This is a genomic window from Pseudomonas alkylphenolica (genome assembly GCF_004025535.1).
Classification (GTDB): Bacteria; Pseudomonadota; Gammaproteobacteria; order Pseudomonadales; family Pseudomonadaceae; genus Aquipseudomonas; species Aquipseudomonas alkylphenolica_A.
This window is the reverse complement of the sequence record NZ_QJRG01000042.1, coordinates 171,143-227,267: the sequence shown is the minus strand read 5'-3', so window position 1 is coordinate 227,267 and position 56,125 is coordinate 171,143. Positions and strand designations below refer to the sequence as shown.

Sequence of the window (56,125 nt, the reverse complement as noted above, 5' to 3'; positions counted from 1 at the left end):
GCAACTGGTAGTCGCTCCACACCCGCAGCATGTGCTTGGGCGTCCAGGTGCTGAAGGTCTTGCCTTCGTTCTCCGGGTCGTCCAGGTAGGTGGTGGTGTTGTAGGTGTAGCCGGCAAACAGTTGCAGGCCGCTGAGTACCTCGCCGCTGATCTCGGCCTCGATGCCCTGGCTGCGCACCTTGCCGGTGGCGGTCGAGCAATACCAGTCGTCACAGGCAAAGCCTGAGGCCAGGTCCTGGGTCGCGCGGTTCTCCTGGTCGAAGCGGAATACCGCCAGGGAGGTATTGACCTTGCCGTCGAACAGCTCGCCCTTGATGCCCATCTCGTAGTTGCTGCCGATGATCGGCTTGAGCACCGAGCCACTGGCGTCACGTTCGGACTGCGGTACGAAGACGTCGGTGTAGCTGGCGTACACCGCCCACTCGCGGCTCAGGTCGTAGACGATGCCGGCGTAGGGGGTGACTACGCCAGTTTCGGTCATGGTGCTTGGCGCATTGACCGTGCCGGCACGGTTGGTCGGGGTATAGGCAGTGGAGTCATACGTCTGGTCGAACCAGCTGACCCGCGAGCCAAGTACCACCGTCAGGGGTTCGGCAAGCTTGATCCGCCAGCTGCCATACAGACCTTTTTGGCGTACATCATAGGCGCTCCCGGTACCACGGCCGGCGGGGTTGGCCAGCAGGCTGTCGTAGTCGATGTCAGGGCGGTGGTGGTCGATATCGAACACGGTGTCGTCGCTGGCATTGAAGGTGCGGGCGAAAAGGTCATCGGTGGTCAGCTTGGAGTAGTTGCCGCCGAGGGTGATCTCCTGCTCCAGGCCAAAGCCCTGGAAGCTGCCGACCACGTTCATGTCCACACCCACTTTGGTGGAGTCGAAGTCCGTCACCCAGTCGGCATACGTCACACCGCTGCCATCGAACTCCAGTCCGTCACCGGTGGATTGCACGCGCTGGTGGGCAGAGGTGTTGGTTTCGCTCATGCGTACGCCGGCGATGCGAAATTTCCAGTCGTCGTTGAAGCGGTGTTCGAGGTCGGCGTAGAGGGTGGTGACGTCGATTTCCGAATGGTTCCAGCGCGAGCCGGTGAAGGTCGAGCGGGGTACGTCCAGCGGGCTGCCGTCGATGTAGCGCGGAAGGCCGCGCAGCATGGGCCGCGACTCGGCATCGGAACGGCTGACCGCCAGGCCCAGGGTGGTGTCTTCGCGCAGGTCGAAGTCCACAGCACCGTAGAGCGAGTGGGTCTTGCTCCATTCGTAGTCGATGAACGAGTCGCTCTGGTCTTCGTCGGCGACAAAGCGTCCGCGTACGGTACCGGCGTCGTTCAGCGGGCCGCCGGCGTCCAGTTGCAGGCCGTAGTGATCCCAGCTGCCGGCCTTGCCGGTGACAGTCACGGTCGGCGCGCTCTGGCCGCGTTTGCGCACCAGGTTGACCGCGCCACCCGGGCTGCCTGTGCCTTGCAGCAGACCCGAGGCGCCGCGCAGCACTTCCATACGGTCGAAGAAAATCAGGTCCTGAGTTGCCCAGTTGCCCAGCGAGTAGGTGTTGCGCGGGATGGGCACGCCGTCGTACTGCCAGTCATCGATCTGAAAACCCCGCGAGTAGATGATCAAGCCCGGGCCCACGCCCTGCAGGCCAACCAGGCCGGTGGTCCTGTTGACGGCGTCCTTGAGATCGACGATGTCCTGATCGTCCATCTGCTTGCGGGTCATCACCGACACCGACTGGGGGATTTCCTTGAGGGTGTGGCTACCCTTGCCAATGGTCGTTGCTCGCGCGGCATAAGACCCCGAACCCTCGGTGGTGGCATCCAGGCCACGGTCGTTGATGCTGGTCGCGCCCAGCTCCAGGGCATTGCCAGCGTCGATCGCAGGCAGCACGCTGAAGTTACCCTGTTCGGTAACCAGCAACTGCAGGCCGCTGCCGGCCAGGGCTTTTTGCATGGCCTGGGTCGCGCTCATGCGCCCGACAATGGCTGGCGCTTGCTTGCCCTGCACCAGCGCCGGCTCCAGTGAAACGATATGCCCGCTCTGCGCCGCAATCGCATTGAGGGTGCTGGCGAGTGAAGCGGCGGGCAGACTGAAGTTCAGGGTCTGTTCCTGGGCCTGGACGGCGCTGGCCAGGGTGGCCAGTGCCACCGCGACAGGAAGGGCGTGGGACCAAGGGTTGAGCACGGAATTCTCCTGATTGTATTGGCGTGTCAGGAGATAGGTGGGATGAGAAATGAAAACCGGACACAAATAAGAGTGATTTTCATAAAAATAATTTCAAGGCGCTCATTTCGCCCCGATCAGGGTCAGCCAGGGGCTGTAGTGATCGACCCGCAATGGCAGGGTTTCGGCCAGGGCCGCGAAGGCACGTTGCGGCTCGTCGAGGGGGAACACACCCTGTACCCGTAATGCGCGCACTGCAGGGTCAACCCGGACAAACCCGCGGTAGTACGGACGCATCGCGTCGACAACGGCCTCCAGAGAGTCGTCCAGTACATTCAGGCGGCCACTTAGCCAGTCGGCACGGTGCAGTTCGCTGTTGCCCAAGGCCTCGATACGTTGCGCATGCAACAGGGCGGCCTGACCTTCCTGGATATCCTGCTCGGCGCCGTTGTACAGGCGTGCGCGCACGGCGTGTTCAAGCACTACCACCCGGGTGCTCTCGGCTTGCTGGCTGACCAGAAAGCGCGTGCCCAGCGCCCGCACTTCGCCTTGGGCAGTGCGTACCCGCAGCGGTCGCTGCGGGTCGGGGGCCACCTGGATCACCAGTTCGCCCTGATGCAGCACCAGCAGCCGCTGTTGCGTATCGAACTGCAGGTCGACGGCGCTGTTGGCATTGAGGCTCAAGCGGCTGCCGTCGGCCAGGGTGAAATGGCGGCGCTCGCCTTTGGCGGTGCGCAGATCGGCCAGCAAGGTTTCGCCCAGCTGACTGCGTGCGCCCAGCCACAGCCCACCGCCCAGCAGGCCGACTGCAGCAAATGAGCGCAGCACATCACGGCGCGAATGGTTGCCCTGCAGCAACAGCTGGCGGGCTTCCCCGGCCTGGCCCGGCACACGCCGGTCGAGCGCGCGCACGGTTCGGCAGGCACCACCGAGGCGCTCCTGCAAGCGGTTCCAGGCATGGGCGTGGGCAGGGTCACTGCTTAGCCACTGGTTGAATTCGTGCTGCAGTTTTTCACCGGGATTGCCGGCGCTCAGGCGCACCATCCAGTCGATGGCCTGTTCGCCTGCCGGGTCGATGCTGCGCTGGCTCATGGCTGCAATTCGCTCAGGTAGCACTGGCGCAGGGCCTGCTGCATGTAGCGGCTCACCGTGCGTTCGGACAGCTCAAGCTTGCGCGCAATCTCCACATAGCTCATGCCGTCCAGCTGGCTGTAAAGGAAGGTGGCCTTGACTGCCATGGGCAGGCCGTCGAGCACCTGGTCGATGGTGACCAGCGCTTCGATCAGCAGCAGTTGTTCTTCGGGGGAGGGCGCCAGGGGCTCGGGTAGCGCAGACAGGCGCTCCAGGTAGGCGTTTTCAAGCTGGCGGCGGCGATGGCGGTCGAAGATCAGCCGGCGGGCGATCGTTGACAGGTAGGCACGCGGTTGCTGGATGCTTTCCGGATCGACTTTGGCGGCCAGCAGCTGGCAGAAGGTTTCGGCCGCCGTGTCTTCAGCGTCGGCACGGTTGCGCAGGCGCTTGTGGATGTGTTGCAGGAGCCAACGGTGATGGTCGCTGAAAAAGAAGCCCAGCTTGCGGGTCGACGGGGTTTGCACCGGGTGGCTATCCAGATGTGAGTGTGAATCGTTCTCAATGCTACCTGTCTGCCGGTGGTTTGTGCAATCGCCTGGCGATGGGTGTCGCACAAAGAAAAGGGGCCGCATCAGCGGCCCCTTGTCAGTCCATCAGGCAATCGGGATCAGCGGATCGGCAGCAGCCAGGGCAGCGGCGCGGTCGGCGGCAGGCGGGTAGATCCAGGTGGTGTTGATCTGGGTCTTGAGTTCTTTTGCCTCTTCGCGCAGCAGTTTGACCTGACGGTCCCAGCCTTCGGTGTACACCGCGCCCCAGGCGCCAAGGTCCAGGCAGGTGACGTACTTGGGCTGGCTATAGGGCGTAGGCTCGACCCCGAGCAGGTCGGCGGCGACGTTGTTGCCGCTGTGACGACCGAGCACGATGGCGTGCTGGCAGGACATCACGGCGAAGTTGCCCAGGTCGTCAGTGGCGGCATAGGCGACATCGCCGGTGGCATAGATATGTGCCTGGCCCTTGACCTTGAGGTTGCGGTCTACATGCAGGCGGCCCTGCGCGTCGCGTTCGCCCGGCACTTGCGCGGTCAGCGCGCTGGCCCGCACACCCACGGTCCAGATAACGGTGCTGGCTTCGATGCGTTCGCCATCGGCGAGGGTCACGCCGCCGGCGTCGACTGCGGCCACCGAAGCATTGACGCGCCATTCCACGCCCAGCGCCTCGGACGCTTCAATGATTGCCGGGCTGATGCCTTCACCCAGCGCCGCGCCGATCTTGGCCCCGCGATCGACGATGATCACCCGTACATTGGCGTCGGCACCGAGGATGGCGCGCAGGCGTCCCGGCATTTCAGTGGCGGTCTCGATCCCGGTGAAGCCACCCCCGGCGACCACCACGGTATTGCGGGCAACCGAGTCCGGCTGGTTGGCCAGTGCCTTGAGGTGCTGCTCCAGGCGTGCGGCCGATTCGATCTGGTCGACATCGAAGGCATGTTCATTGATGCCACTCAGGTCGGGGCGGAACACACCGCTGCCGGCGGCCATTACCAGGCGGTCGTAGGCGATATCGGTTCTCTCGCCTTGGGCATCGGTGTAGCTCACGCGTTTGCCATCTACATCGATCTGCTCGGCAGTGCCCTGGATAAAGGTCACGCCAACGGCGTTGAACAGGTCGCCCAGGGGCGCTTTCATCTGGTGTACGTCCGGCTCGTAGAAGCGTGGACGAATACGCAGTTCGGCCTGAGGTGCCAGGACACTGATGGCGACGTCGTCGCGGCCGTGTTGCTCGAGCAGACGGGCTGCGCTCAATGCGCTCCAGACACCACCAAAACCTGCGCCGACAATCAGAATGTGCTGTTTCATGTAGCTGCTCCGCATGGACGAATTCGATGTTTGTACGGTGGCGCAGTAGCGCCGAACAACTACGACTCTATTGGTCGTAGTTGTTCGGCGCAAGTGATTTTTCATGATGACCCGGCCGGAGAACCGGGTAGGCTTGCCCGAAAGCCGCTCTATTTGATGGTTTCATTGGGCAAATGTGACCCGTTAGGGCATTCTGGAAACCGACATACGGTAGATGCGTTGGATGCTCGGCATTCAAGCAGGTAGAAAAAACTGATAGTATTTGCGACAAGATTAGTCGGAGATAAGCATGTCACTGTATAGCGCCGGAGTGGAGTACGGCATCCACTGCCTGGCCTTCCTGGTCGATGAACTGGGCGACAGCCGCGAAGCCAGCGTGCGCGACCTTGCAGAACTGCAAGGGGTGCCGCAGGAGTACCTGGCCAAGGTGTTCACCAAGCTGGCCAAGGCCGGCCTGGTGGCCGCAACCGAAGGGGTGCGCGGCGGGTTCAGGCTGGCGCGCCCGGCCGATGAAATCAGTGTGCTGGACATCGTCAGTGCCATTGACGGGCGCAAGATGATTTTCGAGTGCCGCGACGTGCGCGACCGCTGCGCGCTGTTCGACGGCTCGCCGCCGACCTGGGCGCAGGAGGGCACCTGTTCCATCCATGCAGTAATGCTGACGGCACAAAAGCGTATGGAAGAAGCCCTGGCCCAGCAGACCATCCTCGATATCGCCCGGCGTGTGGGGCGCAAGGCGCCACCCGAGTTTTCCACGCAGGTGGCCGACTGGATGAACGATCGCCGTGCAGGCAAGGCGGCAGATGCTGGGCAAGGCGACATCCCCTTGGTGGATGTCAGTCAGTAGCGCCTCGATTATCGCGCCGTGCCGTTACGCGGTTTGTAGAAGAGAAAATCCCCGGTCTCGGTGGTCTTCACATACGCCCGTGCCCAGTCCGGTGATACGTGGCGATCGTGGAAATACAGCGCACCCTTGGTGCGGTCGTCCAGCTGGCGGTTGAGGGCCTTGCGGGCGATTTCCTTGGCCAGGGCGTAGCGCGTTTCTTCCTGCACCGAATCGGAACGCCCGTCACACCACCAGGAAAACTGGCAGTTGCCGGTTTCCTTGCCCTGCTTGACCACCCCGCACACGGTGTCTGGAAAACCCTCGTGGCCCAGGCGATTCATCACCACACTGGCCACCGCTTCCATGTCCGGCGCTTTGCCGCCCTTCGATTCCCAGTAGATACTGCGGGCCATGCAGGTAATTGCATCGTCTAGCGCAGCCTGTCCTGCCGGGTCTACGGCCTGTACTTCGGTCTGGGTGATGGCTTTGCTCTTGGGCGCCGGCGGCGCGTCGGGTTGCACGGCGGCTTTTTGTTCCAGCACCTGGGCTTTTTCTTCGGCCACCTGCGCCTTGGGCTCGGTGGCCAGTGCCAGGGGTGCCGAGAAGGCCAGGAAAAGGCAGGTTACAATCGTTGCAAGGCGCATACGGTGACCTTCGTCAGGTAAGGGGAGCAAAACTTCCCGTTACAGGGTCGACCGCGCGGCGCTCAAAACATTCCAGCTGTTCGACGACGGGCAACATCGCGCATGATGGCGGCGTCCGTTCAAGGGAGATCTGCATGCGCGTCCTGTCATCCGTTTTGCGTCTTGCCAGCCTGCCACTGGCACTGGCCGTGGCGACTGCTGTCCAGGCCAGCGAGCCGTCACAGCTGGTCGACTCGATCAACAGCTACCGCAGCCAGGCGCAGCGCTGCGGTGGGCAAGCGTCGCTGGAGCTGCCGCCGCTGGCGAGTGATCCGCGCCTGGTGCTGCCGGCCGGGGGCAGTGTGGATTTGCGCACGGCGCTGGCCCAGGCCAACTACCCGATGGTCAATGTCCAGGCCATCACCCTCAATGGCCCGCGCGATGCGCAGAGCGCCATGCAAGCGGTGCGCGAAAGCTTCTGCCAGGTAGTGCTCGACCCACAGTTCGTTGATATCGGCGTCAGTCAGCAAGACCGTGACTGGCGCATTGTCCTGGCACGGCCGCTGCTGGCCGGGCGCCTGGGGGACTGGCAGGCTGAAGGGCAAAAGTTGCTGGCAATGATCAATACCGCGCGAGGCCAGCAGCGTCAGTGCGGCACGCAAAACTTTGCTGCCGCCACGCCGCTGGCCTGGAACGCCACCCTGGCCAGCACCGCCGAGGCCCATACCCGGGCCATGGCCAACCAGAACTTTCTCGACCATGTCGATCGCGATGGCCGTACGCCGGGCGACCGCGCCGAGCTGGCAGGCTACGCGGGTCAGCTGACCGGCGAGAACATCGCCGCCGGGCAGGACACCCCGCGCAAAGTGGTCGATGGCTGGCTGGCCAGCCCCGGCCACTGCGCCAACCTGATGAACCCGCAGTTCAGTGAACTGGGCGCTGCCTACGCGGTTGATCCCAAGAGCGATGCCGGGATCTACTGGACGGCGATGTTCGGCGCGCCCTGAGGGCCGCAATCAGCCGTAGTGCAGGTCGGTGCGCTTGAGCAGCTGTTTGCAGCGCTCGGACAGGTGCACCACGCGCAGGTGCTTGCCGTTGTTGTGGTAGCGCTCTCGCAGGGTCTTGAGCGCTGCAATGGCCGAGTAGTCGACAAAGTTCAGGTGCTGGCAGTCGAGGGTCACTTCGGCCGGATCGTTGACCGGGTCGAACTGGTTGAGAAACGGCGTGGTCGAGGCGAAGAACAGCGTGCCGTGAACCCGGTACAACTTGCTGCCGTCCGATTGCAGATGGCTGTCGGCGTACAGCTCGCGGGCTTGTTGCCAGGCAAAGTTGATCGCGGCAATGACAATACCGCACAGCACCGCCGTGGCCAGGTCGGTCAGTACCGTAACCACGGTGACGGCGATGATCGCCAGCATGTCGTTCACCGGTACCTTGTGCAGCACGCGCAGCGAGGCCCAGGAAAACGTCTGCTGCGACACCACGAACATCACCCCGACCAGCGCGGCGAGGGGAATGCGCTCGATCAGCGGTGAGAGGAACAGCACGAACATCAGGATCATCACCCCGGCCACCACGCCGGACAGTCGACCACGGCCGCCCGAGCTGAGATTGATGGCGGTCTGGCCGATCATCGCGCAGCCGCCCATGCCGCCGAACAGGCCGGAGGTCATGTTGGCCACGCCCAGCGCCACGCACTCGCGGTTGGGGTAGCCGCGGCTTTCGGTGATTTCATCGGTGAGGTTGAGGGTCAGCAGGGTTTCCAGCAACCCCACCAGCGCCATCAGCATCGCGTAGGGTGCGATGATCTTGAGGGTTTCCAGGTTCCACGGGATGTCCGGCCAGGTCAGTACTGGCAGGCCACCGGCGATATGCGCCAGATCACCCAGGGTGTGGGTCGGCAGGTCGAGCAGGTAGACCCCGGCGCCCACCGCCAGGATCGCCACGAGCGCTGGCGGCACGCTGCGGGTCAGGCGTGGCAGCACATAGACGATTGCCATGGTCAGCGCCACCAGCCCCAGCATCAGGTACAGCGCCGGGCCGCTGAGCCAGGCGCCGTCGTGCTTGAAGTGTTCAAGCTGGGCTAGGGCAATGATGATCGCCAGGCCGTTGACGAAGCCGAGCATCACCGAATACGGCACCATGCGCACCAGCTTGCCCAGGCGCAGCACGCCAAAGGCAATCATGATCAGGCCGCCCAGCAGCACCGTGGCCAGCAGGTACTGCACGCCGTGCTGCACCACCAGGGCGACGATGACCACGGCCATGGAGCCGGCTGCGCCGGAAATCATCCCGGGGCGGCCGCCGAGCAGGGCAGTGAGGGTACAAATGATGAAAGCGCCGTAAAGCCCCATCAACGGATTGAGGTGCGCCACCAGTGCGAACGCAATGCACTCGGGCACCAGGGCGAAGGACGTGGTGAGTCCGGCCAGGATGTCGGCACGGATTGAAGTAGTTCTCATGGGGGAAAAGGCTGCCAGCGAAAAAGGGCTAGGATGCTACGGAAGTTCGCAGGCGCGGGCCAGTGTTCAAAGCGCGAGGAGCCAGTAAATACCGAGGCGCACCACGTATCCTTCGCGGGTAAACCCGCTCCCACAGGTACGGTGCCACCTGTGGGAGCGGGTTTACCCGCGAAAGGCCATGATGCAAGCAGTCGCTCTAACAATAATCAGGCCATTGCCGCCAGCATCAAGTCCAGGTTTTGCACCGCAGCGCCCGAAGCGCCTTTGCCCAGGTTGTCGAACACCGCTGTCAGCAACACCTGCCCGTGCACCTCGTTGGCGAACACCGCCAGGCGCAGATCGTTGCTGTCATTGACCGCCTGCGGGTCGAGCATCGGCGCTGCCTCGCCATGCACCAGAGGCGCCAGCTGGACATGGCGCGCGCCATGGTAATGCTCATGCAGGCACGCATGCAGGCGCGCTGCGCCGACGCCGGCCGGCAACAGGCGGGTCTGCAGGGCGATGGTCAAGGCGATGCCCTGGCGGTAGCTGCCATAGCTGGGCACAAACACCGGCCTGTGGGACAACCCGGCATGCTGCTGGATCTCCGGCACATGCTTATGGTCCAGGTTCAAGCCATACACCAGCACCCCTTGGGCCGCTTGCGCGTCGGGTGATTCGTGACGTTCGACGGCCGCACGGCCACCACCGGAATAGCCTGACACCGCATTGACAGTCAGTGGGTAGTCCGCCGGTACCAGGCCCGCGCTCACCAGCGGGCGCAGCAAGGCAATGGCGCCGGTAGGGTAGCAACCCGGATTGCTGACACGCTTGGCCTGCGCAATGCGCTCGGCCTGCTGCTCGTCAAGTTCCGGCAGGCCATACACCCAACCGGCCGCAGTACGGTGTGCCGAGCTGGCATCGATCACCCGTACTGCCGGGTTGATGATTGCCGCCACCGCCTGCTTCGCCGCGTCATCGGGCAGGCACAGGATGGCCACGTCGGCATTGTTGATCGCTTCGGCGCGGCGCTGGGGATCCTTGCGTTCGCTGTCGGGCAGGGTCAGCAGGCGCAAATCGCTGCGCCCGTGCAGGCGGGCATGGATCTGCAGGCCGGTGGTGCCTTGGTCGCCATCGATAAAGACAAGGGGCTGGTGCATGGTGTTCTCGAAGAATCAGGACAGGGAGCGCCTATGCTCGCGCTGATCTGGACGAAAGAAAATTTGAATATCATGATGATGACATTCATAAATTCTGAATCATGAGCATCCATGCGCGAAATCAGCCTTGACCGCTTGCGGACCCTGGTAGTGATTGCCGACCTCGGTTCGTTTGCCCAGGCCGCCCGTGCCCTCAACCTGGCACCGCCCACGGTCAGCCTGCACATTGCCGACCTCGAGGCGCGCATCGGCGCACCGTTGTTGTCGCGCAAGCGCGGGCAGGTCCATCCAACGGCCATTGGGGACACCCTGCTTGAGCGTGCCCGGCGCCTGCTGGCCGATGCCGAACAGGCGCTGGACGACGTGCAGCGTCAGGTCCAGGGGTTGAGTGGGCGGGTGCGGCTGGGCGCCTCTACCGGTGCGATTGCCCACTTGCTGCCACAGGCGCTGGACATTCTCGGCGTGCGTCACCCTGGTATCGATGTGCAAGTGCAGGTGCTGACTTCGCGCGAATCCCTGGCGCGGTTGCAAGATGGCACCCTGGACCTTGGCCTGGTGGCGCTGCCGCAGGCGGCGGTCAAGGGCGTGCACATCGAACCCTGGCGCCGCGACCCGATCATGGCCTTCATCCCGACCGGCTGGGCGCCGCCCGCGCAGATCACACCGGCCTGGCTGGCGGAGCGCGCGTTGATCCTCAATGACAGCAGCACCCAGTTGTCACGGGTGACCAATGACTGGTTCGCCAGCGCGGGCCTGCAACCGCAGGCGCGCATTCAGCTTAATTACAACGATGCGATCAAGAGCCTGGTGGCCGCAGGTTACGGTGCGACCTTGCTGCCCCATGAGGCCAGTGCCCCGGAACCCGACCAGCGCCTGTGCATGCGTCCGCTACGCCCGGGGTTGTGGCGCCATCTGGGGATCGCCAGCCGCCAGGGGCAGCTGGAGCAGAGCACTGCGTTCGTCTTGCAGGTGCTGATCGAGCTGGCAGCGCAGGACGCGCGCTAAACCAGGCGGATTTCGGTGCCTCGGCGCTGCCAGGCACGCTCACCCAGACGTTCCTGCACAAAGGCCTGGGCCTTGCGCTGCAACTGATCCAGATGGCGGTCGCGTTGCTTCTCGGCATCGACCATGGCCCGCTTGCCGTGTTGCTTGAGCAGGTAGGTATGGATCTGCTGCACTTCCAGGGTGCGGTAGATTGGCGCGACATCCAGCATCACCACGTAGCCTTCACTGGCATGCTCGTCGCTGTTCATCAGCACCTGCGGCCCGCGTGCGCCGCTGATGGTGAAACCCATGGCCTCGAACCAGGGCGCTTGCTTCACGGCACAGGCCAGTTCCACATGCGGGAAGCGTTCAGCCAGGTGCGCCAGCATCGCGCGGGCAATGCCGCGGCGCCGGTATTGATCGTTGACGGCCATGTAGGCAACGCTGCAGGCACCGGAATCGTCCTGCATCGGCAGGTACAGGAGAAAGCCGGTGACGACCTGAGGATCATCGGGAGCGGTAGCGATGATCAGTTCCACCTTCAGCTCACCGCTGCCACCCAGCGCCTCCAGGTAGCGGTGAACCTCGAAGCCGATGCCGTATTGGTAGAGGCTGTACAGCGGATTGCTCGGGGTAATGGCGATGGCGCTGATGTCGGTCAGGTAGTCGACCACCATTTGCAGGATCTGGCTCTTGATCGCCTCCTCGGGTGGGGCGACAACGTGGGTGAGGGCGGGCATCGGGGACAAACTCCAGGCAATAAAAGGCCGCTGACTTGGCTTGGCGGCCAAGTCTACAGGTGTTGCCCGGTTTTACCCCTGTTTCTTGATAATCGCGTCGGCAACGCTCGCCGGTGCTTCGGCGTACTTGGTGAACTCCATGGTGTAACTGGCGCGCCCCTGGGTCATGGAGCGCATCTGCGTGGAGTAGCCGAACATCTCGCCAAGCGGTACCTCGGCACGCACCACCTTGCCGGCCGGGCTGTCTTCGCCTTCCTGGATCAGCCCGCGACGCCGGCTGAGGTCGCCGAGAATATCACCCTGGTACTCCTCGGGCGTCACCACTTCGACTTTCATCACCGGCTCCAGCAACACGGCGCCACCTTTTTGCGCCAGCTGTTTGGTGGCCATCGAGGCGGCCACCTTGAAGGCCATCTCGTTGGAGTCGACGTCGTGATAGGACCCATCGAACACGGTGGCCTTCAGGCCGATCAGCGGATAACCGGCGAGTACACCGTTCTTCATCTGCTCTTCGATGCCTTTCTGGATCGCCGGGATGTACTCGCGCGGGACCACGCCGCCGACCACTTCGTTGACGAATTCCAGGCCTTCCTTGCCTTCCTCGCCCGGTTCGAAGCGAATCCAGCAGTGGCCGTACTGGCCACGGCCACCGGACTGGCGAACGAACTTGCCTTCGATTTCGCAGGTGTTGCGGATTTTTTCGCGATAGGCGACTTGTGGCTTGCCGATATTGGCCTCGACGCCGAACTCGCGCTTCATGCGGTCAACGATGATGTCCAGGTGCAGTTCGCCCATGCCCGAGATGATGGTTTGCGCCGTTTCTTCATCGGTGCGCACCCGGAACGAGGGGTCTTCCTGGGCCAACTTGCTCAGGGCAATGCCCATTTTTTCCTGGTCGGCCTTGGTCTTGGGCTCGACCGCCACCGAAATCACCGGGTCGGGGAAGTCCATGCGCTCAAGCACGATCGGTTTGTTGATGTCGCACAAGGTGTCGCCGGTGGTGACATCTTTCATGCCGATGAGTGCGGCAATGTCGCCGGCGCACACGGCCTTGATCTCGGCGCGCTGGTTGGCGTGCATCTGCACCATCCGCCCGACACGCTCCTTCTTGCCCTTGACCGAGTTGAGTACGGCATCACCGGAGTTGAGTACCCCGGAGTACACACGGGCAAAAGTCAGAGCACCGACAAAGGGGTCGGTGGCTATCTTGAAGGCCAGTGCGGAGAACGGTTCGTTGTCGTCGGCGTGGCGCTCCAGGTGCTTGTCTTCGTGGTCCGGGTCGGTGCCGTTGATGGCCGGGATTTCCGACGGGGCAGGCAAGTAGTCGATGACGGCGTCGAGCATCAGCGGCACGCCCTTGTTCTTGAACGACGAGCCGCAGATTGCCGGGACGATCTCGTTGGCCAGAGTGCGTTTGCGCAGGCCGGCCTTGATTTGTTCGTTGCTCAACTCCTCGCCGTTGAGGTAAAGCTCCATGAACTCGTCATTGGCTTCGGCGGCGGCTTCGATCATGTGCGCGCGCCACTCATTGGCCAGATCCAGCATGTCTGCCGGGATCTCTTCTTCGCGGTAGGTGGTGCCCTGGTCATCTTCGTTCCAGTAGATGGCCTTCATCTTCACCAGGTCGATCTGGCCTTTGAAATGCTCCTCGGCGCCAATCGCCAGCTGGATCGGCACCGGGTGGTGGCCCAGGCGCTTGTCGATCTGTTTGACCACACGCAGAAAGTCGGCACCCTGGCGGTCCATCTTGTTGACGTAGGCCATGCGCGGCACATGGTACTTGTTGGCCTGGCGCCAGACGGTTTCCGACTGCGGCTCCACGCCATCAGCGCCACTGAACACCACCACCGCGCCGTCCAGAACCCGCAGCGATCGCTCTACCTCAATGGTGAAGTCAACGTGGCCGGGGGTGTCGATGATGTTGAAACGGTACTTGGTCGGGAACTGCTTGGTCGAGCCTTGCCAGAACGCGGTGGTCGCCGCCGAGGTGATGGTGATCCCGCGCTCCTGCTCCTGGGCCATCCAGTCCATGGTCGCGGCGCCGTCGTGCACCTCGCCCATCTTGTGGTTGACCCCGGTGTAGAACAGGATGCGTTCGGTGGTGGTGGTCTTGCCGGCGTCAACATGGGCGACAATACCAATGTTGCGGTACAGCTCGATGGGGGTGGTGCGCGCCATGATGGGTCACCTGTATGAGGGCTTGATACGAAAAAGAGGGTACTCCCAAGGTAGCAGAAGTGTGCCGGTCTGCACGGTGCTGCATGGCTGAACCAGGATCATCCATGCGCTGAGCAACCATCGGTTGTAAAGCCGCCGTCGCTTGACGCTTAATCGTTCTATCCGCTTGCCGATGGAGTATTCCGATGCCGTTGCAACAGCCTGTAGCCACCTGGTGCCAGACACATCCGCTGATCGCCGACCTGGTCGCCCTGCGTCCTACCCAGTGGTTCAACCCGCAACTCGCCGCCAGCACCCTGGCCCTCGGTGATGTGCCGCTCGGCAGGCAGGATGTGCGTGATGCCAGCGAGCGGTTGCAGCGCTTTGCCCCCTTCATACGGTCGGCCTTTGCCGAAACCGAGGCCAGCGCCGGCATCATCGAGTCGCCTTTGTTGCCATTGCCGGCCCTGCAGGCGCTCTTGAGTGCCGAGCAGTCCTTGCCCGAAGGGGGCGCCTTGTGGCTCAAGGCAGACAACCTGCTGCCGATTTCCGGCTCGATCAAGGCCCGTGGCGGCATCTACGAGGTGCTCAAGCATGCCGAAGACCTGGCCCTGGCGGGTGGTTTGCTGCAGCCCGGTGATGATTACGCCAAGCTCGACAGCGAGGCGGCGCGGGCTTTTTTTGGCCAGTACAGCATTGCTGTCGGCTCGACCGGCAACCTCGGGCTTTCCATTGGCATCATCAGTGCTCGCCTGGGCTTCAAGGCCACCGTGCACATGTCGGCCGATGCCCGGCAGTGGAAAAAAGACCGCTTGCGTGCCCACGGCGTAGAGGTGCGCGAGTACAGTGCCGATTACAGCGTGGCGGTAGAGCAGGGGCGTCGGGAGGCAGAGTCTGATCCACGCTGCCATTTCGTCGACGACGAAAACTCGCGCAACCTGTTCCTGGGCTACGCCGTGGCCGCCGAGCGCCTGCAGCGCCAGTTTGTCGAGCAGGGCATCGTGGTGGACGCCGAACACCCCCTGTTTGTCTACCTGCCTTGCGGTGTGGGTGGTGGCCCTGGCGGCGTGGCGTTTGGCCTGAAGCTGGTATTTGGCGATGCCGTGCACTGTCTGTTCGCCGAACCGACCCATTCGCCGTGCATGTTGCTCGGCGTGTACACCGGGCTGCACGATGAGGTTTCGGTGTATGACTTCGGCATCGACAACCAGACTGCTGCCGACGGCCTGGCAGTGGGACGGCCATCGGGTTTCGTCGGGCGCGCCATGCAACGCCTGATCGACGGTTACTACACTGTCGATGATGCCACCCTGTACCGCTTGCTGAGCCAGATGCAGGCCAGCGAAGGCTATGAACTGGAGCCTTCGGCGCTGGCGGGTGTCCCAGGCATGGCACGAGTGCTGACGGAAACCCAGGGCTATCGCCGGCGCCTGGGGCTGGATAACGCGCGTATGGCGCGGGCCACCCATCTGGTCTGGGGTACTGGAGGCAGCATGGTGCCGCGCAGTGAAATGGATGCCTACCTGGCCAAAGGCCGCGCCGTGCTGGCCGGGCAATAACCATGCTCAACCTGCCGCCACGCCTTGGCGCCCGCCTGACCGGGGCGCAGTTCGCCAACCTGCACACCTTCTCCGTGGCCGCGCGGCATTTGAGCTTTACCCTGGCGGCCGAAGAACTGTGCCTGACCCCGAGCGCCGTCAGCCATCGCATTGCCCGTCTGGAGCAGGCGCTGGAGCTACGGCTGTTCGAGCGCCTGACCCGGCAGATACGCCTGACCGCTGAGGGCGAACGGCTGTACCGTCTGGTGCAGGGGTTGGTCGAGGACCTGGAAGACGCCCTGCAACCGGATTCGACGTCCACTGTCAGCGGTGCTTTGACCCTCTACGCTCGCCCATCGATCACCCAATGCTGGCTGGTGCCTCGGTTGGCGGACTTTCAGCAGCGCTATCCGCAGATCAGCCTGGATATCCGCACGGGCAATGAGGCGGTGGATTTTCGCGCGCGGCATATCGACCTGGCACTGTTATACGGCGAGGGCGATTTTCCTGGTCTTGCCAGCCAGCTCCTGATGGCGGAGCAGGTCGCGCCGGTGTGCAGTCGGCAGTACGCCGAGCGCCATGGCCTGATCGGTGCGCCAGAACGTTTGCAACAGTGCACCTTGTTGCATGATGCCCTGGCCTGGGAACATGCCGCTTTCGACGCCGAGTGGCAGCGCTGGGCGCGTCTGCAGGGGTGGCAGGCGTACTTGCCGGGCGGCGGGATGACTTTTGACCGGGCCGACTTGTGCGCGCTTGCCGCGAGCAATCACGTCGGTGTGGCCATGGGGCGCCGGCATCTTGTGCAGCCGCTGATTGATCAAGGCTTACTGATCTTGCCGTTGGGGGATTTCCAGGCGTCAACCGGGCAGGGCTATTACCTGGTGCATCCGCGCCGTGAGCCGCTGCCGATGCGGGTCAGGGTGATGATCGAGTGGTTGCGTGAGTGTGCAGGTTAATCAGCTACGAGCGCGTTAGCGGCCCCCGGATTTCCACTGTCGGTACGCCTCAGGCATACACACCGCACACGGTCGATACCCCGCACCACGTGCCGCGTCTGCATCGAGAAAGAACACCCGGTGCTTCACATAGCCACCCCGGGCAATCGCCCGCAATGCCCCCGGACAAGTCAGCTGCCCATAGATCTTGCTACGCCGATGCCCGCCAAACAGCCCGGGCTGGTCGCTCAGGTATTCGATGCCATCAGCGCCCAACAGGCGCCAGGGACCGTTGCTCATGCGCCCACCTGGCGCTCGTGATCCAGCAACCAGCGTTTGCGCTCGATGCCACCGCCATAGCCGGTCAGCGCGCCTGCACTGCCGATAACCCGGTGGCAGGGGATGGCCAGGCTCACCGGGTTCAGGGCATTGGCCAGCCCCACCGCGCGCGCGCAATTTGGGTTGCCGAGCATGGCAGCGATCTGCCCGTAGGTGCGGGTGGTGCCCAGCGGGATCTGGCGCAGTGCTGCCCAGACCCGCTGTTGGAATGCCGTGCCACCCGCATCCACCGGCACCTCGTCGAGGGCATGCAGCTCACCGGCGAAATAGGCTCGAATCGGGGCATTGAGCGGTGTTGGGTGCTCGGTTTCACGTAGCGTGAGCGCAGCGCCAAAACGCCCGTGCAGCAACCGCAACAGGCGTTTTTCCGGTTCGTCGAACTCCACCCCGATCAAGTGGCAGCCATCGCTGACGATCAGGACCTGGCCGATGGGCGCAGGCAGTACGATGCGCTCCAGCAGAAGCTCTCGGGCGGGCATGCGTCAATCCTCAGGGCAGGGCGTTAGCCATGCACTGTAAGCATTGGCAGCGGCCGCGTCATCCTGATGCTTGCGTTCGAACTCAGAACCAGCGGTCGTTGCGTTTGCGCCCGCGGGTCAGGGCCGGCAGGATCAGGCCAGCCAGCAGGCCGGCGCCGGCAATGCCGCCACCGTAGACCATGTAACGCATCAGTACCTGTTTGTTCTCATCACCCAGGCGGGCCTGTGTGCTGCGCAGTTCGGACTGGGTATCGCTCAGTTCGGCATTGAGCGCCTTGTTGCGTGCTTCCAGTTCGTCGATCAGGGCTTTGCGCGAATCCAGTGTCTCCTGCATGCCCTGCACGCGGGTTTTCCAGCTGTCGTCGATGGTTTTCAACTTGTCGCCCAGCTCGCTGACTTGCTCTGTCAATTGCGGCAGGCGTTCGGCCTGCCCGGGTACGGCCTGCAGGTCGCTGGTGGTGATCCAGACGATATCGCCGGACTCACCGCGCACCTGGCTGTAGTTGCCCTGGGTGTCGAGCAGGGTGACCTTCTGCCCGGACTTGAGGTTGCCAACGATTCGGTGGCCATTGGTGGGGCCACTGCGTACGTAGGTGGTCAGGCTGTCGCTGACCCAGCGCTCGTTGCTGGCCGTTTCTTCGGCCTGCACCGAGCCGCTCAAGGCAATCAGGGCACCGATCAGGCCAATGGCAAGTCTGTTGCGCGGGCGCAGGGAGGAAGGAAAAACGGGGGCAAGCGCCGCAGGAACAGGACGAGAAATAGGCATGATGGTCTTCGCGTGAAGTAAAAATAAGGGCCCGATGACTGGGCCGGTGAACACGGGCGTGCACGCAAGCCGCCAGCTGAAAGACCATATTTCTGCAGGTGGGTTCACTGAAGGGTGTAGGAAAATGGCAGCAAATGTTGCGGGCACACGCGGTGCCCGCATTCAGGGGAGGAAGGAAATCAGGTCACAACGCGGTAGCAGGGGACGTACTCGGCGCCGCCTGGCAGCTTCATCCGGTGCTGGGCCACGAAGGCTTGCAACAGCTCGCCCAGCGGGTGCAGCACGGCAGTATCGCCATGAATTTCGTAAGGGCCTTTCTCTTCGATCAGGCGGATACCCTTGTCCTTGACGTTGCCGGCGACAATGCCGGAGAACGCCCGACGCAAGTTGGCGGCCAGTTCGTGGGCCGGCAGTTCACGGCGCAATTGCAATCCGGCCATGTTTTCGTGGGTCGGATCGAAGGGGCGCTGGAAGCTTTCCTCGATTTTCAGCAACCAGTTGAAGTGGAACGCATCATTGCGTTCACGGCGGAACTGTTTGACGCCCTTGAGGCCTTCGACCATTTGTCGGGCAACCTCGGCCGGGTTGTCGATGATGATCTGGTAGTGGCGCTGGGCCTCGTCACCGAGGGTGGCCAGCACGAAGGCATGCAGCTGCTGCAGGTAGGGTTCGGCGCTTTTCGGCCCGGTGAGAATGACCGGGAACGGCAGGTCGCGGTTGTCCGGGTGCATGAGGATCCCGAGCAGGTACAGGAACTCTTCGGCCGTACCGGCGCCGCCCGGGAAGATGATGATGCCGTGGCCGACACGCACGAAGGCTTCCAGACGTTTTTCGATATCCGGCAGGATCACCAGCTCGTTGACGATCGGGTTTGGCGCTTCGGCGGCGATGATGCCGGGTTCGGTCAGACCCAGGTAGCGGTTGCTGGTCATGCGCTGTTTGGCATGGGCAATGGTGGCGCCCTTCATCGGGCCTTTCATCACGCCCGGGCCACAGCCGGTGCAGATGTCCAGTTTGCGCAGGCCCAGCTCATGGCCGACCTTCTTGGTGTACTGGTACTCCTCGGTGCTGATCGAGTGACCGCCCCAGCACACCACCATTTTCGGTTCTACGCCCGGGCGCAGGGTGCGGGCGTTGCGCAGCAGGTGGAAGACGTAATCGGTGATGCCCTGGGAGCTTTCCAGGTCGATACGCTGGCTGGCCAGCTCGCTTTCGGTGTAGACGATGTCGCGCAGGGCGCTGAAGAGCATTTCGCGGGTGCTGGCGATCATCTCGCCATCGACGAAGGCATCGGCCGGAGCATTGAGCAGCTCCAGGCGTACGCCGCGGTCTTGCTGGTGGATACGCACCTCGAAGTCCTTGTAGGCCTCGAGGATGGTTTTGGCGTTGTCGACATGGGCGCCGGTGTTGAGGATGGCCAGGGCGCATTGGCGGAACAAGGTGTACAGGCTGCCGGAACCGGCTTCACTCAGTTGCTGTACTTCACGTTGAGACAGTGTTTCCAGGCTGCCTTTTGGGCTGACAGATGCATTGATAACTTCACGTTGGGGCATTCTGGGTTTCCTGTGAGCGGGTAAACGTCCATCTTCTGTGCTCCACCATACCGACTCCTGCACTGAGCGCAATGCCCTCGATGCGGGTGCGATACGTGGCAAAGCAAGCGAACAACCGCAATACTGCGGGCGCTGTTCAGAGTCTAGTGTGCCAGAGGAGGTTGGTCGTCTCTGGTTGCAACGGTCAGGTCAAGCTGCGTCACAGGAGTGGAACATGCTGAGAGTGCTGGGCAAGGCGTCATCGATCAACGTGCGTAAAGTGTTGTGGACCTGCGCGGAGTTGCAGGTGCCCTTCGAACGTGAAGACTGGGGCTCGGGATTTCAGTCGACCACCAGCGAAGCGTTCCTCGCGCTTAACCCGAACGCCATGGTGCCGGTCATTGAGGACGGCGACTTTGTGCTCTGGGAGTCCAACAGCATCATTCGTTACCTGGCCTCGAGTTATGGCGGCGAGGCCCTGTATCCGTCGGCGCCCAGGTTGCGGGCACGGGTCGATCAGTGGATGGACTGGCAAGCCACTGATCTGAACGGGGCGTGGAGCTATGTGTTCATGTCACTGGTGCGTCAGTCACCGGCGCATCAGGACCCGCAGGCCCTGGCAGCGGCCTGCCGCAACTGGACGCGCAACATGACGATTCTTGAGGGGCAGTTGCAGCGCACCGGCGCTTACGTCAGTGGCGAGTACTTCTCTCTCGCCGACATTGCCATCGGCCTGTCGGTCAATCGCTGGTTCCAGACGCCACTGGAGCATGCGCCGCTGCCTGCAGTGGAGGCGTACTACCAGCGATTGACCGAGCGTTCAGGCTATCGCCTGCATGGACGCAACGGCACGCCATGAGAGGCTTAGCGGTCCAGCGCGGAAATAATCGCATGGGCCGCTTTTACCCGCTCGGCATTGGGGTAGTTCCTGTTCGCCAGCAGCACGATGGCGATGCGCTTTGACGGTACGAACACGGCGTAGGCGCCAAAGCCGTTGGTTGAGCCGGTCTTGTTCAGCAGGGTGTTGTCCTGCAGCGGCTGGGCCGGTTTCAACCAGCTGACGCGGTGCGGCTCCAGCGCCATCGCGTTGGAGTTCCCGGCCAGCAGCTGATCCAGGCTTACCGGGTAGCGGTACAGTTCCCAGCCCAGGCCCTGGGTCATATCGCCGACGCGGTAGTAGCCGGTCTGGGTGGTGGCAATGGCGCGCTGCAGGGCCGGGCTGAGGCCTTGTGGCTGCATGTTCGCCTCGAGATAGCGCAGCAAATCGGCGGCGGTGGTTTTCAGGCCATAGGCTTCGGCATCCAGCGGCCCCGGGCCGACCCGCACGCCGCGGTCCTGCTTGTCGTAGCCTTGGGCGTAGTGGCCCATCTGTGTGGCGGGCACATGAACAAAGGTGTGCTGCAAGCCCAGTTGCGGTAGCAACTGCGTTTGCATCAACTGCGCAAACGAACCGCCCATGCTTCTCGACGCCAGGTAGCCGAACAGGCCCAGGCTCGGATTGGAGTACAACCGTTGCGTGCCGGGGGCATAGTCGGCTTTCCAGTGACGGTAGTAGTCGAGCAGGCTGGGCTGGTCCTTGACCGCGTCGGGGAACTGCAGGGGCAGCCCGCCGGCACTGTAGGTGCCGAGGTTGAGCAGGGTGATGCCGTCGAACGCGGTACCTTTGAGTTCCGGCCAGTGCTTGCTCGCCGGATCACTGAGCGAAAGCGTGCCGTTGGCCTGGGCGAAGGCAGCGAAGGTGGCGGTGAAGGTCTTGCTCAACGAACCGATCTCGAACAGGGTATCGGCGGTTACCGGCTGGCCGGTCTGTTTCGATGCCAACCCGTAGTTGAAATAGTACGGCTTGCCGTTGACCGAGAGTGCCACGGCCATGCCGGGGATTGCCTGTTGCTGCATCAGCGGCGGGAGGGTGGCGTTGACGATGGTCTCGACCTGGGCATCGCTGACCGCAGCCGCATGGCTCTGGTTGATAGCGAACAGCAGTGCGACCACGGCGAGCATCCTTGCCCGGGGCCTGGTGGTGAGGCGTGTCATTTGGCGGTTTCCTTTGGATTACGGGGTGGTTGCTCTGTTTCACTTCGACTGCGAAAGAACGCACCGGGTGGCAAGCCGAACTGTTTGCCGAACGCGGCGATGAACGCCGAAAGCGAATCGTAGCCGCAGGCCAGGGCCACATCTGTCACCCGCTCACCACGTTCCAGTGCCGGCAGCGCACTCAGCAAACGCATGCGTTGACGCCAGAGCCGGAAGCTCAGCCCGGTCTCGCGTTGAAACAGCCGGCTCAGGGTCTTTTCCGACACACCGGCCTGTGCCGCCCAGTCGACCAGGCTGGTGGCCGCGTCGGGTTCGGCCTGCAGGTGGCTGCACAGGGCGCGCAGATGGCTGTTCTGCGGCAGCGGCAGCATCAGTTGCTGTTCCTCAGCCAGGGCCAGTTGATCCAGCAGCACCTGCACCAGGCGGCCGTCGGCACCGTGGACGTCGTAGTGCACCGGCAATTCGCTGAAGGTGCGGATCAGCTCACGCACCAGCGGCGAGATTGTGATGACCCGGCACTGTGCGGCCGCCCAATCGGCAGGGGCGTGTTGCAGGTAGAGGCTGCGCAGGCAGGTGTTGGCGGGGCAGCTGACCCGGTGCTGCAGCTGTGCTGGTACCCACACCGCGCGCTGCGGTGGCACCAGGTAGAAACCGTGGTCGGTGTGCACCTGCAGGATGCCGTCGATCGCATACGACAACTGCCCCCAGGCGTGGGCATGGCGGTAGCCCAGGACAATATTGGGCAGCGTCTGGACATGGCCGTACACTGGCCGCGGCAACCCGGTCAGGTGTTCGAGCGCTTGTGGCTCGGGCAGGGTGGAATGTCCGTTCGGCGACACTGGCAGGGTTCTGGCGTTAGCAGCTAGGGGGCAAAGACCTTATCGTCTGCCGCGCCACAATAACAAGTCAGGAAACATCATGAAGTACCTGCGGATGCTGTTCGACAATTTCACCCTGGCCCTGCTCGGGGTGATTTTCATTGCTACCGTGTTGCCCTGCAAGGGCAGCGGTGCGGTGGTATTCGGCTGGCTCACCAACCTTGCCATCGGCCTGCTGTTTTTCCTCCACGGCGCCAAGCTGTCACGCGAAGCGGTCGCTGCCGGCGCCGGGCACTGGCGCTTGCACCTGCTGGTGTTCGCTTGCACCTTTGTGATGTTTCCGCTGCTGGGCATTGCGTTCAAACCGCTGTTCCTGCCGTTGGTGGGCAACGAGCTGTACCTGGGCGTGCTGTATCTGTGCGCCTTGCCGGCAACCGTGCAATCGGCCATCGCCTTTACCTCCCTGGCCCGCGGCAACGTCCCGGCGGCCATCTGCAGCGCGGCGGCGTCGAGCCTGTTGGGTATCGTGCTGACACCGTTGCTGGTGGTGCTGCTGATGGGCGTGGAGGGCGACACCGGCTCCAGCCTCGATGCCGTGCTGAAAATCGTTATGCAATTGCTGGTGCCCTTCGTGGCCGGGCAGTTGGCGCGGCGCTGGATCGGCAGTTGGGTGGCCCGCAATGCACGCTGGCTGAAAAGCGTCGACCAGGGCTCGATCCTGCTGGTGGTCTACACCGCGTTCAGCGATGCCGTGGTCAGCGGCCTGTGGCATTCGGTGCCGGTGTCGCGGCTGGCTGGGCTGGTGGTGGTCTGTTGCCTGTTGTTGGCCGTGGTGCTCTGGTGCACGGCCACCTTGGGCCGCCGGTTGGGCTTCAACCTGCAAGACCGCATCACGCTGCTGTTCGCCGGCTCGAAAAAGAGCATGGCCACCGGCGTGCCGATGGCACAGGTGCTGTTTGTCGGTGGTGGCATTGGGGCGATGATCCTGCCCTTGATGATCTTCCACCAGATCCAGTTGATGGTGTGCGCGGTACTGGCCCAGCGCTACGCGGCACGGGTCGACGAGCCGGTACTCACAGCAGAACACCCTTGACCGGTTGCAGCGGTGCCGGCGCGGCTTCGTCGCTCAGCTCGCGCACGGCAATTTCAAGGTTGCGGCACATCGCGTCCAGGGCCAGGTCATTGGGCTGGGTGTCGAACGGGTCGGCAATCTGGTCGCCGAGCGCGTCCAGGCCAAAAAAGGTGTAGGCCAGCACGCACACGGCAAAGGGCGTGAACCAGCCAATGCTGTCGACCAGGCAGAATGGCAGCAGAAAGCAGTACACGTGGACAATCCGGTGCAGCATCAGAATGTACGGGTAGGGGATGGGCGTGTTCTTGATACGCTCGCATCCGCCCAGCACGTAGGACAGTCGACTGAGTTGCTGGTCCAGGTTGGCTTGCACCACTTCACCGCCGCCGGCTTCACGCGCCTGGGCCATGAAGCGTTGGCCGAGGAGGCCGAGCAAGCGGCTGGCCGGGGCGCTGCTGCTGTCCAGCTGCTGGCGGGTCGGGCTGTCGAGCAGGCGTTGCTGGTCGGCGCTGGGGGGCGTGCCGCGCAACTGGTCGCGCAACACATAGGCAAAGCCGATCAACGGGTCGAACAGGGCACGGCGCCGGGTTGCGTCCAGGTCCGGCAGCAGGCTCAGGGTCTGGCGGGTCAGGTTGCGGCTGACGATCAACAGCTCGCCCCACAACGTGCGAGCCTCCCAGAAGCGCTGATAGGCCACGGTATTGCGAAAGCCGAGGAAGATGGCCAGGGTCAGGCCCCAGAGCGTGAATGGCGTTGCGGTGAGGATCACTTTGTATTCGAACAGGGTGCCGTGGGTGGCAACCACGGCCGAACTGATCAATACGGTGTACAGCACCTTGCGCCAGATCACCGGGATGATCGAGCCCCTGAGCGAAAACAGCAGAACGCGGATTGAGGGCTTTTGAGGCTGGATGATCATCAAGGCAAACCTTGTACAGAGGCGTGAGAGATTACGCGTATTACTGTAGGGCAAAGCTTTGCGGTGATACAGTGCGGCCAGAATGATATGTTATCCTGTATCGTTTACAGATGCCGTGAGCTTCCCATGTCCTCCAATCCTGCCCGACTGCAATCCATCGATGCCCTGCGCGGGTTGGTGATGCTGTTCATGTTGCTCGACCATGTGCGCGAGACGTTCTTCCTGCATCGCCAGGTCAGCGACCCGATGGACGCATTGAGCGTCGAGCCCGCGCTGTTTTTCACGCGCCTTCTCAGCGCTTTGTGCGCGCCGGTGTTCATCTTTCTGACCGGGTTGTCTGCCTGGCTCTACAGCCAGAAGAACAGCCGCCGCGACACCTCTCTATTTCTACTCAAGCGCGGGCTGTTCCTGGTGCTGCTGGAGCTGACCCTGGTCAACCTGGCCTGGAACGGCACCCTGCTGGGGCCAACCTTGTGGTTGCAGGTGATCTGGTGCATCGGCATCTGCATGATCGTGCTGGCCGGCGCTGTGCACCTGCCGCGTGCAGTGCTGCTGGGGCTCGGCGCTTTGATCGTCGCCGGACACAACTTGCTTGATCCGCTGGTGTTGACCCCGGAGTCGCCATGGTTTGCGCCCTGGGCGATGTTGCACCAGCGCGAGTTCATCGACCTGGGCGGTGAAGTGCGTGCGCGCACGACTTACCCGGTGCTGCCGTGGATCGGTGTGATCCTGCTCGGTTGGGGCGCCGGCCCCTGGTTCGCCCGCGGCACAACCCCGGTGCGGCGCGCGGTGCTGTTGACCGGATGGGGCGTCGGGCTGCTGCTGGCGTTTGTCGCTTTGCGTTGCCTCAATGGTTATGGCGAACAGCCCTGGGTCAGTACGGGCGATGGCCTGCGTACGGCCATGAGTTTCCTCAGTGCCCGCAAATACCCGCCTTCACTGATGTTCCTGCTGCCCACCCTGGGCGGCTGCCTGCTGTTGCTGGCCGCACTGGAACGTTACCAGGCACGGCGCTGGGTGGCGCTGCTGGCGCTGTTCGGTGCGGCGCCGATGTTTTTTTACCTGTTGCACCTGTACGTCCTCAAGGCGCTGTACCTGATCGCCGTGGCACTGTGGGGGCTGAACCAGGGTGACTATTTCGGTTTCGATTACATCGGCACGGTGTGGCTGTGCAGTGCGCTGCTGGCGGTACTGCTGTTTTACCCGACGCGCTGGTTCGCGGCACTGAAACAGCAGCGTCGGGATATCGCCTGGCTCAAGTACTTTTGAGCCTTGTTCATTTCATTCGTGGCAGCAGTGGGGCGCCTCGGCGCCTTCGTAGCGGTCGTGGTGACGTACCCAGTCCATGGTGCCTTCTTCGTTGCGGCCTTTGGGCATCAGGTCGAGGAAATTGTAGGCGCCGACCAGAATATCCAGGCCACGGGCGTAGCTTGAGTAGGTGTGGAAGAGGGTGCCGTCGGCATCGCGGTAGAACACGCTAAGCCCAGGCAGTTCGGATTCGTCGCCCGCGTAGGGCTCGTAATTGTACTGACTGTTACCGTCATTGCTGACGCTGACGCCGAACTCCTGGTTGAAGCGGGTGCCGTGGGACGACACCCAGGGGAATTTCCAGCCCATGCGTTGTTTGAATGCCTGGAACTGGGCAAAGGGCGCGCGGGAGACGGCGACCAGCGAGACATCGTGATGGGCCAGGTGCAGGTTGGCGCCATCGAAGTGGTCGGCGAGGAACGAGCAGCCACCGCAGCCTTCCGTCCAGCCCTCGGCGAACATGAAGTGGTAGACCAGCAACTGGCTGCGCCCGGCAAACAGGTCGGCCAGGCTCAGTGGGCCCTGGGCACTTTCAAAGCTGTAGTTCTGGTCGATGCGGACCCAGGGCAGGGCGCGCCGGGCTCTGCTGAGTTCGTCGCGTTGATGGGTCAGGGCTTTTTCGTGCAGCAGCAACTGCCGGCGAGCGCTGAGCCATTCGCTGCGGGAGACCACGTGCGGGTTGCGGTAGTTGTCCATGATGACGCTCCGGCGGGTGAATGTATCTATGGTCGTCCGGAGCGCAGTGGATTCGACAGGCTCGGTTGAACGGGGGGCGCTGGCCGATAAACGGCACTGCTTTGCGTAAGCGGATCAGCGCACTGTCTCGTCATCGTCCCAGGCAGGTCTCAAGGCTCTCCGATAGCAGCACCGCATCCAGCGGCTTTTGCAGCACGCGAAACTCACCCGCCGCCGTCGCCTCATGGCAAGCCCCGGAGGTGTCGGCGGTGATGATCATCGCCGGCACCTCGGCACCCAGGTACTTACGCGCCTGGGCAATCGCCTGCAGGCCGTTCATGCCCAGCAGGCGAAAGTCGCTGAGGATCATGTGCACCGGCGCCGGGCCCACGGCCGCAGCTTCGCCATGGCGGGCGCAGGCTTCCTGAACCGAGGCGCCGGCATACACCCGGTGGCCCCAGGTCTCCAGCAACTGGTTCAAGGCGTCGAGCACGGTGCTGTCGTCATCGATGATCAGAATGCCCAAGGCACTGCCCGGCCCGCTTGGCGCCGTGAGATGCCGGGATGCCGCAGGCGTGGTAATCGGCACCCGGATGCAAAAGCACGAGCCCCGGCCCGGCACCGACTCCATGCGCAGTTCATGGCCCAGCAGCCGTGCAGTATGCCGCACAATCGCCAGCCCCAGGCCAAGCCCCTGGCTGCGATCGCGCTGGGGATTATGCAACTGCACGAACTCATCGAAAATCTGCTCGCGAAAGGCCTCGCCAATACCGGGACCGCTATCGATGACCTGGATTTCCAGGTGCCGGCCGCGTCGTCGGCAACCGAGCAACACGCCGCCGTTCTCGGTATAGCGAAAGGCGTTGGCCAGCAGGTTGTCGAGGATCCGCTTGAGCAGCACCGGGTCGGTATCGAGCCACAACCGGCTCTGGCGTATGCGCCAATGCAGATCCCGTGCGCGTGCAGTCGGCGCGAATTCGTCGCCAAGGTCGGCAAACAGGCGCTGCACCGACACCGATTCGCGGTTGACGCTGACCACGCCGGCGTCCAGGCGCGAGATGTCCAGCAGGCCATTGAGCAGCCCACCGAGATTACCGATCACCGTACCCAGGCGCGCTGCCACATCGCGGGCCTTGTGGGCTGCGACGTCGCCGCGTTCGGCCAGCGCGGCAAGCCCGGCAACGAACAGGCTCAAGGCATGGATGGGTTGGCGCAGGTCGTGACTGGCGGCTGCCAGAAACCGCGACTTGGCCTGGTCGGCGGCCTGGGCCCGATCACGCTCCTGTTCCAGGCGAGCGACCAGGTCGACATTCTCCAGGCGCAGGCGGATCGTCTCGTACAGCGTGCGGTAGGTGATCCGGCTGTAGTACAGGTTGACTCCGGCGAGGCAAGCCAGAAAGAACAAATACGTGGTGTACGTCTCCCCGGCGCCCAGCAGACACTGTAAAGTGAGCGGCGCCAGCATGGCCACCAGCGAGCCGGCATAGGCCGCAGGGAACGCCGACAGTGACGGTACCGCGCCGCAGACAAGCCCGGTCAGCACCACGGCGGTAAAGGCCTGCAGCTGCGGATCGCCGGTGGCAAAGCCCACCCAGCCGACCAGGCCCCAGAGCAGGCTGGCCAGCCACGACAGCACAGCGGCGTGCCAGCCCCAGGTCTGCGGATGCTCCACGCGCGAGGCGGACTGACTGAAGTAGTGCTTCGCGTGCAGCACCCGGCACAGCGTCAGCGCGTACATGGCCAGGATCCAGCCAACGATCCCGGCCAATGGCAGGGCGTCGCGAAAGATGTACGCGACCGGCAAGGGGATCACGAAGTTGGCGAACAACACCGCGTAAGACTGGCGAAACAACAGGTCGACAAAGTACTTGCGCTGGATAACCTCAGGCATGGCGACATCTCAAAAGAAGAGCAAATGACATGGAAGTTAATCGCCTCAAGGTGTTGATCGCCGACGATCATAGCATCGTGCGTGACGGCCTGAAGTTCCTCCTCTCGACCCGCGACGATCTCGAGGTGGTCGGTGAAGCGGCCCACAGCGAAGCGATTCTTACGGTGCTGGCGCAGCAGCCGATTGATGTGTTGCTGCTCGATCTGGGCATGCCGGGGGTCAACCGGTTGGCATTCATTCGTGAGCTGCGGCGCGATTTTCCCGCCCTGAAAATTATCGTACTCACCGCCAACATCGACCTGAGCACCATTCGCGGCGTGCTCGATGCGGGCGTACATGCCTACATCTCGAAAACCGATGACAGCCAGGAACTGTTCGCCGCCCTCGACGCCGTTGCCCAGAACCGTCTCTACCTGGCGGTTGCCGTGCGTTATGTGGTCGATGGCCATGGTTCCAGCACCCCGCAATCAGACCTGATCGTCAATGCCGAGCTGACCGCGCGCGAGCGCCAGATCCTCGCCCTGATCGCCCAGGGCGCGAGCAGCACGGAGATCGCCGGGCGCTTTTGCATCAGCGCGTTTACCGTACGCAAACACCGGGAAAACCTGATGCGCAAGCTTGATCTGCACAACACTGCGGAACTGGCGGCTTATGTTGTCCGGCTCGGCCTGCCGAGTGCCTGATCCTGTGCCGTCAGCATCCTGCGTAACGCGTACAGGTTAAAATACGGCAACTGTCGTATTTCCTCCGTCCCGCCCCGGCCCTAACCTGCAGCCCTGGTATTGCGCTGCTTGCAGATCCACCCGGCAACTTCCCTCAGCGTCTTCCAGACCCGGACCCCAAGCGCCCCTCATTGGAAGAGCATCCCCATGTCTGCCCACCTCTGGATTCCTTTCGCCATCGCCACCCTGGCGTTTGCCTGCATGCCCGGCCCCGCCATTTTGTACATGACCAGCCAGACCCTTACCCATGGTCGCAGTGCGGGTTTGAAAGCGGCATTGGGCATTCACCTGGGCTGCTACGTGCATATTGCTGCCGCTACGTGTGGCCTGTCGGCCTTGATGCAGGCCGCGCCCATGGCGTTCGTGGTGATACGCCTGTTCGGTGCCGGCTACCTGATCTGGCTGGGGGGCAGCATGATCGTCAACAGCCACAAGCCATTGACGGCGGACCCACTGCACAAGCCCGGGGTGCTGCGCGACAGCGTGGTGGTGGAGGTGCTCAATCCGAAGACGGCGCTGTTCTTCCTGACCTTCCTGCCGCAATTTGTCGATGCAACCAGCAGCGCGCCGGTGTGGCTGCAGTTTCTGCTGCTGGGCAGCTTCGTCAACCTGGTGTTTTCCCTGGCTGACGTGGCGGCGGTGCTGGGCGCGTCGCTGCTGCTGGGGCCATTATCGGCACCGGGCCTGCAGCGCATGGTGCCGTGGGTAAGCGGCACCATCCTCATCGGGCTGGGGTGTGTGCTGGTGCTGCAAAGCGGCTTGCCTGTGGCGTAGCACTTAGCAACTGACACTGTTCAGGAACGTACGATCGACCAGGCGGATGCTGTCGCGCCCGCCACGCTTGGAATCGTAAAGCGCCGCATCGCCTTGTTCGATCAACGCCGCCAGGCTCGCTGGCGGCTGGTCGAACAGGGTCGCGCCGACGCTCAGGGTTACCGCCTCGGGGGTGGTAAATGCCTGGGCGGCGGCCTGCTGGAACTGTTCGCGCAGGGCAGTGGCCAGTGTCATCACCCGCTCCCCCGAGGCGTTGCTCAGGAGGATGACGAACTCGTCACCACCGAGCCTGGCTGCCAGTGCGCCCTCGGGCAGATGGGTACGAATCATCTCGCTCAGGGTAATCAGCAGGCGGTCACCCGCGGCGTGGCCGTGCAGGTCGTTGACCCCTTTGAAATTGTCGATATCGATCAGCAGCAGTGCGCCCGGTCGTGAACTGGAAACGCCCTCGAGCAGGCGCGGCGCGCGCACTTCCAGCGCGCGCCGGTTGTACAGGGCGGTCAGTGGGTCGCGCGCCGCCAGCCGGGCGATACGGGCTTCGCGGCGGTGGCGCTCGGTACCGGTCATTGACAAGGCGATGAGCATGATCGCCATGGTGCCTTCGACCAGGGAAATCTGGATGATTTCGCCCTGAAACGCCGCCAGGTTGACCAACGTGCCCGGCACCACCGCCACCAGGGTCTTGACCAGGTAGAACAGGCCGTGGGCCAGCAACACATAACGCAGCTGCCCGGCGCCGACGCTCAGTGACTTGCCGTGTGGGCGCAGCAGCAAACTGGCCCTGAGCGTCAGTACAGCAACCAGCAGCGAGTTGGCCAGCATCATGACCTTGGACCACCACGGGCCCTCAGGTAACAGCAGCAGGGCGCCCCAGGCGGCAAATACCAGGTACCAGGCGGGTGACAGGCGTTTCTGGGTAAAGCGCGCCACGCCCATCAGGAACAGCCAGTGGGCCAGCACCAGCAGGCCGTTGGCGAACCAGATACCGATCAGCAGCAGGCCGCTGATGCGCAGCAGGGCCAGGGTCGAGCCGATGCTGATAGTGGCAAAGCCTGCACTCCAGAACAGCAGTGAGGGTTCGCGGATACTGCGCCACTCGATCGCCAGGTACAGGGACGCTGCCGCTGCCAGGGCAACCGAGAGGGTGAGCATTGTGGGAGGGTCAAGCGCCATAGCCAGCCTGATGCGTGGGAAAGATGCCCGATTGTAAGCGCTCGCGCGGGTTTTTTCCTGTGGGCAGTTAAACCTTTCAGCGCCTTTTTCGGCGCGTGATCAGGGACGTCGCAATGCCCGACTTTCTGCTATGCCTAATAGGTTGAAGCCTTGCATTGCGCTGTAGTCGGCAGGGCACACGCACACCTTGATGGCAGTCGCCCGTCTGCGGCCTCGGCGCCCTGCAGCCGGGCGTGGCGAACAGGTGCCGATCCCGACTGGGAGGTGCCTCATGTTGTTTATCATCCACTGGTCATTTACCCCGCAAACCCGCAACGCCGCCATTGCCCGCTTCCTCAAGACCGGCGGTGCCCCCCCGGCAAACCTCAAGGTGCTCGGTCGCTGGCATGCCGTTGGTCACCAGCAGGGCTTTGGCGTGGTCGAAACCGATGACCTGGCGCTGGTACAAAAATGGGTGCTGGACTGGAGCGATCTGATGACCATGGAAGTGTTTGCGGCGATGACCGATACAGACATCGGGCCGTTGCTGGGGGCAACGCTTAGCCAGACGAACGCCTGATTACCGATACGTTCAGGGCGTCGGGGAGGACCGGTGCCCTGTGGCTACTGCGCCTGGTTCAAACCAGCACAGGCGCAAGCGTGCAGGCGGCGAGGTCTTCGAGGAACGCGTGCAGGATTGGTGGCGGCGACACGCCACGGCGGGTGATGACATCGAAGGGGGAGGTCAGGTCCAGGGTGCTGGCGCCCAGGCGGCGCATGTCACCGGTCTTGACCCACTGCTCGGCAAAATGCACCGGCAGAAAACCGACGTAGGCACCGGAAATGATCAGAATCGCTGCCGCCTCGATGTTTTCCACGGTGGCTGCGGCCTTGGTCATGCCCAGTTGTTCCAGGTCGTACTGGTTCATGTAGCCACGCACCACCAGGCGGCAGGCGCGCACTTCCTCAAGCAAGCGCCCGTTCGATGCCTTGCTGGCGTACAGCGGATGGCGGCGCCCGCAGTACAGCCCAAGGGCTTCATTGTAGAGCGGCAGGTAGGACAGCCCCGGCACGTGCAGCGGAAAATGACCGATGGCCAGGTGCAGGCGGCCATCGAGCACGCGTTCTTCCAGTTCTGCCGGGGCACCGATGTAGATGTGCAGGTGGGCGTCGTGGCCGCGTGAGACAAAGCGTTGGGTGGTGCGGGGCAGGGGCGAGTCCGGGTCGGTCAGGGTCGAGTCGATGATGCCGAGGTTGAGCTTGCCGCTGATGTGCTGCTTGAGCACGTCGGCGTCCATGCAGAAATTCTCCACCGCACTCAGCAGGCGCAGCGTCGCTTCGTGGATGGCCACGCCTTGCTCGGTGAGGCGAAAGCCACTGCGCCCGCGCTGGCAGAGCTTGACCCCGAGGCGGGTCTCCAGGTGCGTCATCTGTTCGCTGATGGTCGACTGACCGGCATTGAGGGCGGCCTGTGCGGCTGAAAAGCCCCCGCAGCGGACAATGGTGGTGAATACCCTGAGGAGCTTCAGATCGACATCGTGGAGCTGGATCACGCTGGCCTCCCGTGCACCTGTCACATCGCTGGCGCTGATATGACCGTGCGGTCAATGTTTTTTTTCGCAAGCTAACCATGTGCGACCGTTCGCCGCAATGCCTGCGGTTTGGAAAAGTCATTGCGGGCTAAAGCGATTTTTCCGGGGCGAGCGGGGTGCAAGCGGATACTTCGGATCTGGCGATGTATGCATCTGGACTTGCGCATTTTTCCGTGGACGACCTGCCGCCATAGTGGCTGCAACGGTGGTCGAGCAGTCGCCCCGTCTCCTGACCAGAACAATAATTGGAGAAACTCGAACATGGCAAAGCACGGTTATGAATCCGGCCGCTTGAACCTGCCCTTCGTGGGTCATTGCACCTTCGCCAAATCGCCCATCTGCACCGACTGGGAAGCCATCGATGCCGATGTCGCGATCCTTGGTGCCCCCAACGACATGGGTACGCAATGGCGCTCCGGCGCACGCTTCGGACCGCGCGGCATCCGCGAGGCATCGACCCTGTTCTCTTTCGGCCATTCCGGCGCCTACGACTTCGAAGACGACGCCACCTACCTGACCGAAGACCAGGTGCGCATGGTCGATGTCGGTGATGCCGATATCGTCCACACCGACATGGCCACCAGTAACGCCAACATCGAAATGGCCGTGCGTCAAATTCTCGCCTCGGGCGCCATGCCGGTAGTACTGGGCGGCGACCACTCGATTCACGCTCCGGTGATCAAGGCATTCGAAGGCCGCGGGCCGATCCACATCGTGCACTTTGACGCACACCTGGACTTTGTCGACGAGCGCCATGGCGTGCGCTACGGCCACGGTAGCCCGCTGCGCCGCGCTTCGGAGCTGGACCACATCGTCGGCATGACCCAGATGGGCATCCGCAACGTGTCCTCCTCCAACCGTGACGACTACGATGCCGCCCGCGAAGCCGGCTCGCAGATCCTTTCGGTACGCGACGTGCGCCGCCTCGGTTGTGAGGGTGTGCTGGCGAAGATTCCTGAGGGCCGCGACTACTACATCACCATCGACATCGACGGTTTCGACCCTTCCATTGCCCCAGGCACCGGTACGCCGAGCCATGGCGGCTTCTTCTACTACGAAGTGCTGGAAATCATCCAGGCGCTGGCCAAGCGCAGCCAGGGCCGCATCGTCGGCATGGACCTGGTGGAAGTGGCCCCGGCCTACGACCCGGCTGGCGTTACCTCGATCCTCGCCGCGCAGCTGCTGATGAACAGCATCGGTTTCATTTTCCATGCGCGCGCCCGCGCCCGTTGATCCGGAGCATTTCCCGTGGACAACAAGGTAAAAACCTACCTGCAGGCCTTTGGTGTGTCCGAGGCCACCCAGCGATTTCTGTCCAAGCCGCAGCGCATGTTCATTGGCGGCGCCTGGCTTGAAGCCAGCGACGGCGTCAGTGCCGAAGTCATCGAGCCATCGACCGAAGCGGTGCTGACGCGCATTCCGATGGGCACCAGCGATGACCTCGACCGTGCCGTAAATGCCGCGCGCGAGCAGTTCGATGGCGGCCCCTGGAGCCAGCTCAAGCCGCTGGAACGTGAGCGCCTGATTCATCGCCTGGCCGACCTGATCGAAAGCAATGGCGACGAGCTGGCGCAGATCGAGTCCATCGACATGGGCAAGTCGGTCGCCCAGGCCCGTGCTGTAGACATCCAGGGCACCGTCGACACCTTGCGCTACTTCGCCGGCTGGGCCAGCAAGATTCACGGGCGTACCGTCGAGCCTTCGCTGCCGGGCAACTACCTGGCGTATACCCGCAAAGAGCCGGTGGGTGTGGTCGGGGCGATCGTACCCTGGAACTTCCCGCTGCAGACCATGGCCTGGAAACTGGGTGCAGCGCTGGCGACCGGCTGCACCGTGGTGGTCAAGCCTGCCGAGCTGACCTCGCTGTCGGCGCTGCGGTTTGCCGAGCTGGTGCAGGAAGCGGGCATACCCGACGGCGTGATCAACATTGTCACCGGTCGCGGCAGCGTGGTCGGCGAGGCGATGTCGCGCCACCCGGGCATCGACAAGCTGAGCTTCACCGGCTCGACCCCGGTGGGTTGCTCGGTGGGCAAGTCGGCGATGGACCAGATGAAGCGCCTGACCCTGGAGCTGGGCGGCAAGTCGCCGGTCATCGTCTTCGCCGATGCCGATATCGAGGCGGCGGCCGAAGCCGTGGCCAACGGTGTGTTCTTCAACTCCGGGCAGGTCTGCGATGCCGGTACCCGCGCCTATGTCGAGCGCAGCATCTACCCGCAGTTCCTCGAGGCGCTGGCGCGCTATACCGCCACGCTGAAAATTGCACCGGGTCTTGATCCGGATTGCTTCATCAGCCCCATGGTGTCGCGTCAGCAACAGCAGCGGGTGCTGGACTACATCGCGCTGGGCAAGCAGGAAGGCGCGCAGCTGTATTACGGCGGCGAGCCGCTCGAAGGCCCCGGGTTCTTCGTGCAGCCGACGATTTTTGCCGACTGCGACAACAGCATGCGCATCGTCCGCGAGGAGATCTTCGGCCCGGTGCTGGTAACCATGGCTTTCGACACCCAGGAGCAGGCGCTGGCCCTGGCCAATGATTCGGCGTTCGGCCTGGCCGCGGCGATCTACTCCAATGACCTCGGCCGGGTGCACGGGCTGATCCCGCAGCTGCGTGCCGGCACGGTCTACGTCAACGCCCACAGCACCCTCGACCCGTCGATGCCGTTCGGTGGCTACAAGCAGTCGGGCTACGGCAAGGACATGGGCGCCGAACAACTGGAGTTCCTGCTGGAGACCAAGGCGGTCTGGATCACCTTGCCCTGAGGTAACAGGGCTGACCTGCGCCGCTGACGGTTGGCGAGCGGCGCAGGTTTATCGGATGCATCGAATTTCAAGAACAAGAACCTATCGAGGTGATGCCCATGAACAGCCAAGTGGATGAAGCGCGTGCGCAAGATCTGGAGCGGCGCATACGCGCCTACGAAGAACTGGAGAGGAGGGCGCACTGGCCGGGTGCATTGAGCGTGCGTGACGTGGTGGCGTTGTGTTTACTGACGCTGGTGATGGTCGCGGGTGCTTATTTGCTCGGGGGCCAGCCATGAGCCCGTCCAGAGAAGAGGAGTTTCGCCTGAGCGCGGAACGCGGTGATACCCCCTTGCTGCCCACCGAACGGGTGTGGGGTTTCTGGGGCTTTGCCTATGCCAACTCGGCGCTGGCGGTGGCCACCTGGGTGTTTCTGATCGGCGGCGCCACGGCGCTGTTTGTCGGGCCCTTGCAGGGCATCGCCGCGATCATTATCGGCAACATCATCGGCGTGGTGCTGGCCGCGTCGTCCACCTGCGTGCCGTGCGGCAAGTACGGTGTCGAGCAGTTTACGTTTTTGCGCAGCATGTTCGGCATCAATGGCAGTCGCCTGGTCCACATCCTCTCGGTGGTGATCCTGACCATGGGCTGGCTGGCGGTGTTGGGGCTGATGTGCGGGCGCGCGCTGGACAACCTGCAAACCCTCGTACAACAGCGGCCCGCCGACAACAACGACTGGCTGGTGACTGCCGGAGCCTTGCTCGCCATCACCCTGGCGGCGCTGGTGGCCATGCGCGGGCCAGACATGATCCGCCGGTTGAGCGCCGTGATCGCACCGAGCCTGATCCTGATCATGCTGGCGTTGATGTACTTCATTTCCCAGCGTTACAGCCTGAGCGAACTGCTGGCCATGCCACCCCTGCAACCGCCATTTGGCGACCAGCGCATCAATTTCATGATCGCCGTGGAAATCAACATTGCGGCCGGCTTCTCCTGGTGGCCCTACATCGGCAACCTGTCACGCTTGTGCAGCAACCAGCGCACGGCCTTCTGGCCGAACCTGGTGGGCATTTTCGGCGCCGCGTCGCTGGGCGAGATCGTCAGCCTGTTCGCCGCCTCGACCCTGGGCAGCAGTGACCCGACTGCCTGGATGCGCCTGGCCGGCGGCCTGGGTTTTGGCGTGATTGCGCTGAGCTTTCTCGCCCTGGCCAACCTGACCGGGATGGTCAACATCCTCTACACCGCTGTCATCGGTTTGCGTCAGCTGGCCGGGGAGCGGCTGCGCAGGGTGCCCTGGGGCTTGCTGATCGGGTTGTTCTGCGTCATTCCGGTGGCCATCGTCCTGTGCTTCCCGGGGATCTACGACGGTTTCTTCATCTTCCTGGTGTGGACCTCCGCACTCAACAGCGCACTGGCCGGCATCGGTATCGCCGACTACTTCTTCCTGCGCCAGCAGCGCCTGAACCTGCGCCACCTCTATGCCGCGCAAGCGCGCTCGCCGCTGCGCTTCTGCAAAGGCTTCAACCCCATCGCCTTGCTGGCGCTGGCAGCAGGCTTTGCGATCTACGTGGTGGTGTTCAACCCGCAGACCCTGGCCAACACCACCTTCTTCACCTTCGCCACCGCCTCGCTGCCGTCCTGCCTGCTGGCCGGGCTGGTCCACTACGGGCTGAGCCGCGTGCTGGCGACACGACTGGGCTGGGGCAGCTACCCACAAGGCAACGAACGCACTATCGAGGCTGCAGGCCTCGGCGCAAAGGACTAGAACCATGAACAAACGCTATGACTACATCATCATTGGTGCGGGCTCGGCCGGCTGCGTCCTGGCCAACCGCCTGACCGAGGACGCCGGTACTTCGGTACTGGTTCTGGAGTTCGGTGGCAGCGACCGCAGTGTGCTGATCCAGATGCCCAGCGCCTTCTCGCTGCCGATGAACACCAAGAAATACAACTGGCGCTACGAGACGGTCGCCGAACCGCACCTGGACGGTCGGCGCCTGCACTGCCCGCGAGGCAAGGTGCTCGGTGGTTCGTCGTCGATCAATGGCCTGGTCTATATTCGTGGCCATGCCTGCGACTTCGACGAGTGGGAAAGCCTGGGCGCAAAAGACTGGGGCTACCGCAACTGCCTGCCGTACTTCAAGCGTGCCGAAACCTACAAGTTTGGCGGTGACGACTATCGCGGCGGCAGCGGGCCGCTGGCCACCAACAACGGCAACAACATGCAGAACCCGCTGTACGGCGCCTGGGTGGAAGCCGGTGCCGAGGCTGGTTACATCAAGACCGACGACTGCAACGGCTACATGCAGGAAGGCTTTGGCGCCATGCACATGACCGTCAAGGATGGCGTGCGCTGGTCCACCGCCAATGCCTATCTGCGCCCGGCCATGACCCGGCCGAACCTGACCGTCGTCACCCATGCCATGACCCGGCGCATCCTGCTCGACGGCAAGCGCGCGGTAGGGGTGGAATATGACGAAGGCGGCACGACCCACACCGTGTATTGCAACCGCGAAGTGCTGGTGTCGTCCGGTCCGATCGGCTCGCCGCACCTGTTGCAGCGCTCGGGGATCGGCCCGGAGGCGGTGCTGAAAAAGGCCGGCATCGAGGTGCGTCACAACCTGCCTGGGGTGGGCGAAAACCTGCAGGATCATTCGGAAATCTACATCCAGTACGCCTGCAAGCAGCCGGTAACGCTCAACGGAAAGATGAGCCTGCTGGGCAAGGCGCTGATCGGCTTGCGCTGGCTGCTGTTCAAGGATGGGCTGGGCGCCAGCAACCACTTCGAGGCCGGTGGTTTCATCCGCTCGTCCAAGGGCCTGCGCTGGCCGGACATCCAGTTCCACTTTTTGCCGGCGGCCATGCGCTACGACGGCGACAAACCGTTCAAGGGGCACGGCTTCATGGTGCTTACCGGGCCGAACAAACCCAAGAGCCGCGGCCACGTGCGGGCGCTGTCGGCCGACCCTTACCAGCACCCGGAAATCCGCTTCAACTACCTGGAAAGCGAAGAGGACCGCGAGGGCTTTCGTCGCTGCGTGCGCCTGACCCGGGAAATCATTGCGCAACCGGCCATGGACCGTTTCCGTGGTGAAGAACTGGCGCCCGGGCCGGAGGTGCAGACCGACGAGCAGATCGACGCTTTTGTCCGCGCCAACATGGAAAGCACCATGCATCCCTGTGGCTCCTGCCGCATGGGTGAAGACGACATGGCGGTGGTCGATTCGGCGCTGCGCGTGCACGGTTTGCAGGGGCTGCGGGTGATCGACTCCTCTGTGTTCCCCAGCGAGCCCAACGGCAACCTGAACGCGCCGACCATCATGCTCGCCGAACGTGCGGCTGACCTGGTGCGTGGGCGTCAGCCGCTGGCGCCGGCCACGGTCAATGTAGGCCTGGTGGACAACTGGGAAGCGCAGCAGCGCAGCCATGCGCCCGTGCGCAAGGTAGGTACCTGAGTCTTCGCGGGTTTACCCGCGAAGGGCGCGCAGCAGTCCGGACTGATAGCGTTCCATTGGAGCGAAAACGCTCCAATGGCGCCTACGTCAGGCCATACGACGCTTTCGCGCCATTACACAGCCCAATAGTGCGCACTACCCGGAGTGACTTCATTACACCCGGGCAACTGCAGCACTCATTAAACCCGCGGTTTACGCGGTATTTTACGTTTGGCATAGACCTTGCTCTTTCACCCGTACCAAAGCGGACTCGCTAATTGTTTGTCCCGGTGAGGTAGTTGAACTTGTGATGTTATAAAAACAATTAAACTAGCAAGGTATATAACAATGAAAAAACCGACGCTCGATCTCCGCCCGCCTGAAGCAGAGGAACACGAACTCAAACGCAACCTGTCGAATCGCCATATTCAGTTGATTGCCATCGGCGGCGCCATTGGCACCGGCCTGTTCATGGGCTCTGGCAAAACCATCAGCCTCGCCGGGCCTTCAATCATATTCGTCTACATGATTATTGGGTTCATGCTGTTCTTTGTCATGCGGGCAATGGGCGAATTACTGCTGTCCAATCTCAACTACAAATCCTTCATCGACTTTTCCGCTGATCTGTTAGGACCCTGGGCCGGGTATTTTACCGGCTGGACTTACTGGTTCTGCTGGATTGTCACCGGGATTGCCGATGTTATCGCCATCTCTGCTTATTTACAGTTCTGGTTCCCGGATATACCGCTGTGGATGCCGGCCATCAGTTGTGTCGGCTTGCTGCTGGGGCTCAACCTGGTGACAGTGAAAATGTTCGGCGAACTGGAATTCTGGTTCGCCATGATCAAGATCGTCGCCATCTGTGCGCTGGTGTGCACGGGGTTGTACATGGTGGTTGCCGCCTATCAGTCGCCAACCGGCAACACCGCTTCGCTGGCCAACCTGTGGAACGACGACGGGATGTTCCCGCATGGCGCCATGGGCTTTTTTGCCGGCTTCCAGATTGCCGTGTTCGCCTTTGTCGGCATCGAACTGGTGGGCACCACCGCCGCAGAAACCAAGAACCCGGAGCGCAACCTGCCACGGGCAATCAATTCGATTCCCCTGCGCATCATCATCTTCTACGTGTTTGCGCTGATCGCCATCATGGCCGTGACGCCATGGCGCGACGTGGTCGCCAACAAGAGCCCGTTCGTAGAGCTGTTCGTGCTCGCCGGCCTGCCTGCTGCCGCCGGGATCATCAACTTTGTCGTGCTCACCTCGGCCGCATCGTCGGCCAACAGCGGCGTGTTCTCCACCAGCCGCATGCTCTATGGCCTGGCGGTTGACGGTGATGCGCCGGGCAAGTTCGGGGTGCTGTCAAAACGCGCCGTGCCCTCCAATGGCCTGATCTTCTCCTGCATCTGCCTGCTGGCCGGCGCGCTGGTGATTTACCTGGTGCCGAACATGCTCGATGCCTTCACCCTGATCACCACGGTGTCGGCGATTCTGTTCATGTTTGTCTGGTCGATGATCCTGTTGTCGTACCTGGCGTACCGCAAACAGCGCGACAGCCTGCACCGCGCCTCGAAGTACAAGATGCCAGGCGGGATTTTCATGGTCTGGGTGTGCCTGACGTTCTTCATGTTCATCCTGGCCCTTCTGGCCCTGCAGGAAGACACCCGCCAGGCGCTGTACCTGGTGCCTGCCTGGTTTGTCGTGCTGGGCATTTCCTATCGCCAGTTGCGGCAGAAACGGCAGGAGGGCATGCAGTTGACCTTTGACGCGGATTGAACACCGCAATCACTCATTAACCGGCGGGGGGATGGCACAGCGGTGCCGTCCCCCTGTTGTCGTTTGACAGGCAGGAGCTCACGATGCGCATTCACGTCACTTTCATCGACCGTGTCGGTATCACCCAGGAGATCCTGGCGTTGCTGGGCGCGCGCAACCTCAACCTGGACGCGGTGGAAATGAGCCCGCCGAACGTCTATATCGATGCCCCGGCGCTGTCGCAAGCGGTGCTGGAGGAACTTCACGACGCGCTGCTGCGGGTGGTCGGGGTGCAGGCCGTGGAGCTGGTCGACTTTCTCCCTGGCCAACGCCGACGCCTGCAACTGGAAGCATTGCTGGCGGCGATGAGCGATCCGGTGCTGGCCGTCGACCCTTGCGGCCATGTGCTGCTGGCCAACCCGACGCTGGTCAGCCTGGTCGGCCGCGAGCCTGCCGGCGAGCCGTTGTCCAGCCTGTTCACCGAGCCGGACCTGGCGCAAACCTTGATCGACAAAGGTTTTCGCCTGCCAATGTGCGAGGTGAGCCTGCAGGGCCAGGCGCTGTTGCTGGAGGCCACGCCGATCAGTGGCGGCACCGATGCGCTGGTGGGTGGATTGCTCACCCTGTACCCGCCCAGCCGCATCGGTGAACGCCTGGCCTCGCTGCTGCATGACCATGCCGAAGGGCTGCAAACGCTGCTGGGCGATTCGGCGCCGCTCAAGGAACTCAAGGTGCGGCTGCACAAAGTGGCCAGCCTCGATGCGCCGATCCTGATCCAGGGCGAAACCGGTACCGGCAAGGAGCTGGTGGCCAGGGCCTGCCATGCCCTGAGCGTGCGACGTGACGCATCGTTCCTGGCGCTTAACTGCGCGGCGCTGCCAGAGAGCCTGGCCGAAAGCGAGCTGTTCGGTTACGCCGCGGGCGCGTTTACCGGCGCTCAGCGAGGTGGCAAGCCGGGCCTGCTGGAGCTGGCCGACGGCGGCACGGTGTTTCTCGATGAAGTGGGCGAGATGTCGCCTTACCTGCAGGCCAAGCTGTTGCGCTTTCTCAGCGACGGCAGCTTTCGCCGTGTCGGTGGCGGGGGGGAGGTGCGGGTGAATGTCCGGGTGGTGTGTGCCACGCACCGCAACCTGGAAAGCATGGTACTGGAAGGCAGCTTCCGTGAAGACCTGTACTACCGCCTCAACGTGCTCAATCTGCTGGTGCCGCCCCTGCGTGAGCGCGGCAACGACATCCTGTTGCTCGCCGAGCACTTCCTGCGCCAGGCCTGCACGCAGATCCAGCGCTCGCCGTGCCGGCTGGCGCTGGCGACCCATCCGCTGCTGCTGGGCAACCGCTGGGCCGGCAACGTGCGGCAGTTGCAGAACGTGATCTTCCGCGCTGCGGCCATCAGCGAAGGCGAGGTGATCGAGTGCGCAGACCTGGAACTGGCCGGCACGGCCCTGAGCAGCCAGCAGACCGAGGTGCCGGAGATCATCAGCCTGGAAGCCGCCGTACAAGGCTTCGAAAAATCCCTGCTGGAGAAGCTGTACGCCGCTTACCCCTCCACCCGGCAACTGGCGGTGCGCTTGCAAACGTCACACACCGCGATTGGCCAGCGCTTGCGCAAATACGGCATTGCCAACCGGCCGTCCTGAACGGGCCGGAGTGAATGCGCTCCACTGGAGTGATTGTGCTCCAGTGGCCCCAAGGCCAGCGTTTCAGTGGACCTTCCCGGCAAAGCGTGATTCCCGGCCTGATGCATGGAGCGATTTCGCTCCGCAGCAGAGGCCTGCAATACACCTTAAAAATTATTTAACTAATTGATTTATATAGAAAATAAATACTTGGCATTGCCCTTGCTCTAGTACTTGGCAGTCCTCCCGCAGGACCCACCTAAAAACAAGAGGAAGTGCCATGAGCATGTTGCGTTTTACACCTGAACACGAATGGTTGCGTCTGGAAGACAGCGGCGAGCTGACTGTCGGCATCACCAGCTTCGCGCAGCAGGCTTTGGGTGATGTGGTGTTCGTGCAATTGCCGGATCTGGGCCAATACGGCGAAGGCCATGAAGTTGCAGTGCTGGAGTCGGTGAAGGCCGCCAGCAACATCAGCATGCCGCTGGCCGGCGAAGTGGTTGCCGTCAACCAGGCGCTGTCCGATGACCCTGAACTGGTCAACGCCTCGCCCATGCAGGACGGCTGGTTCTTCCGTATCCAGGTCAACAACGTCGCCGACCTCGACGCCCTGATGGACCAGGCCGGTTACGACCGTTTCCTGGCCGACAACGCCTGAGCCAGGGTGCCGACATGAACAGAGCACCTATCTCGCTGGGCACCGACAACGAATTCATTGCCCGTCACATCGGCCCGCGCGACGACGATATCGCCGCCATGCTGGCGCTGACCGGGCATGCCTCGCTCGACGCCCTGATCGACAGCGTCATCCCGCAAAGCATCAAGGGCACCAGCGTGCTCGAACTGTCCAAAGGGCAGGGCGAGGCAGAGGCCCTGGCGGCGATCAAGGCCATCGCGGCAAAGAATCAGCTGTACCGCAACCACATCGGCCAGGGCTACTACCCGTGCCACACACCGGCGCCGATCCTGCGCAACCTGCTGGAGAACCCGGCCTGGTACACCGCCTACACGCCGTACCAGCCGGAGATTTCCCAGGGCCGTCTGGAAGCGCTGTTGAACTTCCAGACCCTGGTCAGCGACCTCACCGGCATGGAAATCGCCAACGCCTCGCTGCTGGACGAAGCCACTGCAGCGGCCGAGGCCATGACCTTCTGCAAGCGCCTGGCGAAGAACAAGGCCCCGGCGTTTTTCGCCTCGCGTCATTGCCACCCGCAAACCCTCGATGTGCTGCGCACGCGTGCCGAGCCTTTGGGTATCGAGGTGGTTGTCGGCGACGAGTCGCAGTTGCAGGCGCAAAGCCTCGACGGCTACTTCGGCGTGTTGCTGCAGTACCCGGCCAGCACCGGTGATATCGCCGACCACCGCGAACTCGTTGCGCAGGTCCACCAGGCCGGCGGGCTGGTTGCCGTGGCCAGCGACCTGCTGGCTCTGACCCTGCTAACACCGCCCGGCGAGTTTGGTGCCGACGTGGTGCTTGGCAGTGCGCAACGCTTCGGCGTGCCACTGGGTTTTGGCGGCCCGCATGCGGCGTTTTTTGCCACCCGTGATGCTTTCAAACGCGACATGCCCGGGCGCCTGGTCGGCGTGTCCATCGACCGTTTCGGCAAGCCGGCCCTGCGCCTGGCCATGCAGACGCGCGAGCAGCATATCCGCCGTGAAAAGGCCACCAGCAACATCTGCACCGCGCAGGTGCTGTTGGCCAACATCGCCAGCATGTATGCCGTTTACCACGGCCCGCAAGGCCTGGCGGACATCGCCCGGCGCGTGCATCGCCTGACCGCGATTCTGGTGCAGGGCCTGCAGCAACTCGGGCACCGTGTTGAGCAAGCGAGCTTCTTCGATACCGTCAGTGTGCAAACCGCACGGCCGGTCGCCGAAGTGCTGGCCGCCGCTGACGCAGCACGCCTGAACCTGCGCATCATCGACGCTACCCGTGTCGGCCTGGCGCTGGATGAAACCTGCGAGCAGGCAAGCGTTGAAGCGCTTTGGCAGGTGTTTGCAGCACCGGCTCAGCAAGCCCCGGATTTCGCCACCCTGGCCGCCGCCAGTGGCGACTGCCTGCCGGCGCCGCTGTTGCGCCAGACGCCGTTCCTGCAGCACGAAGTGTTCAATCGCTACCACTGCGAAACCGAGCTGATGCGCTACCTGCGTCGCCTGGCCGACAAGGACCTGGCCCTGGACCGCACCATGATCGCTTTGGGCTCATGCACCATGAAGCTCAACGCCGCCAGCGAAATGATCCCGATCACCTGGCCGGAGTTCGGTGCCTTGCACCCGTTTGCACCGGCCGAACAGTCGCAGGGTTACGGCCAGCTGACCGACGAACTGGAGGCCATGCTTTGTGCCGCCACCGGTTACGACGCCATGTCGCTGCAGCCCAACGCCGGCTCGCAGGGCGAGTACGCCGGGTTGCTGGCCATTCGCGCCTACCACGCCAGCCGGGGCGAAGCCGGGCGTGACGTGTGCCTGATTCCGTCTTCGGCCCACGGCACCAACCCGGCCACCGCGCAGATGGCCGGCATGCGCGTGGTGGTGGTCAACTGTGACGCCCGTGGCAACGTCGATGTCGACGACCTGCAGCGCAAGGCCGTGGAGCACCAGGCGCGGCTGGCGGCGTTGATGATCACCTATCCCTCGACCCACGGCGTGTTCGAGGACGGCATCACCCGCATCTGCGACATCATTCACCAGCATGGCGGCCAGGTTTACCTCGACGGCGCCAACATGAACGCCATGGTCGGCCTGTGCGCACCGGGCAAATTCGGCGGCGACGTGTCGCACCTCAACCTGCATAAAACCTTCTGCATTCCCCATGGTGGTGGCGGTCCGGGTGTCGGCCCGATTGGCGTCAAGGCGCACCTGGCGCCGTTCCTGCCAGGTCACGGGCACATGGACAACAAGCACGGCGCGGTGTGTGCGGCACCGTTCGGCAGCGCCAGCATCCTGCCGATCACCTGGATGTACATGCGCATGATGGGCGGCGAAGGGCTCAAGCGTGCCTCGCAACTGGCGATCCTCAGTGCCAACTACATTGCCCGGCGTCTGGAGGAGCACTACCCGGTGCTGTACACCGGCGAAAACGGCCTGGTCGCCCACGAGTGCATTCTCGACCTGCGCCCGCTCAAGGACAGCAGCGGCATCAGTGTCGAAGACGTCGCCAAGCGCCTGATCGACTTCGGCTTCCACGCCCCGACCATGTCGTTCCCGGTGGCCGGCACCTTGATGGTGGAGCCGACCGAGAGTGAGTCCAAGGCCGAACTCGACCGCTTCTGCGAGGCGATGATCTGCATTCGCGAAGAAATCCGCGCCGTGGAAAACGGCACGCTGGACAAGCTCGACAACCCGCTCAGGAACGCCCCGCATACCGCCCACGAACTGGCCGGCGAGTGGCCGCATCGTTATGGCCGGGAGCTGGCGGTGTACCCGCTGGCGACCTTGCGCGAGAGCAAGTACTGGCCGCCGGTGGGGCGCGTGGACAATGTCTACGGCGACCGCAACCTGGCCTGTGCCTGCCCGCCGATGTCGATCTATCAAGACGCTTGATTGCCCTGGCCCGGATTCGGTCCGGGTCTTGCTTGCCAACCGAACAAGAAGGAAACCCACCATGTTCCATAAAAGCCTGACCCTGTCCGACTTCGACCCGGCACTGGCCGCTGCCATTCGCCTGGAAGCGCAACGCCAGGAAGACCACATCGAGCTGATCGCCTCGGAAAACTACACCAGCCCGCAGGTGATGCAGGCCCAGGGCACCGAGCTGACCAACAAGTACGCCGAAGGCTACCCGGGCAAGCGCTACTACGGTGGCTGCGAGCACGTCGATGTCGTCGAGCAGCTCGCCATCGAGCGCGCCAGGCAGCTGTTCGGCGCGGGCTACGCCAACGTTCAGCCGCACTCCGGCTCCCAGGCCAACGCGGCGGTGTACCTGGCCCTGTTGCAGGCTGGCGACACCCTGCTGGGCATGAGCCTGGCCCATGGCGGCCACCTCACTCACGGTGCCAAGGTCAGCTCGTCCGGCAAACTCTACAATGCGGTGCAATACGGCATCGACGGCAATGGCCTGATCGACTACGACGAAGTCGAGCGTCTGGCCGTCGAGCACAAGCCGAAAATGATCGTCGCCGGCTTCTCCGCGTATTCCAAGACCCTCGACTTCCCGCGCTTTCGTGAGATCGCCGACAAGGTCGGCGCCTACCTGTTTGTCGACATGGCGCATGTCGCCGGCCTGGTCGCAGCGGGCCTGTACCCCAATCCGCTGCCGTACGCCGATGTCGTCACCACCACCACCCACAAAACCCTGCGTGGCCCGCGCGGCGGCCTGATCCTGGCCAAGGCTGACCCGGAGCTTGAGAAGAAGCTCAATTCGGCGGTGTTCCCGGGCGGGCAGGGCGGGCCGCTGATGCATGTGATCGCGGCCAAGGCGGTGTGCTTCAAGGAAGCCCTGGAGCCCGGCTTCAAGGACTACCAGCGCCAGGTCATCGAGAACGCCCAGGCGATGGCCGAGATCTTCATGCAGCGCGGTTATGACGTGATCTCCGGGGGCACCGACAACCACCTGTTCCTGGTCAGCCTGATTCGCCAGGGCATTACCGGCAAGGACGCCGATGCCGCGCTGGGCCGTGCGCACATCACCGTCAACAAGAACGCCGTGCCAAACGACCCGCAGTCGCCCTTTGTCACCTCGGGCCTGCGCATCGGTACCCCGGCTGTCACCACCCGTGGCTTCCAGGTACCGGAGTGCCGGGCCCTGGCGACCTGGATCTGCGACATCCTCGACCACCTCGGCGATGCCGATGTCGAGGCCCAGGTGGCCCGGCAGGTCGCCGCGCTGTGCAAGCTGTTCCCGGTTTATCCGGCCTGACCCCTGGGCGCGAGTGCGGAGGCGTGTATGTCGCTGAGTGTTTTTGATCTGTTCAAGGTAGGGATCGGCCCCTCCAGTTCGCACACGGTCGGGCCGATGCGGGCGGCGGCGCGTTTTGCCGAGGGGCTCAGGGACCAGGGCTTGTTGCCTCAGGTGGAAAGCGTGCGGGCCGAGCTGTACGGCTCGCTGGGCGCCACCGGCAAGGGCCACGGTAGCGACAAGGCGGTGCTGCTGGGGCTTGAGGGGGAGCACCCGGACACCGTCGAAACCTCGATGGTAGCCGACCGCCTGGGCATGATTCGCCAGCGCGGAAGGCTGTCGCTGCTGGGCGAAAAAAGCATCCGCTTCGTCGAGAAAGAGCACCTGGCAATGATCCGCAAGCCGTTGCCCTATCACCCCAACGGCATGATTTTGCGCGCCTTCGATGCGGCCGGCTTGCAGCTGTGCAGCCGTGAGTATTACTCGGTGGGAGGCGGTTTTGTGGTGGACGAGGCGGCGGTCGGTGTCGACCGTATCGTCGAAGACCGCACGCCGCTGCGCTTTCCGTTTCTCAGTGGCCGCGAGTTGCTCGCGCAATGCACCCAGCACGGTCTTTCGATCAGCCAGTTGATGGCCGAGAACGAGACCGCCTGGCGCAGCGCGGAGCAGACCCGTGAGGGCCTGCTGCACATCTGGCAGGTAATGCAGGACTGCGTAAAGGCCGGCTGCCGTACCGAAGGGATCATGCCCGGCGGGCTTAAGGTCAGGCGCCGTGCGGCGGCCTTGCATCGCCAGCTCAATGCCAGTCCTGAAGCCAGCCTGCGCGACAGCCTCTCGGTGCTCGACTGGGTCAACCTCTACGCGCTGGCGGTGAACGAGGAAAACGCCAGTGGCGGGCGCGTGGTCACCGCGCCCACCAACGGTGCGGCCGGGATCATCCCGGCGGTGCTGCACTACTACACACGTTTTGTGCCGGGGGCCAACGAAGACGGCGTGGTGCGCTTTCTGCTCACGGCTGCGGCCATCGGCATTCTGTACAAGGAAAACGCCTCGATCTCCGGTGCCGAAGTCGGCTGTCAGGGCGAGGTCGGGGTGGCCTGTTCGATGGCGGCCGGGGCCCTGTGCGAAGTACTCGGCGGCAGTGTGCAGCAAGTGGAAAACGCCGCCGAAATCGGCATGGAGCACAACCTCGGGCTGACCTGCGACCCGATTGGCGGGCTGGTTCAGGTGCCCTGTATCGAGCGCAATGCCATGGGCTCGGTCAAGGCCATCAATGCCGCGCGCATGGCCTTGCGCGGGGATGGTCAGCACTTCGTGTCGCTCGACAAGGTGATCCGCACCATGCGCCAGACCGGCGCCGACATGAAAAGCAAATACAAAGAGACTGCCCGCGGCGGGCTGGCAGTCAACATCATCGAATGCTAGGAGTCACCCATGTCCACTGAACAACTACAACAAACACCGTTGCATGGTCTGCACCTGGAACTGGGCGCGCGCATGGTGCCGTTCGCCGGCTACGCCATGCCGGTGCAGTACCCGCTGGGTGTACTCAAGGAGCACTTGCACACCCGTGAGCAGGCCGGGCTGTTCGACGTCTCGCACATGGGCCAGATCCGCCTGCGTGGCGCCCAGGCGGCCAAGGCGCTGGAGGCGCTGGTGCCGGTCGACATCATCGACCTGCCGGTGGGCATGCAGCGTTATGCGCTGTTCACCAACGCCGAAGGCGGCATCCTCGATGACCTGATGGTCGCCAACCTCGGCAACGATGAACTGTTCCTGGTGGTCAACGCCGGCTGCAAAGACCAGGACCTGACCCACCTGCGGCAGCACCTGGAAGGGCAGTGCGAGGTCGAATCGCTGTTCGACAGCCGCGCCTTGCTCGCCCTGCAGGGGCCGGCGGCGGCCAAGGTGCTGGCGCGCCTGGCGCCTGAGGTCGGCAGTATGACCTTCATGCAGTTCGCCCCGGTGCGCTTGCTGGGTGTCGACTGCTACGTCAGCCGCTCGGGTTACACCGGTGAGGATGGCTACGAGATTTCCGTACCGGCAGAGGCTGCGCAAATGCTCGCGCGCTCGTTGCTGGCCGAGCCCGAGGTCGAAGCCATCGGCCTGGGCGCCCGTGACTCGCTGCGCCTGGAAGCGGGCCTGTGCCTGTACGGCCATGACATGGACGCGACCACCACGCCGATCGAAGCCAGCCTGACCTGGGCGATTTCCAAGGCCCGGCGTGCCGATGGCGTACGCGCCGGCGGCTTTCCCGGTGCCGAACGGATCTTTGCCCAGCAGCGTGAAGGTGTGGCCAGCAAGCGCGTCGGCCTGTTGCCCAGTGAGCGGGTGCCGGTGCGCGAAGGCGCATTGATCGTCGATGCCCGTGAGCAGGTGATCGGTCGTGTCACCAGCGGCGGCTTCGGCCCGAGCCTGGGTGGGCCGCTGGCGATGGGCACTGTGCAAAGCGAATATGCGGCACTGGAGACTGAAGTCTTTGCCCAGGTACGCGGCAAGTTGGTGCCGATGCGCGTGGTGCGCACGCCGTTCGTGGCCCAGCGTTACTACCGTGGTTGAGCAGGGGATGAGCATGAACCCAAGCCAGTCTGTCGCCACGCGCCCGCAACCGCTGCAGGCCGGGGTGAAGCTGCGCGGCGCCGAGAAGGTGGCGCGCATTCCGGTGAAGATCCTGCCCACCGAAGAGGTGCCACGCAAGCCTGACTGGATTCGCGTGGAGATTCCCACCGCACCCGAGGTGGCGCGGGTCAAGGCGCTGCTGCGCAAGCACAAGCTGCACAGCGTCTGCGAAGAAGCGTCCTGCCCGAACCTGGGCGAGTGCTTTTCCGGTGGTACGGCAACCTTCATGATCATGGGCGACATCTGCACCCGCCGGTGTCCGTTCTGTGATGTCGGCCATGGCCGGCCCAAGCCACTGGACGCTGACGAGCCGAAGAACCTGGCGATTGCCATCGCTGACTTGCGCCTGAAGTACGTGGTCATCACCTCGGTGGACCGTGATGATTTGCGCGACGGTGGCGCCCAGCACTTCGTCGACTGCCTGCGGGAAATCCGCAAGTTGTCGCCGGGCATCCAGCTGGAAACCCTGGTGCCGGATTACCGCGGGCGCATGGATGTGGCCCTGGCGATCACCGAGCAGGAACCGCCGGACGTGTTCAACCACAACCTGGAGACCGTGCCACGCCTGTACAAGGCCGCCCGGCCGGGTTCGGACTTCGAGTGGTCGCTGGATCTGCTCGAGCGCTTCAAGCAACGTGTGCCGGGGGTGCCGACCAAGTCCGGGCTGATGCTCGGGCTGGGCGAGACCGATGACGAAGTGATCGAGGTGATGCAGCGCATGCGCGAACATCAGGTCGACATGCTCACCCTCGGGCAGTACCTGCAGCCGTCGCGCAGCCATCTGCCGGTGCAGCGCTTTGTGCACCCGGATACCTTCGCCTGGTTTGCCGAACAGGCGTTGGCGATGGGCTTCCGGAATGTCGCGTCGGGGCCGCTGGTGCGTTCTTCCTACCATGCCGACCAGCAAGTGAACGCGCTTTAACTGGCCTGGATGAAGGAGGCAGCGTCACCGTGGCCTGGGGTAATTCATGCCGGCCACGGTGCCAAACGCTTGCTTGTTACTCCTTTAACCGGCCTTGATGTCGCCGCAGAAAATCGCACGGCTGCCGTCTGCCGGGCTGGTGCGAACGAGCAGGGCATAGTCACCCTTGCTTAGTTCGCTCAAGGCTACAGGGGCTTGCGCCCACAGCTTGGTGCGTGGTGCCATCGAGGGGTAGTCGACGCTGTTGGCCTGTTGCGTGGTGTAGGCCGGCTGCGCCGCCAGGTGCTGACACGAACCGGCGTAGATGGCCGTATCGAGGCGACTGGGCAGGGCCAGGTCGTGTGGCACGCCACCGACGTTGAGCATGATGCTGGTTTGCGTGCCCGCCGGGCTGAGGGTAGCCCGGGCGATATGCTGAGCGTTTTCCGGGGTAGCCTGGAGGGGGACATCGACAACCTCGGTGCTTGCGCAACCTGAAATTGCCCCGACAGCGACTACCAACGCCAGCCAAGATGCTCTGTTCATCACAGATCTCCTGAGTTGAGGTGCGTTGATTTCATCCCCCTTATGCAGTGTAGTGGCCTGCTGCTGGCGCGGAATCTGGCTGATGGGTGGTCATTGTGCAGGAGCTGCTTCACCAGGGCCGCTGTGCGCCCCATCGCCGGCTAGCGCGAAGCGCTCGTAGAATCCAGCAACCCACACAGCCTTCAGCGCAGCGCCGACACATCCCCCGCCTGCTCCTTCAGCCAGTTGATAAAAGCCTGCACATGCGCCTGGCGCAGCGCTTGCGGTCGGCTCACCGCGTAGTAGGCAAACCGCGCTGGCCAGGGCCTGTCCAATGCAATCACCAGGGTGCCGTTTTCAAGGTCCTCACGGGCATGGTTGTCCTGCACCAGGGCGATGCCTTGCCCGGTGACGGCCGCGCGCAACAACAGCAGTTCCTCGTCAAAACTCGGGCCGCGGCGGGCGCTGCTGTCTACGTCGACGCCATGGGCTTGCAGCCACAGTGCCCAATCAGCGCGATCGGAGTCCTGCAGCAGCGGGTAATGCAGGCAGTCCAGCGGGTGGCTGATCGGCGGCCCGCTGGCCAGCAATGCCGGGCTGGCCACCGGCACCAGTACCGGCGCCAGCAGCGGGATCGACTCCAGCCCCGGGTAGTGGCCCAGGCCATGGCGCAGGGCGATGTCGACCCGCTCGCGCTGGAAATCGACCAGCTTGCCCGTTGCCTCCACGCGCACTTCGATGTCCGGATAGCGAGCGCTGAAGTCGGCCAGGCGTGGGACCAGCCAGGTGGAGGCAAACGACGGCACGGTGCTGATGGTGAGGGTCTGTTCGACCTTCATCGCCTGCAGATCTGCCAACGCGCCCTCGATCTGGCCAAACCCCCGTGACAACCCCGGGTGCAAACGCGCACCGGCTTCGGTGAGGCGCACACCCTGGCGGCTGCGCACCAGCAGTGAAACTCCGAGGCGTTCCTCCAGCTGGCGAATCTGCTGGCTGATCGCTCCAGGCGTCACGCCCAGTTGCTGCGCTGCCGCTTTCAGGCTGCCCAGGCGTGCGGTTTCAGTGAAGGCCCTTAGCGCCAGCAAGGGGAGAACAGCGCCCATCGGAAGATTCCTTGGTTTAGAAAAGCTAATGTATGAGAGGAGAACTTATCGTTTTTTTGTCAGGAGTAACCGCTCTAGCATGGCCGTCAGCTAATCATCGTAAACGTTAGTTTGCCTGAGGTAATGAGTCCATGCTCGATCCCGATCTCATTCTGTATACCGACAGCTCGCCCAATGGCTTCAAGATCACCATTGCGCTGGAAGAAATGGGGCTCGCCTACACGCTGCACCACGTGCGTATTGACCTGGACGAACACCGGCAACCGCCGTTCCTGGCCCTCAACCCCTACGGTCGTATTCCGGTGCTGGTGGACCGCGGGCGTGGCATCACCCTGTTCGAGTCAGCGGCCATTCTCCTGTACCTCGCTCAGAAGAGCGGGCAACTGCACGACCCGCATCCGCAAGCACACTGGACAACCATTACCTGGCTGATGTTTCACAGCGCGAGCATGGGCCCGTTACTGGGGCAGCGTGTGCACTTCGAGTGCTTTGATAAAACAGCCAACCCTGCAGCCATCAGCCGCTACCGGCAACTCACCGAGGCGGCCTTCGCCACCCTCGACCAGCACCTGGCAACCCAGCCGTGGCTGGCAGGGCAGGCCTATTCGATTGCCGACATCGCCACGTTCGGCTGGATGCATATCGCCCGGTTGGTGGCCTTCGACTTCAGCCGTTACCTCCACCTGAGTGACTGGTACGCGCGCATCAACCAGCGCCCGGCGGTGCAGCGGGGCATTCGTTTGCCCGCACCGGCAACAGGCCCCTGAACCCCAGCATCAAGGAAGTGCCATGAACGCGACAACCCATCGTTTTACCGCCCCTGTAACACGCGGTGCCAACGCCTCTGCGTTTGCCGGCCACCCCGGCTACCGGCGCATGTTTGCCCCCGATCAACTCACCCTGGGGATTTTCCTGCCACTGCGCTTTTTTTCTGGCGACATGGCCGTTCTGATCGGCCAGGCACAGCAGGTCAGTGAAATCGACCGCCTGGGCTTCGCTGCCGCCTGGGTGCGGGATGTACCGTTGTTCGATCCTGCGTTCGGCGATGCCGGGCAAGTGTTCGACCCCTTTACCTACCTGGCTTACCTGGCCGCGCAAACACGGCAGATTGCGCTGGTGACCGGCAGCGCGATCTTCTCGCTGCGCCATCCCATCGACCTGGCGAAATCGGCGGCGACACTCGATTGCCTGTCTGGCGGCCGCCTAGTGATGGGCATCGCCACGGGCGACCGGGCCGTGGAGTTTCCGGCCTACGGCCTGGCGCATGCCGAACGGGGTGAACGGTTTGCGCAGTCGGTGGACTACTTTCGGCAACTGCTGGCCGCTTCGCCCGCGAACATTCAGTCGCCCTTGGGACGCTTGAGCGAAGCACAGTTGCTGCCCAAGCCCGTCACCGGGCGTATTCCGCTCATCGTCACCGGCTCATCGCAGCAATCGATGGCGTGGCTGGGTGAGCAGGCCGACGGCTGGCTGACCTTTCCCGACGCTACCCATAACATCCTGGGGCCCCGGCGCCTGGCAGAAAAGATCCGCGCCTGGCGTGCGGCGATTCCCGGTGGCGGCTTTCGCCCGCACATGACCAACGAATGGATTGATTTGGCCGATGACCCGAACTTCCCGCGTACGCCACTGCAGGGCGGTTATGTCCTCAAGACCGGCCGCAATGGCTTGATCGACCTGCTGGGCGAATGGCGTGATGCCGGGGTCAATCATGCCGCGCTGGGCATCCAGATGGCGCAGCGGCCGGTTGCGCAGATCATTCAGGAACTGGCAGAAGAGGTGTTGCCGCATTTCCCGGCGCTGGCCGGGCCGGAGCCGCTGATGCAGCAGTGGTAGATGAGGGAAAGCGAATCGACACACATGCCGTCACGGTCAGCGCTGGCGGCACGTGTGTTCGTGGATGAAACCTAGAACCGCCAGGTCGCACCACCGCCGATGATGTGCAGCGCCGCGTTTTTGTAGGTGCCGGAAAGGGTATCGCCCGAACGCGCCTTGGTCTGGTCGACGTCCATATCGCCCAGCCACACCAGGGTGTAGGCCATGTGCACATCAAGGCCTTTTTCCAGTTCGTAGTTGATCCCGGTCGCCAGGCGCCAGGCTTCGCCCATGGGGTTGTCTACGGTGCGGTCCTTGTCATCCACCGCCGAACTGTCGTAGCCCAGGCCGACACTCCAGCGCAGGCGCGGGTCGATCTGGTACTGGGCGCCCAGCGAGGCGTGCCAGGTGTCTTTGTATTTGCGGCTGACCGAGCGGCTGACGTCACCTGCGGCATCGGTGTCCACGTCCACGCCAATCTCGCCGAACTCGCTCCAGTCCTGCCAGCCGAGGCTACCGAGCAGCTTCCATTGATCATCAAGGTCATGCGCGACGCTGAACAGCACGGTCTGCGGCACCGACATGTCCAGCTCCAGGTCGTCCACGTCCAGGCGCCTGAGCGCCGCGTTGATGATCGGGTTGTCGACCTTGTGCACGCTGGGGCGGTCTTTGAACTCCAGGTCGACCTTGCTGGTGTAGGCGAGGCCCAACTGGGTGCGCGGGCCCAGGCGGTAGTGCACGCCGACGTTGACCCCGGTGCCGACATCGGTGTCCTTGTATTCCAGTTGCCCGTCGGGGCTGTCGCGCAGGCCGAGCAGGTTGTTGTTGATGGCCATCTCGGTGCGGTAGTAGGCATACATGATGCGTGGGCCAATGCCCACCGAGAGGTCATCGGTAAATTTGTAGGCGAAGGTTGGCTGGAACGACACGCCGATCACGGCGGCTTCCTGGGTGAAATAGCGACCGGTCCAGTCGTCGTCATAGTCCAGCGCCAGGCCGAAGTTGCCGTACATGCCAAAGCCGACGGCCGAGCGCTCGTCGATCTGGTGGCTGACGAACAGGCTGGTGCCGGGCAGGTATTCAAGGGCGTTGCCGCCTTCGTTGCCGCTGAACTGGTTGTTGCTGTCGCGAGAAAATTTCAGGTCGCCAAGAATCAGCTGGCCGCTGGCGCTGATCTGGGTGCCCTGCAACTGGGTGATGGCGGCGGGGTTGCTCATCAGCACGCTGGGGTCAGTGGCAAGTGCCGCAGAACCTGCGTTGGCCAGGCCCATGCCTTCCTGGCCGGCCTCATAGATGAATATACCGCCGGCCCATGATTTTGCGCTGAGTAGGCACAGGCACACAGCAAGACCGGTTAGGTGTTGACCCTGTGCAAGGTAACCCGATTTACGTTTCATCCAGCCTCCCGAACAGTCACCCCGCGGGCTTGCTTGCCCATCGAATCATGGCGGGTCAATGGCCAGGCACAACCCCGGGGTGCCGTCACTGGCGGGGCTGTACCAGGCAGGTAGACGCACTGTCTTATTTCTTGGTTTTGAGCTGCTCAAAGGACTTGGCCATGTCGATCGCCCAGCCGTCGAGTACCGCCTTGGCGTCTTTGGCGGTCATCACCTGGTCGGAGTTTTCCAGGTCGGAACCGGCGCCTTTGCGCACGACCTGAGCGACGACCTTGCCGCTGTCGGAGTCGATGAACGCCGCTTCGGTTGACAGGCTGGTGTCCTGGTCGCGAATGCCGGTCGCGGTGCTGACGCCAGCGGCAATCAGGGCAATCGGGATCACTTCATACGGGCGCAGGCCTTTGGTCGATGCGCTCACGGCGGTGATCGCCGGGCGCACGATCAGCACGCCAGGGCCCGGGCCCTTGGCCAGCGGCAGCTCTTTGGCAAATTCGTTTTGCAGGGACTGGTTGTAGTAGCGGGTGATGCCTTGCAGGGTGGTGTCCGGAATCTTGTCGGTTGCTTGTGGCTTGGGATAGAACTGGCTCGACTCTATGTACACACTGTTGAACTTGCCGACGTTCACCGACGGGTCAATCCAGCGCATGACCGGTGCGCCGGAAGGCGACTCGGCTTCTTTGAGCGCGCTGTAGTTTTTCAGGAATCCGGAGTACTGGTCGGGTTCCACGTACTTGTTTGCACAGCCGGACAGCGCCAGCGAGGTCACGCACAACGTAAACAACAGGTGCTTCGACTTCATGGTGTAGCTCCTTGGGACAGATCTGAGTCGTGTGTACG

50 protein-coding genes (1 of these 50 only partly in view) are annotated in these 56,125 nt (G+C 63.3%); 26 read left to right on the top strand and 24 right to left on the bottom strand.

The genetic code is table 11. The annotated features are described in order from the left end of the window. The 4 genes from DM813_RS12280 to DM813_RS12265 all read right to left on the bottom strand — a co-directional run. On the bottom strand, nucleotides 1-2,170 hold the 5' portion of the coding sequence (locus tag DM813_RS12280; protein ID WP_128323664.1) for a TonB-dependent siderophore receptor. The gene continues 272 nt to the left of window position 1, outside the view; only the first 2,170 of its 2,442 coding nucleotides appear in the window; its start codon is at nucleotides 2,168-2,170; its stop codon lies beyond the left edge, outside the window. A gap of 102 nt (nucleotides 2,171-2,272) precedes the next feature. Continuing rightward, complete coding sequence (locus DM813_RS12275) at nucleotides 2,273-3,241, bottom strand: FecR domain-containing protein (protein WP_128323663.1); 969 nt, start codon at nucleotides 3,239-3,241, stop codon at nucleotides 2,273-2,275. Beyond that, entirely contained in the window at nucleotides 3,238-3,744 is a 507-nt protein-coding gene (locus tag DM813_RS12270) for a sigma-70 family RNA polymerase sigma factor (protein WP_128323662.1), read from the bottom strand. Before DM813_RS12270 ends, DM813_RS12275 begins: the two co-directional genes overlap by 4 nt. 129 nt (nucleotides 3,745-3,873) lie before the next feature. After that, entirely contained in the window at nucleotides 3,874-5,076 is a 1,203-nt protein-coding gene (locus DM813_RS12265) for an NAD(P)/FAD-dependent oxidoreductase (RefSeq protein WP_128323661.1), read from the bottom strand. Between the two features lie 289 nt (nucleotides 5,077-5,365). Here DM813_RS12265 and DM813_RS12260 point away from each other — a divergent pair, with 289 nt between their 5' ends. Further along, complete coding sequence (locus DM813_RS12260; RefSeq protein WP_128323660.1) at nucleotides 5,366-5,923, top strand: RrF2 family transcriptional regulator; 558 nt, start codon at nucleotides 5,366-5,368, stop codon at nucleotides 5,921-5,923. A gap of 8 nt (nucleotides 5,924-5,931) precedes the next feature. Here DM813_RS12260 and DM813_RS12255 read toward each other — a convergent pair whose 3' ends face one another. After that, nucleotides 5,932-6,546 (bottom strand): cell wall hydrolase, encoded by a 615-nt coding sequence (locus tag DM813_RS12255; RefSeq protein WP_128323659.1) that lies wholly within the window; start codon nucleotides 6,544-6,546, stop codon nucleotides 5,932-5,934. A 134-nt stretch (nucleotides 6,547-6,680) separates the two neighbouring features. Here DM813_RS12255 and DM813_RS12250 point away from each other — a divergent pair, with 134 nt between their 5' ends. Further along, nucleotides 6,681-7,532, top strand: coding sequence for a CAP domain-containing protein (locus DM813_RS12250; RefSeq protein ID WP_128323658.1), 852 nt, complete (start codon nucleotides 6,681-6,683; stop codon nucleotides 7,530-7,532). Nucleotides 7,533-7,541: 9 nt separating this feature from the next. Here DM813_RS12250 and DM813_RS12245 read toward each other — a convergent pair whose 3' ends face one another. Both DM813_RS12245 and argC read right to left on the bottom strand, forming a co-directional pair. Beyond that, nucleotides 7,542-8,987, bottom strand: coding sequence for a SulP family inorganic anion transporter (locus DM813_RS12245; RefSeq protein ID WP_128323657.1), 1,446 nt, complete (start codon nucleotides 8,985-8,987; stop codon nucleotides 7,542-7,544). 206 nt (nucleotides 8,988-9,193) lie between these two features. Next, nucleotides 9,194-10,126 (bottom strand): N-acetyl-gamma-glutamyl-phosphate reductase, encoded by a 933-nt coding sequence (gene argC / locus DM813_RS12240; RefSeq protein ID WP_128323656.1) that lies wholly within the window; start codon nucleotides 10,124-10,126, stop codon nucleotides 9,194-9,196. A 111-nt stretch (nucleotides 10,127-10,237) separates the two neighbouring features. Between argC and DM813_RS12235 the strand changes: the two genes are divergently transcribed. Beyond that, on the top strand, nucleotides 10,238-11,131 hold the full coding sequence (locus DM813_RS12235; protein WP_128323655.1) for a LysR family transcriptional regulator: 894 nt from the start codon (nucleotides 10,238-10,240) through the stop codon (nucleotides 11,129-11,131). Here DM813_RS12235 and DM813_RS12230 read toward each other — a convergent pair. Together DM813_RS12230 and fusA are read right to left on the bottom strand one after the other, a co-directional pair. Next, a complete protein-coding gene (locus tag DM813_RS12230; RefSeq protein ID WP_128323654.1) occupies nucleotides 11,128-11,850 on the bottom strand; it encodes a GNAT family N-acetyltransferase in 723 nt (240 codons plus the stop codon). The two genes, DM813_RS12235 and DM813_RS12230, sit on opposite strands and share 4 nt — an antisense overlap. A gap of 72 nt (nucleotides 11,851-11,922) precedes the next feature. Then, nucleotides 11,923-14,028: an elongation factor G gene (gene fusA / locus DM813_RS12225; RefSeq protein ID WP_128323653.1), complete on the bottom strand. Its 2,106-nt coding sequence runs from the start codon at nucleotides 14,026-14,028 to the stop codon at nucleotides 11,923-11,925. A gap of 185 nt (nucleotides 14,029-14,213) precedes the next feature. On the opposite strand from fusA, the gene dsdA reads away from it, so the two are divergent. Together dsdA and dsdC are read left to right on the top strand one after the other, a co-directional pair. Beyond that, nucleotides 14,214-15,566 (top strand): D-serine ammonia-lyase, encoded by a 1,353-nt coding sequence (dsdA, locus tag DM813_RS12220; RefSeq protein WP_128323652.1) that lies wholly within the window; start codon nucleotides 14,214-14,216, stop codon nucleotides 15,564-15,566. 2 nt (nucleotides 15,567-15,568) lie between these two features. Beyond that, on the top strand, nucleotides 15,569-16,501 hold the full coding sequence (dsdC, locus tag DM813_RS12215) for a DNA-binding transcriptional regulator DsdC (RefSeq protein ID WP_128323651.1): 933 nt from the start codon (nucleotides 15,569-15,571) through the stop codon (nucleotides 16,499-16,501). A 15-nt stretch (nucleotides 16,502-16,516) separates the two neighbouring features. On the opposite strand, the gene DM813_RS12210 is transcribed toward dsdC, so the two are convergent. From DM813_RS12210 to ppnN, 4 genes are all read right to left on the bottom strand, one after another. After that, nucleotides 16,517-16,780 (bottom strand): Ada metal-binding domain-containing protein, encoded by a 264-nt coding sequence (locus DM813_RS12210; RefSeq protein WP_128323650.1) that lies wholly within the window; start codon nucleotides 16,778-16,780, stop codon nucleotides 16,517-16,519. Next, entirely contained in the window at nucleotides 16,777-17,298 is a 522-nt protein-coding gene (locus DM813_RS28785) for a methylated-DNA--[protein]-cysteine S-methyltransferase (RefSeq protein ID WP_128323649.1), read from the bottom strand. Before DM813_RS28785 ends, DM813_RS12210 begins: the two co-directional genes overlap by 4 nt. 82 nt (nucleotides 17,299-17,380) lie before the next feature. After that, nucleotides 17,381-18,064, bottom strand: coding sequence for a TIGR04211 family SH3 domain-containing protein (locus DM813_RS12200; RefSeq protein ID WP_128323648.1), 684 nt, complete (start codon nucleotides 18,062-18,064; stop codon nucleotides 17,381-17,383). A 179-nt stretch (nucleotides 18,065-18,243) separates the two neighbouring features. Continuing rightward, nucleotides 18,244-19,617 carry a nucleotide 5'-monophosphate nucleosidase PpnN gene (gene ppnN / locus DM813_RS12195; RefSeq protein ID WP_128323647.1) on the bottom strand — a complete coding sequence of 458 codons (1,374 nt, stop codon included), beginning with the start codon at nucleotides 19,615-19,617 and terminating at the stop codon, nucleotides 18,244-18,246. A 214-nt stretch (nucleotides 19,618-19,831) separates the two neighbouring features. Between ppnN and DM813_RS12190 the strand changes: the two genes are divergently transcribed. Continuing rightward, entirely contained in the window at nucleotides 19,832-20,455 is a 624-nt protein-coding gene (locus DM813_RS12190) for a glutathione S-transferase family protein (RefSeq protein ID WP_128323646.1), read from the top strand. A gap of 5 nt (nucleotides 20,456-20,460) precedes the next feature. On the opposite strand, the gene ampC is transcribed toward DM813_RS12190, so the two are convergent. Together ampC and DM813_RS12180 are read right to left on the bottom strand one after the other, a co-directional pair. Then, nucleotides 20,461-21,630, bottom strand: a complete 1,170-nt coding sequence (gene ampC, locus DM813_RS12185) for a class C beta-lactamase (RefSeq protein ID WP_128323645.1) — start codon at nucleotides 21,628-21,630, stop codon at nucleotides 20,461-20,463. Next, complete coding sequence (locus tag DM813_RS12180; RefSeq protein WP_128323644.1) at nucleotides 21,627-22,469, bottom strand: AraC family transcriptional regulator; 843 nt, start codon at nucleotides 22,467-22,469, stop codon at nucleotides 21,627-21,629. The genes ampC and DM813_RS12180 overlap by 4 nt, the downstream gene beginning before the upstream one ends. 79 nt (nucleotides 22,470-22,548) lie before the next feature. Here DM813_RS12180 and DM813_RS12175 point away from each other — a divergent pair, with 79 nt between their 5' ends. Next, a complete protein-coding gene (locus tag DM813_RS12175) occupies nucleotides 22,549-23,541 on the top strand; it encodes a bile acid:sodium symporter family protein (RefSeq protein WP_128323643.1) in 993 nt (330 codons plus the stop codon). Here the strand turns inward: DM813_RS12175 and DM813_RS12170 are convergent. Continuing rightward, entirely contained in the window at nucleotides 23,522-24,439 is a 918-nt protein-coding gene (locus DM813_RS12170; protein ID WP_128323642.1) for a bestrophin family protein, read from the bottom strand. The two genes, DM813_RS12175 and DM813_RS12170, sit on opposite strands and share 20 nt — an antisense overlap. A 126-nt stretch (nucleotides 24,440-24,565) precedes the next feature. On the opposite strand from DM813_RS12170, the gene DM813_RS12165 reads away from it, so the two are divergent. Continuing rightward, nucleotides 24,566-25,708, top strand: a complete 1,143-nt coding sequence (locus tag DM813_RS12165) for a DUF1624 domain-containing protein (protein ID WP_241653168.1) — start codon at nucleotides 24,566-24,568, stop codon at nucleotides 25,706-25,708. A gap of 12 nt (nucleotides 25,709-25,720) precedes the next feature. On the opposite strand, the gene DM813_RS12160 is transcribed toward DM813_RS12165, so the two are convergent. Further along, nucleotides 25,721-26,443 (bottom strand): DUF899 domain-containing protein, encoded by a 723-nt coding sequence (locus tag DM813_RS12160; RefSeq protein ID WP_128323640.1) that lies wholly within the window; start codon nucleotides 26,441-26,443, stop codon nucleotides 25,721-25,723. Between the two features lie 130 nt (nucleotides 26,444-26,573). Next, the gene (locus DM813_RS12155; RefSeq protein ID WP_128323639.1) at nucleotides 26,574-28,313 is read right to left on the bottom strand and encodes a hybrid sensor histidine kinase/response regulator; all 1,740 of its coding nucleotides are present in this window, start codon (nucleotides 28,311-28,313) and stop codon (nucleotides 26,574-26,576) included. Nucleotides 28,314-28,342: 29 nt separating this feature from the next. Between DM813_RS12155 and DM813_RS12150 the strand changes: the two genes are divergently transcribed. Both DM813_RS12150 and DM813_RS12145 read left to right on the top strand, forming a co-directional pair. After that, complete coding sequence (locus tag DM813_RS12150; RefSeq protein WP_128323638.1) at nucleotides 28,343-28,996, top strand: response regulator; 654 nt, start codon at nucleotides 28,343-28,345, stop codon at nucleotides 28,994-28,996. A 186-nt stretch (nucleotides 28,997-29,182) separates the two neighbouring features. After that, complete coding sequence (locus DM813_RS12145) at nucleotides 29,183-29,809, top strand: LysE family translocator (RefSeq protein ID WP_128323637.1); 627 nt, start codon at nucleotides 29,183-29,185, stop codon at nucleotides 29,807-29,809. Nucleotides 29,810-29,812: 3 nt separating this feature from the next. On the opposite strand, the gene DM813_RS12140 is transcribed toward DM813_RS12145, so the two are convergent. Further along, a complete protein-coding gene (locus DM813_RS12140; protein WP_128323636.1) occupies nucleotides 29,813-30,982 on the bottom strand; it encodes a GGDEF domain-containing protein in 1,170 nt (389 codons plus the stop codon). Nucleotides 30,983-31,253: 271 nt separating this feature from the next. Between DM813_RS12140 and DM813_RS12135 the strand changes: the two genes are divergently transcribed. Beyond that, nucleotides 31,254-31,541 carry a DUF3303 domain-containing protein gene (locus DM813_RS12135; protein ID WP_128323635.1) on the top strand — a complete coding sequence of 96 codons (288 nt, stop codon included), beginning with the start codon at nucleotides 31,254-31,256 and terminating at the stop codon, nucleotides 31,539-31,541. A gap of 58 nt (nucleotides 31,542-31,599) precedes the next feature. Here DM813_RS12135 and DM813_RS12130 read toward each other — a convergent pair whose 3' ends face one another. Continuing rightward, nucleotides 31,600-32,514: a LysR family transcriptional regulator gene (locus tag DM813_RS12130; protein WP_128323634.1), complete on the bottom strand. Its 915-nt coding sequence runs from the start codon at nucleotides 32,512-32,514 to the stop codon at nucleotides 31,600-31,602. A 300-nt stretch (nucleotides 32,515-32,814) separates the two neighbouring features. On the opposite strand from DM813_RS12130, the gene speB reads away from it, so the two are divergent. The 13 genes from speB to lipA all read left to right on the top strand — a co-directional run bounded on the left by speB (nucleotide 32,815) and on the right by lipA (nucleotide 50,469). Further along, a complete protein-coding gene (gene speB / locus DM813_RS12125; protein WP_128323633.1) occupies nucleotides 32,815-33,786 on the top strand; it encodes an agmatinase in 972 nt (323 codons plus the stop codon). A gap of 15 nt (nucleotides 33,787-33,801) precedes the next feature. Then, nucleotides 33,802-35,310, top strand: a complete 1,509-nt coding sequence (locus DM813_RS12120) for an aldehyde dehydrogenase family protein (RefSeq protein ID WP_128323632.1) — start codon at nucleotides 33,802-33,804, stop codon at nucleotides 35,308-35,310. 98 nt (nucleotides 35,311-35,408) lie between these two features. Further along, complete coding sequence (locus DM813_RS12115) at nucleotides 35,409-35,588, top strand: hypothetical protein (RefSeq protein ID WP_128323631.1); 180 nt, start codon at nucleotides 35,409-35,411, stop codon at nucleotides 35,586-35,588. Next, complete coding sequence (locus DM813_RS12110; RefSeq protein ID WP_128323630.1) at nucleotides 35,585-37,054, top strand: cytosine permease; 1,470 nt, start codon at nucleotides 35,585-35,587, stop codon at nucleotides 37,052-37,054. The genes DM813_RS12115 and DM813_RS12110 overlap by 4 nt, the downstream gene beginning before the upstream one ends. A gap of 4 nt (nucleotides 37,055-37,058) precedes the next feature. After that, entirely contained in the window at nucleotides 37,059-38,744 is a 1,686-nt protein-coding gene (gene betA / locus DM813_RS12105; RefSeq protein ID WP_128323629.1) for a choline dehydrogenase, read from the top strand. 327 nt (nucleotides 38,745-39,071) lie between these two features. Continuing rightward, nucleotides 39,072-40,496: a D-serine/D-alanine/glycine transporter gene (cycA, locus tag DM813_RS12100; RefSeq protein WP_128323628.1), complete on the top strand. Its 1,425-nt coding sequence runs from the start codon at nucleotides 39,072-39,074 to the stop codon at nucleotides 40,494-40,496. 83 nt (nucleotides 40,497-40,579) lie between these two features. Then, on the top strand, nucleotides 40,580-42,112 hold the full coding sequence (locus tag DM813_RS12095; RefSeq protein ID WP_128323627.1) for a sigma-54-dependent transcriptional regulator: 1,533 nt from the start codon (nucleotides 40,580-40,582) through the stop codon (nucleotides 42,110-42,112). A 259-nt stretch (nucleotides 42,113-42,371) separates the two neighbouring features. Continuing rightward, entirely contained in the window at nucleotides 42,372-42,749 is a 378-nt protein-coding gene (gene gcvH, locus DM813_RS12090; protein WP_128323626.1) for a glycine cleavage system protein GcvH, read from the top strand. Nucleotides 42,750-42,763: 14 nt separating this feature from the next. After that, nucleotides 42,764-45,634 carry an aminomethyl-transferring glycine dehydrogenase gene (gene gcvP, locus DM813_RS12085; protein WP_128323625.1) on the top strand — a complete coding sequence of 957 codons (2,871 nt, stop codon included), beginning with the start codon at nucleotides 42,764-42,766 and terminating at the stop codon, nucleotides 45,632-45,634. A gap of 61 nt (nucleotides 45,635-45,695) precedes the next feature. Continuing rightward, nucleotides 45,696-46,949 (top strand): serine hydroxymethyltransferase, encoded by a 1,254-nt coding sequence (gene glyA, locus DM813_RS12080; protein WP_128323624.1) that lies wholly within the window; start codon nucleotides 45,696-45,698, stop codon nucleotides 46,947-46,949. 27 nt (nucleotides 46,950-46,976) lie between these two features. Next, nucleotides 46,977-48,353 (top strand): L-serine ammonia-lyase, encoded by a 1,377-nt coding sequence (locus DM813_RS12075; protein ID WP_128323623.1) that lies wholly within the window; start codon nucleotides 46,977-46,979, stop codon nucleotides 48,351-48,353. A 9-nt stretch (nucleotides 48,354-48,362) separates the two neighbouring features. After that, nucleotides 48,363-49,487: a glycine cleavage system aminomethyltransferase GcvT gene (gene gcvT, locus DM813_RS12070; RefSeq protein ID WP_128323622.1), complete on the top strand. Its 1,125-nt coding sequence runs from the start codon at nucleotides 48,363-48,365 to the stop codon at nucleotides 49,485-49,487. Nucleotides 49,488-49,494: 7 nt separating this feature from the next. Continuing rightward, a complete protein-coding gene (gene lipA / locus DM813_RS12065; protein WP_164897237.1) occupies nucleotides 49,495-50,469 on the top strand; it encodes a lipoyl synthase in 975 nt (324 codons plus the stop codon). 84 nt (nucleotides 50,470-50,553) lie between these two features. On the opposite strand, the gene DM813_RS12060 is transcribed toward lipA, so the two are convergent. Further along, on the bottom strand, nucleotides 50,554-50,994 hold the full coding sequence (locus DM813_RS12060) for a hypothetical protein (RefSeq protein WP_128323621.1): 441 nt from the start codon (nucleotides 50,992-50,994) through the stop codon (nucleotides 50,554-50,556). A gap of 182 nt (nucleotides 50,995-51,176) precedes the next feature. Then, on the bottom strand, nucleotides 51,177-52,076 hold the full coding sequence (locus DM813_RS12055) for a LysR substrate-binding domain-containing protein (RefSeq protein WP_128323620.1): 900 nt from the start codon (nucleotides 52,074-52,076) through the stop codon (nucleotides 51,177-51,179). A gap of 131 nt (nucleotides 52,077-52,207) precedes the next feature. On the opposite strand from DM813_RS12055, the gene DM813_RS12050 reads away from it, so the two are divergent. Continuing rightward, complete coding sequence (locus tag DM813_RS12050) at nucleotides 52,208-52,843, top strand: glutathione S-transferase family protein (protein WP_128323619.1); 636 nt, start codon at nucleotides 52,208-52,210, stop codon at nucleotides 52,841-52,843. A gap of 22 nt (nucleotides 52,844-52,865) precedes the next feature. Then, the gene (locus tag DM813_RS12045; RefSeq protein ID WP_128323618.1) at nucleotides 52,866-53,912 is read left to right on the top strand and encodes an LLM class oxidoreductase; all 1,047 of its coding nucleotides are present in this window, start codon (nucleotides 52,866-52,868) and stop codon (nucleotides 53,910-53,912) included. A 71-nt stretch (nucleotides 53,913-53,983) separates the two neighbouring features. Here DM813_RS12045 and DM813_RS12040 read toward each other — a convergent pair whose 3' ends face one another. After that, entirely contained in the window at nucleotides 53,984-55,288 is a 1,305-nt protein-coding gene (locus DM813_RS12040) for an OmpP1/FadL family transporter (RefSeq protein ID WP_128323617.1), read from the bottom strand. Between the two features lie 124 nt (nucleotides 55,289-55,412). Next, on the bottom strand, nucleotides 55,413-56,087 hold the full coding sequence (locus tag DM813_RS12035; RefSeq protein ID WP_128323616.1) for a DUF3313 domain-containing protein: 675 nt from the start codon (nucleotides 56,085-56,087) through the stop codon (nucleotides 55,413-55,415). Nucleotides 56,088-56,125 lie beyond the last annotated feature (38 nt).

What these genes read in the sequence shown, in the direction of transcription:
- DM813_RS12275 (WP_128323663.1), bottom strand. Translation starts at nt 3,241, where the DNA reads ATGAGCCAGCGCAGCATCGACCCGGCAGGCGAACAGGCCATCGACTGG.
- DM813_RS12265 (WP_128323661.1), bottom strand. Translation starts at nt 5,076, where the DNA reads ATGAAACAGCACATTCTGATTGTCGGCGCAGGTTTTGGTGGTGTCTGG.
- DM813_RS12260 (WP_128323660.1), top strand. Translation starts at nt 5,366, where the DNA reads ATGTCACTGTATAGCGCCGGAGTGGAGTACGGCATCCACTGCCTGGCC.
- DM813_RS12255 (WP_128323659.1), bottom strand. Translation starts at nt 6,546, where the DNA reads ATGCGCCTTGCAACGATTGTAACCTGCCTTTTCCTGGCCTTCTCGGCA.
- DM813_RS12250 (WP_128323658.1), top strand. Translation starts at nt 6,681, where the DNA reads ATGCGCGTCCTGTCATCCGTTTTGCGTCTTGCCAGCCTGCCACTGGCA.
- DM813_RS12245 (WP_128323657.1), bottom strand. Translation starts at nt 8,987, where the DNA reads ATGAGAACTACTTCAATCCGTGCCGACATCCTGGCCGGACTCACCACG.
- argC (WP_128323656.1), bottom strand. Translation starts at nt 10,126, where the DNA reads ATGCACCAGCCCCTTGTCTTTATCGATGGCGACCAAGGCACCACCGGC.
- DM813_RS12235 (WP_128323655.1), top strand. Translation starts at nt 10,238, where the DNA reads ATGCGCGAAATCAGCCTTGACCGCTTGCGGACCCTGGTAGTGATTGCC.
- DM813_RS12230 (WP_128323654.1), bottom strand. Translation starts at nt 11,850, where the DNA reads ATGCCCGCCCTCACCCACGTTGTCGCCCCACCCGAGGAGGCGATCAAG.
- fusA (WP_128323653.1), bottom strand. Translation starts at nt 14,028, where the DNA reads ATGGCGCGCACCACCCCCATCGAGCTGTACCGCAACATTGGTATTGTC.
- dsdA (WP_128323652.1), top strand. Translation starts at nt 14,214, where the DNA reads ATGCCGTTGCAACAGCCTGTAGCCACCTGGTGCCAGACACATCCGCTG.
- dsdC (WP_128323651.1), top strand. Translation starts at nt 15,569, where the DNA reads ATGCTCAACCTGCCGCCACGCCTTGGCGCCCGCCTGACCGGGGCGCAG.
- DM813_RS12210 (WP_128323650.1), bottom strand. Translation starts at nt 16,780, where the DNA reads ATGAGCAACGGTCCCTGGCGCCTGTTGGGCGCTGATGGCATCGAATAC.
- DM813_RS28785 (WP_128323649.1), bottom strand. Translation starts at nt 17,298, where the DNA reads ATGCCCGCCCGAGAGCTTCTGCTGGAGCGCATCGTACTGCCTGCGCCC.
- DM813_RS12200 (WP_128323648.1), bottom strand. Translation starts at nt 18,064, where the DNA reads ATGCCTATTTCTCGTCCTGTTCCTGCGGCGCTTGCCCCCGTTTTTCCT.
- ppnN (WP_128323647.1), bottom strand. Translation starts at nt 19,617, where the DNA reads ATGCCCCAACGTGAAGTTATCAATGCATCTGTCAGCCCAAAAGGCAGC.
- DM813_RS12190 (WP_128323646.1), top strand. Translation starts at nt 19,832, where the DNA reads ATGCTGAGAGTGCTGGGCAAGGCGTCATCGATCAACGTGCGTAAAGTG.
- ampC (WP_128323645.1), bottom strand. Translation starts at nt 21,630, where the DNA reads ATGACACGCCTCACCACCAGGCCCCGGGCAAGGATGCTCGCCGTGGTC.
- DM813_RS12175 (WP_128323643.1), top strand. Translation starts at nt 22,549, where the DNA reads ATGAAGTACCTGCGGATGCTGTTCGACAATTTCACCCTGGCCCTGCTC.
- DM813_RS12170 (WP_128323642.1), bottom strand. Translation starts at nt 24,439, where the DNA reads ATGATCATCCAGCCTCAAAAGCCCTCAATCCGCGTTCTGCTGTTTTCG.
- DM813_RS12165 (WP_241653168.1), top strand. Translation starts at nt 24,566, where the DNA reads ATGTCCTCCAATCCTGCCCGACTGCAATCCATCGATGCCCTGCGCGGG.
- DM813_RS12160 (WP_128323640.1), bottom strand. Translation starts at nt 26,443, where the DNA reads ATGGACAACTACCGCAACCCGCACGTGGTCTCCCGCAGCGAATGGCTC.
- DM813_RS12155 (WP_128323639.1), bottom strand. Translation starts at nt 28,313, where the DNA reads ATGCCTGAGGTTATCCAGCGCAAGTACTTTGTCGACCTGTTGTTTCGC.
- DM813_RS12150 (WP_128323638.1), top strand. Translation starts at nt 28,343, where the DNA reads ATGGAAGTTAATCGCCTCAAGGTGTTGATCGCCGACGATCATAGCATC.
- DM813_RS12145 (WP_128323637.1), top strand. Translation starts at nt 29,183, where the DNA reads ATGTCTGCCCACCTCTGGATTCCTTTCGCCATCGCCACCCTGGCGTTT.
- DM813_RS12140 (WP_128323636.1), bottom strand. Translation starts at nt 30,982, where the DNA reads ATGGCGCTTGACCCTCCCACAATGCTCACCCTCTCGGTTGCCCTGGCA.
- DM813_RS12135 (WP_128323635.1), top strand. Translation starts at nt 31,254, where the DNA reads ATGTTGTTTATCATCCACTGGTCATTTACCCCGCAAACCCGCAACGCC.
- speB (WP_128323633.1), top strand. Translation starts at nt 32,815, where the DNA reads ATGGCAAAGCACGGTTATGAATCCGGCCGCTTGAACCTGCCCTTCGTG.
- DM813_RS12115 (WP_128323631.1), top strand. Translation starts at nt 35,409, where the DNA reads ATGAACAGCCAAGTGGATGAAGCGCGTGCGCAAGATCTGGAGCGGCGC.
- DM813_RS12110 (WP_128323630.1), top strand. Translation starts at nt 35,585, where the DNA reads ATGAGCCCGTCCAGAGAAGAGGAGTTTCGCCTGAGCGCGGAACGCGGT.
- betA (WP_128323629.1), top strand. Translation starts at nt 37,059, where the DNA reads ATGAACAAACGCTATGACTACATCATCATTGGTGCGGGCTCGGCCGGC.
- cycA (WP_128323628.1), top strand. Translation starts at nt 39,072, where the DNA reads ATGAAAAAACCGACGCTCGATCTCCGCCCGCCTGAAGCAGAGGAACAC.
- DM813_RS12095 (WP_128323627.1), top strand. Translation starts at nt 40,580, where the DNA reads ATGCGCATTCACGTCACTTTCATCGACCGTGTCGGTATCACCCAGGAG.
- gcvH (WP_128323626.1), top strand. Translation starts at nt 42,372, where the DNA reads ATGAGCATGTTGCGTTTTACACCTGAACACGAATGGTTGCGTCTGGAA.
- gcvP (WP_128323625.1), top strand. Translation starts at nt 42,764, where the DNA reads ATGAACAGAGCACCTATCTCGCTGGGCACCGACAACGAATTCATTGCC.
- glyA (WP_128323624.1), top strand. Translation starts at nt 45,696, where the DNA reads ATGTTCCATAAAAGCCTGACCCTGTCCGACTTCGACCCGGCACTGGCC.
- DM813_RS12075 (WP_128323623.1), top strand. Translation starts at nt 46,977, where the DNA reads ATGTCGCTGAGTGTTTTTGATCTGTTCAAGGTAGGGATCGGCCCCTCC.
- gcvT (WP_128323622.1), top strand. Translation starts at nt 48,363, where the DNA reads ATGTCCACTGAACAACTACAACAAACACCGTTGCATGGTCTGCACCTG.
- lipA (WP_164897237.1), top strand. Translation starts at nt 49,495, where the DNA reads ATGAGCATGAACCCAAGCCAGTCTGTCGCCACGCGCCCGCAACCGCTG.
- DM813_RS12060 (WP_128323621.1), bottom strand. Translation starts at nt 50,994, where the DNA reads ATGAACAGAGCATCTTGGCTGGCGTTGGTAGTCGCTGTCGGGGCAATT.
- DM813_RS12055 (WP_128323620.1), bottom strand. Translation starts at nt 52,076, where the DNA reads ATGGGCGCTGTTCTCCCCTTGCTGGCGCTAAGGGCCTTCACTGAAACC.
- DM813_RS12050 (WP_128323619.1), top strand. Translation starts at nt 52,208, where the DNA reads ATGCTCGATCCCGATCTCATTCTGTATACCGACAGCTCGCCCAATGGC.
- DM813_RS12045 (WP_128323618.1), top strand. Translation starts at nt 52,866, where the DNA reads ATGAACGCGACAACCCATCGTTTTACCGCCCCTGTAACACGCGGTGCC.
- DM813_RS12040 (WP_128323617.1), bottom strand. Translation starts at nt 55,288, where the DNA reads ATGAAACGTAAATCGGGTTACCTTGCACAGGGTCAACACCTAACCGGT.
- DM813_RS12035 (WP_128323616.1), bottom strand. Translation starts at nt 56,087, where the DNA reads ATGAAGTCGAAGCACCTGTTGTTTACGTTGTGCGTGACCTCGCTGGCG.